The organism is Pseudomonas sp. PME37.24/025, assembly GCF_055556615.1.
Map to the genome: position 1 here is coordinate 223,814 of NZ_JBVHNK010000002.1, position 57,671 is coordinate 281,484.

49 protein-coding genes and 2 pseudogenes (1 of these 51 cut by a window edge) are annotated in these 57,671 nt (G+C 59.8%); 29 read left to right on the top strand and 22 right to left on the bottom strand.

Annotated elements, in window-relative coordinates; all coding sequences use genetic code 11:
• Positions 1 to 23: the 3' portion of a tRNA uracil 4-sulfurtransferase ThiI gene (thiI, locus tag ACZ3HH_RS04265; protein ID WP_465802930.1), read on the top strand. Its footprint begins 1,432 nt before the window's first position; the window shows 23 of its 1,455 coding nt (coding positions 1,433-1,455); its start codon lies beyond the left edge, outside the window; it ends in the stop codon at positions 21 to 23.
• 139 nt (positions 24 to 162) lie between these two features.
• Positions 163 to 1,983, top strand: a complete 1,821-nt coding sequence (gene typA, locus ACZ3HH_RS04270; protein WP_007907857.1) for a translational GTPase TypA — start codon at positions 163 to 165, stop codon at positions 1,981 to 1,983.
• 216 nt (positions 1,984 to 2,199) lie between these two features.
• Here typA and ACZ3HH_RS04275 read toward each other — a convergent pair whose 3' ends face one another.
• A complete protein-coding gene (locus tag ACZ3HH_RS04275; protein ID WP_008005123.1) occupies positions 2,200 to 2,637 on the bottom strand; it encodes a YkgJ family cysteine cluster protein in 438 nt (145 codons plus the stop codon).
• Between the two features lie 268 nt (positions 2,638 to 2,905).
• Here ACZ3HH_RS04275 and ACZ3HH_RS04280 point away from each other — a divergent pair, with 268 nt between their 5' ends.
• From ACZ3HH_RS04280 to ACZ3HH_RS04300, 5 genes are all read left to right on the top strand, one after another.
• On the top strand, positions 2,906 to 5,356 hold the full coding sequence (locus tag ACZ3HH_RS04280; protein ID WP_465802933.1) for a glycogen/starch/alpha-glucan phosphorylase: 2,451 nt from the start codon (positions 2,906 to 2,908) through the stop codon (positions 5,354 to 5,356).
• 235 nt (positions 5,357 to 5,591) lie between these two features.
• The gene (locus ACZ3HH_RS04285) at positions 5,592 to 9,179 is read left to right on the top strand and encodes a DUF2339 domain-containing protein (protein ID WP_465802934.1); all 3,588 of its coding nucleotides are present in this window, start codon (positions 5,592 to 5,594) and stop codon (positions 9,177 to 9,179) included.
• Positions 9,176 to 10,543: a DUF3999 domain-containing protein gene (locus tag ACZ3HH_RS04290; protein ID WP_465802936.1), complete on the top strand. Its 1,368-nt coding sequence runs from the start codon at positions 9,176 to 9,178 to the stop codon at positions 10,541 to 10,543. Before ACZ3HH_RS04285 ends, ACZ3HH_RS04290 begins: the two co-directional genes overlap by 4 nt.
• Positions 10,544 to 10,789: 246 nt before the next feature.
• The gene (locus ACZ3HH_RS04295; protein WP_038978569.1) at positions 10,790 to 11,800 is read left to right on the top strand and encodes a class 1 fructose-bisphosphatase; all 1,011 of its coding nucleotides are present in this window, start codon (positions 10,790 to 10,792) and stop codon (positions 11,798 to 11,800) included.
• Positions 11,801 to 11,803: 3 nt separating this feature from the next.
• Entirely contained in the window at positions 11,804 to 12,406 is a 603-nt protein-coding gene (locus tag ACZ3HH_RS04300) for a DUF924 family protein (RefSeq protein ID WP_465802938.1), read from the top strand.
• Between the two features lie 133 nt (positions 12,407 to 12,539).
• Here ACZ3HH_RS04300 and ACZ3HH_RS04305 read toward each other — a convergent pair whose 3' ends face one another.
• Both ACZ3HH_RS04305 and ACZ3HH_RS04310 read right to left on the bottom strand, forming a co-directional pair.
• Positions 12,540 to 13,304 (bottom strand): methyl-accepting chemotaxis protein, encoded by a 765-nt coding sequence (locus ACZ3HH_RS04305; RefSeq protein ID WP_437128280.1) that lies wholly within the window; start codon positions 13,302 to 13,304, stop codon positions 12,540 to 12,542.
• A gap of 93 nt (positions 13,305 to 13,397) precedes the next feature.
• Positions 13,398 to 14,432 (bottom strand): annotated as a pseudogene (locus tag ACZ3HH_RS04310) (HAMP domain-containing protein); the annotation flags it as partial.
• A gap of 280 nt (positions 14,433 to 14,712) precedes the next feature.
• On the opposite strand from ACZ3HH_RS04310, the gene ACZ3HH_RS04315 reads away from it, so the two are divergent.
• Both ACZ3HH_RS04315 and ACZ3HH_RS04320 read left to right on the top strand, forming a co-directional pair.
• Entirely contained in the window at positions 14,713 to 14,967 is a 255-nt protein-coding gene (locus ACZ3HH_RS04315; RefSeq protein WP_007933963.1) for a hypothetical protein, read from the top strand.
• Positions 14,968 to 15,000: 33 nt separating this feature from the next.
• Positions 15,001 to 15,570, top strand: coding sequence for a lipocalin family protein (locus ACZ3HH_RS04320; RefSeq protein WP_367373825.1), 570 nt, complete (start codon positions 15,001 to 15,003; stop codon positions 15,568 to 15,570).
• A gap of 112 nt (positions 15,571 to 15,682) precedes the next feature.
• On the opposite strand, the gene ACZ3HH_RS04325 is transcribed toward ACZ3HH_RS04320, so the two are convergent.
• Positions 15,683 to 17,047 (bottom strand): formimidoylglutamate deiminase, encoded by a 1,365-nt coding sequence (locus ACZ3HH_RS04325; protein ID WP_465802940.1) that lies wholly within the window; start codon positions 17,045 to 17,047, stop codon positions 15,683 to 15,685.
• A gap of 188 nt (positions 17,048 to 17,235) precedes the next feature.
• On the opposite strand from ACZ3HH_RS04325, the gene hutC reads away from it, so the two are divergent.
• The 17 genes from hutC (at position 17,236) to mdoH (ending at position 39,197) form a co-directional block, all read left to right on the top strand.
• Positions 17,236 to 17,904 (top strand): histidine utilization repressor, encoded by a 669-nt coding sequence (gene hutC / locus ACZ3HH_RS04330; protein ID WP_238542634.1) that lies wholly within the window; start codon positions 17,236 to 17,238, stop codon positions 17,902 to 17,904.
• Between the two features lie 23 nt (positions 17,905 to 17,927).
• A complete protein-coding gene (locus ACZ3HH_RS04335) occupies positions 17,928 to 18,497 on the top strand; it encodes a HutD/Ves family protein (RefSeq protein WP_465802942.1) in 570 nt (189 codons plus the stop codon).
• Between the two features lie 479 nt (positions 18,498 to 18,976).
• On the top strand, positions 18,977 to 20,680 hold the full coding sequence (gene hutU, locus ACZ3HH_RS04340; RefSeq protein ID WP_465802944.1) for a urocanate hydratase: 1,704 nt from the start codon (positions 18,977 to 18,979) through the stop codon (positions 20,678 to 20,680).
• 232 nt (positions 20,681 to 20,912) lie between these two features.
• Entirely contained in the window at positions 20,913 to 21,881 is a 969-nt protein-coding gene (locus ACZ3HH_RS04345; protein ID WP_465802945.1) for an ABC transporter substrate-binding protein, read from the top strand.
• A 70-nt stretch (positions 21,882 to 21,951) separates the two neighbouring features.
• Positions 21,952 to 22,803, top strand: a complete 852-nt coding sequence (locus ACZ3HH_RS04350) for an ABC transporter permease (RefSeq protein WP_465802946.1) — start codon at positions 21,952 to 21,954, stop codon at positions 22,801 to 22,803.
• The gene (locus tag ACZ3HH_RS04355) at positions 22,800 to 23,651 is read left to right on the top strand and encodes a quaternary amine ABC transporter ATP-binding protein (RefSeq protein WP_465802948.1); all 852 of its coding nucleotides are present in this window, start codon (positions 22,800 to 22,802) and stop codon (positions 23,649 to 23,651) included. Before ACZ3HH_RS04350 ends, ACZ3HH_RS04355 begins: the two co-directional genes overlap by 4 nt.
• Before the next feature lie 169 nt (positions 23,652 to 23,820).
• Positions 23,821 to 25,344, top strand: coding sequence for a histidine ammonia-lyase (hutH, locus tag ACZ3HH_RS04360; RefSeq protein WP_465802950.1), 1,524 nt, complete (start codon positions 23,821 to 23,823; stop codon positions 25,342 to 25,344).
• A 113-nt stretch (positions 25,345 to 25,457) separates the two neighbouring features.
• Complete coding sequence (gene hutH, locus ACZ3HH_RS04365; RefSeq protein ID WP_367373832.1) at positions 25,458 to 26,990, top strand: histidine ammonia-lyase; 1,533 nt, start codon at positions 25,458 to 25,460, stop codon at positions 26,988 to 26,990.
• Positions 26,991 to 27,099: 109 nt separating this feature from the next.
• On the top strand, positions 27,100 to 28,509 hold the full coding sequence (locus ACZ3HH_RS04370; protein WP_465802952.1) for an amino acid permease: 1,410 nt from the start codon (positions 27,100 to 27,102) through the stop codon (positions 28,507 to 28,509).
• A 17-nt stretch (positions 28,510 to 28,526) separates the two neighbouring features.
• On the top strand, positions 28,527 to 29,732 hold the full coding sequence (gene hutI, locus ACZ3HH_RS04375) for an imidazolonepropionase (RefSeq protein WP_465802954.1): 1,206 nt from the start codon (positions 28,527 to 28,529) through the stop codon (positions 29,730 to 29,732).
• 10 nt (positions 29,733 to 29,742) lie between these two features.
• Positions 29,743 to 30,546, top strand: a complete 804-nt coding sequence (gene hutG / locus ACZ3HH_RS04380; RefSeq protein ID WP_223569505.1) for an N-formylglutamate deformylase — start codon at positions 29,743 to 29,745, stop codon at positions 30,544 to 30,546.
• A gap of 310 nt (positions 30,547 to 30,856) precedes the next feature.
• Entirely contained in the window at positions 30,857 to 31,804 is a 948-nt protein-coding gene (locus ACZ3HH_RS04385) for a choline ABC transporter substrate-binding protein (protein WP_465802956.1), read from the top strand.
• A 244-nt stretch (positions 31,805 to 32,048) separates the two neighbouring features.
• Complete coding sequence (locus tag ACZ3HH_RS04390; RefSeq protein WP_465802958.1) at positions 32,049 to 32,987, top strand: alpha/beta hydrolase; 939 nt, start codon at positions 32,049 to 32,051, stop codon at positions 32,985 to 32,987.
• 114 nt (positions 32,988 to 33,101) lie between these two features.
• The gene (gene pip / locus ACZ3HH_RS04395) at positions 33,102 to 34,073 is read left to right on the top strand and encodes a prolyl aminopeptidase (protein WP_448091649.1); all 972 of its coding nucleotides are present in this window, start codon (positions 33,102 to 33,104) and stop codon (positions 34,071 to 34,073) included.
• Complete coding sequence (gene dtd / locus ACZ3HH_RS04400) at positions 34,070 to 34,507, top strand: D-aminoacyl-tRNA deacylase (RefSeq protein ID WP_123361149.1); 438 nt, start codon at positions 34,070 to 34,072, stop codon at positions 34,505 to 34,507. The genes pip and dtd overlap by 4 nt, the downstream gene beginning before the upstream one ends.
• A 321-nt stretch (positions 34,508 to 34,828) precedes the next feature.
• Positions 34,829 to 36,634, top strand: coding sequence for a glucan biosynthesis protein G (locus ACZ3HH_RS04405; RefSeq protein ID WP_465802961.1), 1,806 nt, complete (start codon positions 34,829 to 34,831; stop codon positions 36,632 to 36,634).
• Positions 36,627 to 39,197, top strand: coding sequence for a glucans biosynthesis glucosyltransferase MdoH (gene mdoH, locus ACZ3HH_RS04410; RefSeq protein ID WP_465802963.1), 2,571 nt, complete (start codon positions 36,627 to 36,629; stop codon positions 39,195 to 39,197). Before ACZ3HH_RS04405 ends, mdoH begins: the two co-directional genes overlap by 8 nt.
• Positions 39,198 to 39,380: 183 nt before the next feature.
• Here the strand turns inward: mdoH and ACZ3HH_RS04415 are convergent, their stop codons facing one another.
• The 11 genes and pseudogenes from ACZ3HH_RS04415 to ubiE form a co-directional block, all read right to left on the bottom strand.
• Positions 39,381 to 40,253, bottom strand: a complete 873-nt coding sequence (locus ACZ3HH_RS04415) for a methyl-accepting chemotaxis protein (RefSeq protein ID WP_465803392.1) — start codon at positions 40,251 to 40,253, stop codon at positions 39,381 to 39,383.
• Positions 40,239 to 41,318 (bottom strand): annotated as a pseudogene (locus ACZ3HH_RS04420) (methyl-accepting chemotaxis protein); the annotation flags it as partial. The gene ACZ3HH_RS04415 and the pseudogene ACZ3HH_RS04420, both read right to left, overlap by 15 nt.
• Positions 41,319 to 41,516: 198 nt before the next feature.
• Positions 41,517 to 42,224 (bottom strand): 16S rRNA (uracil(1498)-N(3))-methyltransferase, encoded by a 708-nt coding sequence (locus ACZ3HH_RS04425; RefSeq protein ID WP_465802965.1) that lies wholly within the window; start codon positions 42,222 to 42,224, stop codon positions 41,517 to 41,519.
• On the bottom strand, positions 42,221 to 43,015 hold the full coding sequence (gene tatC / locus ACZ3HH_RS04430) for a twin-arginine translocase subunit TatC (protein WP_460143711.1): 795 nt from the start codon (positions 43,013 to 43,015) through the stop codon (positions 42,221 to 42,223). Before tatC ends, ACZ3HH_RS04425 begins: the two co-directional genes overlap by 4 nt.
• Positions 43,012 to 43,449, bottom strand: a complete 438-nt coding sequence (tatB, locus tag ACZ3HH_RS04435; RefSeq protein ID WP_465802967.1) for a Sec-independent protein translocase protein TatB — start codon at positions 43,447 to 43,449, stop codon at positions 43,012 to 43,014. Before tatB ends, tatC begins: the two co-directional genes overlap by 4 nt.
• A gap of 10 nt (positions 43,450 to 43,459) precedes the next feature.
• Positions 43,460 to 43,732 (bottom strand): twin-arginine translocase TatA/TatE family subunit, encoded by a 273-nt coding sequence (locus ACZ3HH_RS04440; protein ID WP_008005062.1) that lies wholly within the window; start codon positions 43,730 to 43,732, stop codon positions 43,460 to 43,462.
• Between the two features lie 24 nt (positions 43,733 to 43,756).
• A complete protein-coding gene (locus tag ACZ3HH_RS04445; protein ID WP_258619206.1) occupies positions 43,757 to 44,089 on the bottom strand; it encodes a phosphoribosyl-ATP diphosphatase in 333 nt (110 codons plus the stop codon).
• Positions 44,082 to 44,483: a phosphoribosyl-AMP cyclohydrolase gene (gene hisI, locus ACZ3HH_RS04450; protein ID WP_007899278.1), complete on the bottom strand. Its 402-nt coding sequence runs from the start codon at positions 44,481 to 44,483 to the stop codon at positions 44,082 to 44,084. The genes ACZ3HH_RS04445 and hisI overlap by 8 nt, the downstream gene beginning before the upstream one ends.
• A 90-nt stretch (positions 44,484 to 44,573) precedes the next feature.
• Positions 44,574 to 46,178 carry a ubiquinone biosynthesis regulatory protein kinase UbiB gene (gene ubiB / locus ACZ3HH_RS04455; RefSeq protein ID WP_465802971.1) on the bottom strand — a complete coding sequence of 535 codons (1,605 nt, stop codon included), beginning with the start codon at positions 46,176 to 46,178 and terminating at the stop codon, positions 44,574 to 44,576.
• Positions 46,175 to 46,798 (bottom strand): ubiquinone biosynthesis accessory factor UbiJ, encoded by a 624-nt coding sequence (locus ACZ3HH_RS04460; protein WP_465802973.1) that lies wholly within the window; start codon positions 46,796 to 46,798, stop codon positions 46,175 to 46,177. The genes ubiB and ACZ3HH_RS04460 overlap by 4 nt, the downstream gene beginning before the upstream one ends.
• Positions 46,798 to 47,568: a bifunctional demethylmenaquinone methyltransferase/2-methoxy-6-polyprenyl-1,4-benzoquinol methylase UbiE gene (gene ubiE / locus ACZ3HH_RS04465; protein WP_008005057.1), complete on the bottom strand. Its 771-nt coding sequence runs from the start codon at positions 47,566 to 47,568 to the stop codon at positions 46,798 to 46,800. The genes ACZ3HH_RS04460 and ubiE overlap by 1 nt, the downstream gene beginning before the upstream one ends.
• Positions 47,569 to 47,721: 153 nt before the next feature.
• Between ubiE and ACZ3HH_RS04470 the strand changes: the two genes are divergently transcribed.
• From ACZ3HH_RS04470 to ACZ3HH_RS04480, 3 genes are all read left to right on the top strand, one after another.
• Positions 47,722 to 47,997 carry a polyhydroxyalkanoic acid system family protein gene (locus ACZ3HH_RS04470; protein WP_465802975.1) on the top strand — a complete coding sequence of 92 codons (276 nt, stop codon included), beginning with the start codon at positions 47,722 to 47,724 and terminating at the stop codon, positions 47,995 to 47,997.
• Between the two features lie 249 nt (positions 47,998 to 48,246).
• Complete coding sequence (locus ACZ3HH_RS04475; RefSeq protein ID WP_465802977.1) at positions 48,247 to 48,669, top strand: phasin family protein; 423 nt, start codon at positions 48,247 to 48,249, stop codon at positions 48,667 to 48,669.
• A gap of 10 nt (positions 48,670 to 48,679) precedes the next feature.
• Positions 48,680 to 49,489: a phasin family protein gene (locus tag ACZ3HH_RS04480; RefSeq protein WP_465802978.1), complete on the top strand. Its 810-nt coding sequence runs from the start codon at positions 48,680 to 48,682 to the stop codon at positions 49,487 to 49,489.
• A gap of 87 nt (positions 49,490 to 49,576) precedes the next feature.
• Here the strand turns inward: ACZ3HH_RS04480 and ACZ3HH_RS04485 are convergent, their stop codons facing one another.
• The 7 genes from ACZ3HH_RS04485 to hslV all read right to left on the bottom strand — a co-directional run bounded on the left by ACZ3HH_RS04485 (position 49,577) and on the right by hslV (position 57,462).
• Entirely contained in the window at positions 49,577 to 50,197 is a 621-nt protein-coding gene (locus tag ACZ3HH_RS04485) for a TetR/AcrR family transcriptional regulator (RefSeq protein ID WP_367373850.1), read from the bottom strand.
• A gap of 59 nt (positions 50,198 to 50,256) precedes the next feature.
• Complete coding sequence (phaC, locus tag ACZ3HH_RS04490; protein ID WP_465802980.1) at positions 50,257 to 51,939, bottom strand: class II poly(R)-hydroxyalkanoic acid synthase; 1,683 nt, start codon at positions 51,937 to 51,939, stop codon at positions 50,257 to 50,259.
• Between the two features lie 129 nt (positions 51,940 to 52,068).
• Positions 52,069 to 52,923: a poly(3-hydroxyalkanoate) depolymerase gene (gene phaZ, locus ACZ3HH_RS04495; protein WP_030129227.1), complete on the bottom strand. Its 855-nt coding sequence runs from the start codon at positions 52,921 to 52,923 to the stop codon at positions 52,069 to 52,071.
• Positions 52,924 to 53,057: 134 nt separating this feature from the next.
• The gene (gene phaC, locus ACZ3HH_RS04500; protein ID WP_465802982.1) at positions 53,058 to 54,737 is read right to left on the bottom strand and encodes a class II poly(R)-hydroxyalkanoic acid synthase; all 1,680 of its coding nucleotides are present in this window, start codon (positions 54,735 to 54,737) and stop codon (positions 53,058 to 53,060) included.
• A 257-nt stretch (positions 54,738 to 54,994) separates the two neighbouring features.
• Positions 54,995 to 55,372: a gamma-butyrobetaine hydroxylase family protein gene (locus ACZ3HH_RS04505; protein WP_123721589.1), complete on the bottom strand. Its 378-nt coding sequence runs from the start codon at positions 55,370 to 55,372 to the stop codon at positions 54,995 to 54,997.
• A 164-nt stretch (positions 55,373 to 55,536) separates the two neighbouring features.
• Positions 55,537 to 56,877, bottom strand: a complete 1,341-nt coding sequence (gene hslU, locus ACZ3HH_RS04510) for an ATP-dependent protease ATPase subunit HslU (protein WP_367373853.1) — start codon at positions 56,875 to 56,877, stop codon at positions 55,537 to 55,539.
• Between the two features lie 54 nt (positions 56,878 to 56,931).
• Positions 56,932 to 57,462, bottom strand: a complete 531-nt coding sequence (hslV, locus tag ACZ3HH_RS04515; protein WP_007899242.1) for an ATP-dependent protease subunit HslV — start codon at positions 57,460 to 57,462, stop codon at positions 56,932 to 56,934.
• Between the last annotated feature and the right edge of the window lie 209 nt (positions 57,463 to 57,671).

Below are 57,671 nucleotides of genomic sequence, written 5' to 3' on the forward strand. Positions count from 1 at the left end.
TGCGCGTTTATCGACCGAGCTAAGTGCCCGGGGCTGTTTGCCTGTGGCCTGCGTCACCGGCCCCCCGACGCCGCCGTCAAGCTGTAACGGCTTTGCCGGACTCTACTGTAAATCGCTGCCAAGACTTGTCAGCACACCGAATCCTCTGATCGAGATACACAAGTGATCGAAAATCTACGCAACATCGCCATCATTGCTCACGTTGACCATGGTAAAACCACCCTGGTAGACAAACTCTTGCGTCAATCCGGCACCCTGGAGCGCAACGAGCTCAACGACGAGCGCGTGATGGACTCCAACGACCAGGAGAAAGAACGCGGTATTACCATTCTGGCGAAAAACACCGCCATCAACTGGAACGGCTACCACATCAACATCGTGGACACCCCGGGCCACGCCGACTTCGGCGGCGAAGTTGAACGCGTAATGTCGATGGTTGACTCCGTTCTGCTGCTGGTTGACGCTCAAGACGGCCCTATGCCGCAAACCCGTTTCGTGACCAAGAAGGCTTTCGAAGCCGGCCTGCGTCCAATCGTGGTCATCAACAAGGTTGACCGTCCAGGCGCGCGTCCGGACTGGGTTCTGGACCAGATCTTCGACCTGTTCGACAACCTCGGTGCTACCGAAGAACAGCTGGACTTCAAAGTCGTCTACGCCTCGGCCCTGAACGGCATTGCCGGTCTGGAACACACCGACATGGCTGAAGACATGACCCCGCTGTACCAGTCGATCGTCGACAACGTACCTGCGCCGAAAGTCGACCGTGACGGTCCGTTCCAGATGCAAATCTCCGCTCTGGACTACAACAGCTTCCTGGGTGTCATCGGCGTTGGCCGTATCGCTCGTGGTCGCATCAAGCCGAACACTCCGGTTGTGGCTATCGATGCTGACGGCAAGAAGCGTAACGGTCGTATCCTGAAGCTGATGGGTCACCACGGCCTGCACCGCATCGACGTTGAAGAAGCAGCTGCCGGCGACATCGTCTGCATCAGCGGCTTCGACCAGCTGTTCATCTCCGACACTCTGTGCGACCCACTGAACGTCGAAGCGATGAAGCCGCTGACCGTTGACGAGCCAACCGTTTCCATGACCTTCCAGGTAAACGACTCGCCTTTCTGCGGTAAAGAAGGCAAGTTCGTCACCAGCCGTAACATCAAGGAACGTCTGGACAAAGAACTGCTCTACAACGTTGCTCTGCGCGTTGAAGAAGGCGACACCGCCGACAAGTTCAAAGTCTCCGGCCGTGGTGAGCTGCACCTCTCGGTACTGATCGAAACCATGCGTCGCGAAGGCTTCGAAATGGGTGTTGGTCGTCCGGAAGTGATCATCCGCATGGTTGACGGCGTCAAGCACGAACCGTACGAAAACGTGACCATCGACCTGCCGGAAGAATCGCAAGGTTCGATCATGGAACAGATCGGTATCCGTAAAGGCGACCTGACCAACATGGTTCCGGATGGCAAGGGCCGTGTGCGCCTTGAGTACAACATCCCGGCTCGTGGCTTGATCGGTTTCCGTAACGAGTTCCTGACCCTGACCTCCGGTGCAGGCATCCTGACCTCGATCTTCGACCGTTACGACGTGATGAAGTCCGGCGACATGTCCGGCCGTCAGAACGGCGTGCTGGTTTCGGTTGCTACCGGTAAGGCTCTGACTTACTCGCTGGAAACCCTGCAAGCTCGCGGCAAACTGTTCCTGGGTCACGGTGAAGACGTGTACGAAGGTCAAATCGTCGGCATCAACAGCCGCGACAACGACCTGGGCGTCAACCCAACCAAAGGCAAGAAGCTCGACAACATGCGTGCTTCGGGTAAAGACGAAACCATCGCTCTGGTTCCGCCTATCCGCTTCACCCTGGAGCAGGCTCTGGAATTCGTTCAAGAAGACGAATTGTGCGAAGTCACTCCTAAGTCCATCCGTCTTCGTAAGAAGATCCTGGGCGAAAGCGAGCGTACCCGCGCTGCCAAGAAAGCCGGTAACTGAGTTTCGACTTAGTTAACGCTTAAAAAAACGCCCCCGACCGCAAGGTCGGGGGCGTTTTTGTTTGTCTGGGGTTTTTGCGGTGTCAGTTCGGGCCCCATCGCGGGCAAGCCCGCTCCCACAGTGATGTGTGGTGTTTACATCATCTGTGTTCGGCGCCGAACCCTGTGGGAGCGGGCTTGCCCGCGATGAGGCCCGGTCAGACAGCGGGATTCTGGATCAGAACTTGTCCAGCGTCCGCGGATTGTTCTCGCGCACCACTTCTTTGGGCTTGTACGCGCAATACCCCGGTCGCGGTCCGATCTTCGGGTGGTTGCGGCAGGTGTCCGGGCGCTTATCATAAATAGTGCACAGACGGCTCTTACGATCCAGGTACAGGCAATCGTTGTTGCTCATGCGCTGAAGGGTGAAGATCTCGGACTTCTGGTTATAGCGCTCGACGATCCCTTCCTTCTGCAAACGCTTGGCGATGTTCTTCGGCGGATCGCCACGCTCGAACTCATCGACGATGCCGATACGGATCAGATCCTTGATCTTGACCTCGACCGGCAAGGTGCAGCAGCTGGACACGCAGGAACCGCACATCGGGGCAGAGTACTTGGCCCAGGTATCGAGGCGATCGATCTCGGCGGCGGCAATCAGGTTGGGCTTCATCATCGGTTGTTACCAGCGTGTGCATCAGGGCGCGCGATCATACCGGGACTGGTGGATTTTTGAACAACCTTTCGCCAGATTTTTTCGCTTGGCGCAAAATATCCCCTGTGTCCGGCACGGCCCCTGCATTGTTTCGGGGCGCGATAACCTAATGCCGATCTCTCTCACACGAATAGCTCGCACAAACAGGAAAAACTGCCGAACCAGAGTCTCAATGGTCTGTCAGACCGACTAGGCTCAGACAACTTCACGCTCGCTCGAGGTCCTATCGATGACTCAAGAACCACTTGTTCGCGAAGCAGAGGTGGCCGCATTCCGCGACGCCGTCTTGACCAAGCTTACCTACGCGGTGGGCAAAGACCCTGATCACGCCTTCGACCACGACTGGTTCGAAGCCATCGCCCTGGCGGCGCGTGATCACATGGTCGAGCACTGGATGGACCATACTCGGCAGATCTACCGCAAAGGCCAGAAACGGGTCTATTACCTCTCCCTTGAATTCCTGATCGGCCGCTTGCTCTACGACAGCCTGAGCAACCTCGGCCTGCTCGATGTGGCCCGCGAGGCCATGACCGAACTTGGCGTCGATATCGAACGCATCCGTCTGCTGGAGCCCGATGCTGCACTGGGCAACGGAGGCCTCGGGCGTCTGGCGGCGTGCTTCATGGAAAGCATGTCGACCCTGGGCATCGCCGGCCATGGTTACGGCATTCGTTACGAACACGGTTTGTTCCGTCAGGCCATCGTCGACGGTTGGCAGCAGGAGCAGACCGAACACTGGCTGGATTTCGGTAACCCGTGGGAGTTTGAGCGGCCGGAGGTCGCCTATCCGATCGGCTTCGGCGGCAGTGTCGAAACCGTGACCGATGAGAACGGCAAATCCAGGCAAGTCTGGTCCCCGGCGGAAACCGTTCGGGCCATTGCCTATGACACCCCGGTGGTCGGTTGGCGCGGCGCGAGTGTCAACACGCTGCGACTGTGGCGTGCCCGGGCCATGGAAGAGTTGCACCTGGAACGCTTCAACGCTGGCGACCACTTGGGCGCGGTCGCCGAAGTGGCCCGGGCCGAAAGTATCTCCCGCGTGCTCTACCCGGCGGACAGCACCGAGGCCGGCCAGGAACTGCGCCTGCGTCAGGAATACTTCTTCGTCGCCGCGTCCCTGCAGGATTTGTTGCGCCGCCATCGCAACATGCACACCTCGGTGCTGACCCTGGGCGATCACGCGGCCATTCAACTCAACGACACTCACCCCTCGATTGCCGTGGCCGAGTTGATGCGTCAGTTGGTCGACGTTTATGACGTGGCGTGGGATGCGGCGTGGCAAGTTACGGTCGACACGCTGTCGTACACCAACCACACGCTGTTGCCGGAAGCGCTGGAAACCTGGCCGGTCGGTTTGATGGAGCGGATGCTGCCACGGCACATGCAGATCATTTATTTGATCAATGCCCAGCACATCGACTCCTTGCGGGCCAAGGGCGTTCACGATTTCGACGTGTTGCGTGCGGTGTCGCTGATCGAGGAAGACAACGGTCGTCGCGTGCGCATGGGCAACCTGGCGTTCCTTGGTTCTCACAGCGTTAACGGCGTGTCCGGCCTGCACACGCAGCTGATGCGCAGCACGGTGTTTTCCGAGTTGCATAAACTCTATCCGGAGCGGATCAACAACAAGACCAACGGCATTACCTTCCGCCGCTGGCTCTATCAGGCCAACCCTGAGCTGACCTCGATGATGGTCGACGCCCTCGGCCCGGATCTGCTGGATAACCCCGAAGAGCGCCTGATCGGGCTGGAACCGTTTGCCGAGAAGACTGCATTCCGCAAACAGTTCGCCGAACAGCGGCTGCACAGCAAAAAAGCCCTGGCGTACTTGATTCATGAACGGTTGGGGATCGCGATCAATCCGGCGGCGATGTTTGATGTGCAGGTCAAGCGGATCCACGAATACAAACGTCAGTTGCTTAACCTGCTGCACACCGTTGCGCTGTATCAGGCGATTCGTGCCGAGCCGGAAATCGACTGGGTGCCGCGGGTGAAAATCTTCGCCGGCAAAGCGGCGGCCAGTTATCACCAGGCCAAGTTGATCATCAAACTGACCAACGACATCGCCCGGGTGGTCAACAATGACCCGACCGTGCGCGGTCTGCTCAAAGTGGTGTTCTTGCCCAACTACAACGTCAGCCTGGCTGAAAGCATCATTCCGGCGGCGGACTTGTCGGAACAGATCTCCACCGCAGGCTTCGAAGCCTCAGGCACCAGCAACATGAAGTTCGGACTCAACGGCGCGCTGACCATCGGCACCCTGGACGGGGCCAACGTGGAGATGTGCGAGCGTATCGGTGCCGAGCACATGTTCATCTTCGGCCTGAGCGCCGAGCAAGTGGAAGCGCGCAAGCTCAACCATGAATTCAGCGCGGCGCCGGACATTGCCGCCTCCCATCGACTCAACGATGTGCTGCAAGCGATTCGCGGCGGGGTGTTCTCACCGGACGATCCGTCCCGGTACACAACGCTGATCGATTCGCTGGTGGACTATGACCGCTTCCTGGTCTGCGCCGATTTCGACTCTTACTGGAACGCTCAGATGCGGGTCGAGGCTCACTGGCACGACTCGAAAGAATGGTGGCGCTCGGCGGTATTGAGCAGCGCGCGGATGGGCTGGTTCTCGTCCGACCGGACCATTCGCGAGTACGCCACGGATATTTGGAAGGCGTTGGAGTAACTTTTAGCAATAATTGCGAGTCAGGCCCGACGGTTGTTGGCCCGGACCGATATACTAAGTGCCAGTTTTGCCGGATGTTTCTGTGACCGCTGCGCGGTCAATCGCGGGCAAGCCACGCTCCCACAGGTCATATGTCGTACTTGCGGCCTGTGAAAATCCTGTGGGCGCGTGGCTTCCCCGCGATGCACGTCCGTGCAGGCGCCACAAGGCAATGGGCCGCTTAGGGATATCGACCATGCAATGGATGTTCATGCTGATTGGGCTGGTGCTGGGCTGGATACTCGACGAGTCGTTCAGCGATGCGCTGTTGGGCGCTTTGCTCGGGTTGGGTATTGGCCAAGCCATTCGCATCGGCCGCTTGACTACTCAAACGGCCGAACAGCGACGCTTGCTCGATCAGGCGCAGGTTGCGCTGAATGCGGTCGAGCAGCGACTGGCGTTGCTGGAAGTGTCGGGCGTCAAAACACCTGAAGCCAGTGAGCCTGCGGCCAGCGAGCCCGTTCCATCCCCTGAAATTATTCTTGAGCAAGCCCCTGCCGCATCTCCGGAGCTGATCTGGGAGCTGCCGCCCGAACTCGAACCCATCACGGCGGCCGCGACCGAAGCCAGTCGTCCGCTACCCGTTGATGCCTGGAAACCCGAACCAGTCGCCCGCGAACCACTGCAACCGGCAGAGCCGCGCGGCCCGAACTTCATCGAACGCGCCATTAGCGGCGCGCGCAACTGGTTGTTCGGTGGCAATACCGTTCTACGGGTCGGCGTGGTGCTGTTGTTCCTCGGTCTGGCCTTCCTGTTGCGCTACGCCACCGAAGGCATGGTGGTGCCGGTCGAGTTGCGTTACGCCGGTGTCGCGGCGGCGGCCTTGGGCTTGCTCGCGCTGGGCTGGTTACTGCGTCTGCGCAACAGCAATTACGCGCTGATGCTGCAAGGCACCGGGATTGCGGTGTTGTACCTGACGGTATTTGCCGCGATGCGCCTGCATCCATTGCTCGACCCCACGGCTGCACTGGGACTGCTGGTGGTGGTAACAGTGTTCTCGGCGATTCTCGCCATTACCCAGAACGCATTAGGCTTGGCCGCCGCTGCCGCGCTAGGCGGTTTCGCCGCGCCGATCCTGACCTCCACCGGCGCTGGCAACCATGTCGCGTTGTTCAGCTACTTTGCCTTGCTCAACGCCGGCATCCTCGCCATCGCGTGGTTCAAGGCCTGGCGGTTGCTCAACCTGATCGGTTTTGTCGGCACCTTCGGCATCGGATTGGCCTGGGGTCTGCGTTCCTATACGCCAGAACTGCTGTGGAGTACCGAGCCGTTCCTGATTCTGTTTTTCCTGATGTACCTGGCCATCGGCCTGTTGTTTGCCCGGCGCAAGTTGCTGGAAATGAGCGATGCGCCCGAGGACGACAGCCGCGAAGCGCTGTTGCACTGGTCAGCGCGCAAGGGCGATTACGTTGACGGCACGATGCTGTTCGCGCCACCGCTGGTGGGTTTCGGTTTGCAGTTCGCGCTGGTGGAGCATCTGGAATTTGCCGCGGCTTTCAGCGCCTTGGCACTGGGCATGATTTACATGGGGCTGGCCCGGTTGCTGATGGGGGGGCGAGCATTGTTGTTGGCGGAAACCTGTTTGGCGCTCGGGGTGATCTTCGCCAGCCTGGCGATTCCCTTGGGGCTCGACGCGCGTTGGACTGCAGCCGCCTGGGCGGTAGAAGGCGCGGGGATTTTCTGGCTCGGCCTGCGCCAACAACGACCGCTGGCGCGAGCCTTTGCCTTGTTGCTGCAACTGGGCTCGGCACTGGCCTTCCTCAGCGAGCTGCGGATCGGCGAGAACAGCCTGCTCGATGGCGCACCGCTGGGGGCGTTGATGCTCGGCGTGGCGCTGCTGTTCAGCTTCTACCAATTACGCAAAGCGTTGCCCGAACAGGCGTCGCAGTGGGAGCGCCAAGCACTGCCGGTGTTGGCCTGCCTGGGGCTGACGTTCCTTTATCTGCTGGCGCCGCTGTTTTTCTTTACTCATGGCACGGCAATCAGTTGGGCGCTGGCCGGGTTGGCGACGCTGTTCGTTGGCCTGCGCCTGCAATCGCGAACCTTCCTGTTCACCGCGTTTGCCGTGCAACTGCTTGGCGGTGCGTTGTTCCTGCTGCGGCTGCAAGGGGCGGGCGGCGAGTCTGCTGCGGTGTTCAGCGCCGGCTGGGGCGGTTTGCTCAGCGCGTCCCTGATCGGGCTGGCGTTGATCGGCGGGATGTTACTCGCGGCCCGCGACGAAATGGTGCGCAGTGACGTGCGTCTGCTGCGCGGCTTGTCAGTGGTGTTGCTGGCCGGTCTGGTGCTGATCAACCTCGCCGTGCTGTTCGTGTTGCCATGGCAAACCGCGAGTGCGGTGTGGGCCGCCAGTGGTTTGTTCATCATCTGGCTGAGCCTGTACCTGAAACAGCGCGTGAGTTTTGTCTTTGGTCTGTTGTTGCAGGTGATCGGCGGTGCTGCGTTCCTGTTCGCCGGGCCGGACCTGCTCGGCCCGCTGCTCAGCGAAGGGTTGCGGCCGCTGGCCCATAGCGGTTTCTGGACGCCGCTGGTGCTGGGGCTGGCCGCATTCGTCGGGGCCTGGCGTTTGCAGCTCGGCAACCATGCTTCGGCCTTCGATGGGTTGAGCCTGCAGCGCTTGTCCGAAGTATTGCTGGTGTGGGGCGCGGGGTGGTGGGCGCTGGCATGGGTCAGCGAAGTGCTGCGCTTTGCGCCGTTGAATCTGCAAGCCACTTTGTTGCTGGCCGTTGCCGCCGTGAGTGTCGCGCTGTGGACGGTATTGGCGCTGCGCCTGAAGTGGTCGTCGCTGGGCTTGCTCTGCACCTTGCTGATTCCCGCAGCGGGTCTGGTGCTGCTCGCGGCCTGGCATTCGCGTTATCACCCGGCCGCCAACGTCGGCTGGCTGGTTTGGACTGCGGTGTTCGTCGTGCATTTCATCTCGCTGCGGCGTTTGGCGCCGACGCTGCCCACAACAGCCCTGAGCACCGCCCATGTGTTCGGCTGCTGGCTGTTGATCGGTGTGCTGGCCCTGGAGCTGCGTTACGGTCTGCTGCTGTTGTCGGAGCAGTACAACGCCTGGCGCTGGCTGGGCTGGGCGATTCTGCCGAGCCTTTATCTGGTGCTGATGGCCGCGCCACGTGCGTGGCCGTGGCCGGTATCGGAGTATCCCCGCGAGTACCGGGTCTATGCCGCTGCGCCGTTGGCGTTGTTGATGCTCGGCTGGTTCTGGCTGGCGAACATCGCCAGTGACGGCACCGCCGAGCCACTGCCGTATGTGCCGCTGATCAACCCGCTGGAGCTGGGCCTGTTGTTTGCTTTGTTCGGCGTTTACGTCTGGTCTCGCAGCGCCGTGACGCAACTGGCGATTCGCAAGGATTACGCCGATAACGCCACGCAAGTGATTGCCGGGGTTTCGCTGTTCGTCTTCTTCACCGCGCTGGTGATGCGCACGGCTCACCATTGGGGTGGAGTGCCGTTCGCGCTGGATCTGCTGCTGGGGTCGATGTTGGTGCAGGCCGGCTTGTCCATCGTCTGGACCCTGATGGCCCTGAGTCTGATGATCGGTGGGCATCTGCGTCATCGCCGCGAAGTCTGGCTGATCGGTGCGGCGCTGATCGCGCTGGTGGTCGCCAAGCTGTTCTTCGTTGAATTGAGTAACCGCGGCGGACTGGCGCGGATCGTGTCGTTTATCGGCGTTGGCGTGTTGCTGTTGGTGGTGGGCTATTTTGCCCCGTTGCCACCCAAGCGCGCCGAAGCTGTGCCGGATGTTGAAAAACCGGCCCCTGAAACCGAAGGAGTGTCGTCTTGAGTCAGAAGCTAAACTTGGGCTTGTGGGGGGCTGTGGTGCTGGGTGTGACGCTGTCGGCCGGCGCGCAGGAAAAACCGGCGGACTTCGCTGCGCAGGTGCCGTTGTCGGTGAGTGGCGAGGGCCCGTGGTATCGCCTGGAATTGCCCTTGGGCGTGCAACTGAAGGCGCGGCAAACCGATCTCAGCGATCTACGCGTGTTCAACGCTGCCGGTGAGCCTCAGGCTTATGCTCTGGCCCGAGAACCCGCGCAGACCCGCGAAAACCGCACGCTGAACGACGTAAAGTGGTTCCCGCTGTACAACTCGGCGGATGCCACTGAACGCGCGCCGAGTGTGCGCGTGCAATCGAACACCAACGGCACGTTGATCGAAGTGCAGCCATCCAGCCAGTTGGAGGCGGGTGAAGAAGAGCTGCGCGGTTGGTTACTCGACGCCAGCCGCATCAAGGCGCCGTTGCAGCAACTGATCCTCGACTGGACCAGCGATCGCGACGGTTTCCAGCGTTTCAGCATCGAAGCCAGCGACGATTTGCAGCATTGGCAGTCGTGGGGCGAAGGGCAGGTGGCGCGTCTGACGTTTGCCGACGAACGGGTCGAGCAACATGAAGTCGGCCTGCCGGGGCAATCGGCGCGCTACCTGCGCTTGCTCTGGAGTTCACCGCAGTCGGCGCCAGTGCTGACGTCGGCGCAACTGGAAAGCACCAACCCTCGCACCTTGCCGCTGCCGTTGGTCTGGTCGCAGCCGTTGGCTGGCACCAGCGTGAAGGCCGGTGAGTACATCTGGCAATTGCCGATGGGATTGAACGTCCAGCGCTTGCAGATCGAGCTGAATCAGCCCAACAGCCTGGCACCGGTGACGTTGTCGGGTCGCCGGGAAACCAGCCTGCCGTGGCAAACACTGACCAGCGGTTTGCTCTACCGCTTGACCCAGAATGGCCAGGACGTGGTGCAGAACGAATTGCAGCTGCCGGGCCAGACCGTGCAGCAATTGAAGCTGACGGTGGATGAGCGCGGCGGTGGCCTGGGCGCGGAAGCACCGACCGTCCGGTTTGCCGTGCGCTCCACGCAACTGGTGTTTCTGGCGCGCGGGGCCGGGCCTTATACGCTGGCGCTGGGAAGTGCGACGGTGAAGGCGGCGAGCTTGCCATTGTCGACGCTGATACCGGATTACAGCGCTGCGAAGCTGGCGGCGTTGGGCAAGGCGACGGTGGAGGGTGGGGTCGTGGTCACGACGGCGGCGACCGTGCCAACGGTCGCGGACACAAACTGGAAGAAAATCGGATTGTGGGCGGTGCTGTTGCTCAGCGTGCTGGTTTTGGGGGCCATGGCGTTCAGCTTGCTGCGCAAGCCACCCGTCAAATCCTGAAGGTGGTGCTTTGCACCCCAATCGCGAGCAGGCTCGCTCCCACACTGATCGCCTGAACACTGGAGATCCATTGTGGGAGCGAACCTGCTCGCGATAGCGGTTTATCGGTCGGTAAAAATGCCCATTTCGAACTACGCTCAACCCCGCGCATGAACTCTATTGGGCGTATCACGTCTGATAGGAGGAAATGCGCCCCGACTCGCGTTAAACTGCGCGGGTTTTTAGCCCCCCATTCCGGAGTCTTCCATGTCCCGCGTTACCTTGAGTCGCTATTTGATTGAGCAGACCCGCAGCAACAACACTCCTGCCGATCTGCGCTTCCTGATCGAAGTGGTGGCGCGTGCCTGCAAGGAGATCAACCACGCCGTGTCCAAAGGCGCCCTGGGTGGCGTTCTGGGCAGCATGGGCACTGAAAACGTCCAGGGCGAAGTGCAGAAGAAGCTCGATGTGATCTCCAACGAGATCCTGCTCGAAGCCAACGAATGGGGCGGTCACCTGGCCGGCATGGCCTCCGAGGAAATGGACAATGCCTACCAGATCCCGGGCAAATACCCGAAAGGCGCGTACCTGCTGGTATTCGACCCGCTGGACGGTTCGTCGAACATCGACATCAACGCGCCGGTCGGCACGATCTTCTCGGTACTGCGTTGCCCGAACGAATACCTGACCCAGAACGAGCCCTTGAATGAAAAGGCCTTCCTGCAGCCAGGTACCCAGCAAGTGGCCGCCGGCTACGCGATCTACGGTCCGCAGACCATGCTGATCCTGACCCTGGGCGATGGCGTGAAAGGCTTCACCCTGGACCGTGAAATGGGCAGTTTCGTACTGACCCACGAAAACATCACCATTCCTGAAACCACCCAGGAATTTGCCATCAACGCGTCCAACCAGCGTCACTGGGAAGCACCGGTACAGCGCTACGTCGGCGAATTGCTGGCAGGTGATGAAGGCCCGCTGAAAAAGAACTACAACATGCGTTGGGTTGCCGCAATGGTCGCCGACGTGCACCGCATCCTGAACCGCGGCGGTCTGTTCATGTATCCACGCGACAGCCGCGAGCCGTCGAAGCCGGGCAAACTGCGCCTGATGTACGAAGCCAACCCGATGTCGTTCCTGGTGGAACAAGCGGGCGGCGCGTCTACCGACGGCCACCAGCGCATCCTCGACATCCAGCCGGAAGGCCTGCACCAGCGTGTTGCGGTGTTCCTCGGTTCGAAAGAAGAAGTTGCCCGCGTCACGGCTTACCACAAGGAATAAACCATGACCGCGCCTTGGCAGCCGTTACTCGAATGGTGGTTCGGATCTTTCGAATCACCCAACGAAATATCGGCTGACAAGGGCAAGTTATGGTTCGGCAAGCGTGACAGCCAGGACCTCGAAGCGCGGATGCGTTTCGCGGATCTGGTCGAACAGGCACTGGCCGGCGGATTGACCGAATGGGTGCAATGCCCTGAAGGTTGGCTGGCCCTGGTGCTACTGCTCGATCAACTGCCACGAATGATCTTTCGCGACACCCCCAAATCCTTTTCAGGCGACCTCAGGGCTCAGGCACTGGTAGCGCAAGGCATTGCTGCGGATTTCGATCGGCAACTGCGACCGATCCAGCGGGTGTTTATCTATCTGGTGTTCGAGCACTGCGAAAATCTGGCGGTGCAGAACGAAGCGGTTTCGCGGTTTCTCGATCTGGTTGAACAGCAACCTGAGACGGATCGTGCGGTGTTTGCCGACAACCTGGATTATGCCGAGCGCCATCAGAAGATCATTGCGCGGTTTGGACGGTTTCCCCATCGCAATGCGGTGTTGGGGCGCGAATCTACGGCTGAGGAAATTGAGTTTCTTTCGAAGCCTGGGTCTCGGTTTTAGATTTTCGTTGTTGCTGATGTCGCCATCGCGGGCAAGCCCGCTCCCACAGTGATCTCTGTCGTACACATAATTTGTGTCCACCAAAGATTATTGTGGGAGCGGGCTTGCCCGCGATGAGGCCGGTGAAAGCGCCTTAGATCCTGAAACTTCCAACCAACTGCTTCAACCGCGCCGCCTGCTGCTCAAGGTCAGCACACGCACGCAAGGTCGACTGTAAGTTCTCGACGCCTTCCTGATTCAGCGTGTTGATTTCGGTGATGTCGACGTTGATCGACTCGACCACCGCCGTCTGCTCTTCGGTCGCGGCGGCCACCGACTGGTTCATCCCGTCGATCTCGCCGATGCGCTGCGTCACGCTGCCCAGACGTTCGCCGGCCTGGTTGGCGATGCCGACGCTGCTTTCGCTCTGGCGCTGGCTGTCGGTCATGGTGCTCACCGCTTCCCGGGCGCCGACTTGCAATTCTTCGATCATCTTCTGCACTTGCTGCGCCGAATCCTGAGTGCGGTGGGCGAGGTTGCGCACCTCATCCGCGACCACGGCAAAACCACGGCCGGCTTCACCGGCACGGGCTGCTTCGATGGCAGCGTTGAGCGCCAGCAGGTTGGTTTGCTGCGAGATGCTGGTGATCACTTCCAGAATCTGGCCGATGTTTACCGTGTTGCTGTTCAGGGTTTCAATGTTGCCGCAGGAGTCGCTGATTTTTGCCGACAACTGCTGCATGGCTGCGATGGTTTTATCCACCACTTGCTGACCGTCTTCGGCCAAGGCACGGGCGTCGCTCGAATGTTGCGAGGCGAGGGCGGCGTTCTGGGCGATTTCCTGGGCGGCGGCACCCAGTTCGTTGATTGCTGCAGCTACGCTGCTGGTGCGCGAGGCTTGCTGGTCGGAGTTGAACATCGATGAGTTCGATGCCGCTACTACGCGCAAGGCGACTTCGTTGACCTGGCCGGTGGCCGAGGACACTTCGCGGATCGACGTATGAACCCGTTCCACGAAACGGTTGAACGAGGTGCCCAACGCACCGAATTCGTCCTGGCCGTGAATGGTCAGGCGCTTGGTCAGGTCACCTTCGCCCTCGGCGATGTCATGCATGGCGCGGCCCATGGTCAGCAGCGGTTGCATCAGCACGCGAATCAACATGCTCAGCAGCGCGATGATAATCACCACGGCGATGACCATGGCAATGATCGCCGAGGTGCGGAATTCGCTGAGCATCGAGAACGCGGTGTCTTTATCCAGCACCAGTGCCACGTACCAGTCGGCCGATGGCACACCGTTGACGTGAGTGAAGGAGATGAACTGGGTTTTGCCGTCCAGTTCGACTTCTTTCAGGCCCGGGCTGATTTTCGGCGCGCCGTTGGGGTAGGCATCAGCCAGGTTCTTGAGCACCAGTTTGCTGTCCGGGTGGATCAGGATCTTGCCGTCGGCGCTGACGATAAAGGCATGGCCATGACCGCCGAAATTCAGCAAGTTGATGATCGCGCTGACGCTGGACAGGTCGATATCCGCGCCGGCGACGCCAATCATTTGATTCTGGTACTTCACTGGCGTGGCAACGGTGATCACCAGTTTGCCCGACGAAGCCGCAATGTAGGGTTCGGTGACAATGGTCTGTTGCGCATTGTTGGCCGCCTTGTACCAGCCACGAACGCGGGGGTCGTAGTCTGCGGTGCGGTTGCCGGCCGGGACCGAGAACATCACGCCATCGGTGCCGCCGAAGTAGCTCAGCTGGAAGTTGCTGGTGTAGGCCGGCAGGTCGATGGCGCGCTTGAGGTTGGCCTGGGCGCTGCCGTCCACGGCGATCTGCTGGGACAGCGATTGCAGCAACTGGATGCGGCTTTCCAGCCAGGTCTGGATGTTGCTGGTAGTCAGGCTGCCAAGTTCCTGCATCGAAGACTCGGTACTGCTGTGCAGGGTCTGCCGTTGGCGGTAATCGTTGAACAGAATGAAACAGGCGAATGCAACGGCCACCACAAGAGCGGCTGCCAACAGGATTTTGTGGCTGAACTTCATGTTTCTGGTCATTAAATGAGCTACCGCGAAGGGCTGGTCAACAAGAGGTGTCAATTTGCCACAGTGGAAGGCTTTGCACTGCTTCTATGTCGACTGGCCAGCGCCAAAGATTAGGCGGCTTCTGCGAAAACCGACGAAATACTCAGCGGCGTGAAAAAGTGGCTGATTTATCGACAAAAGGCTGACGGGTGGCCAAACAAATAGCCGGATGCTCAGGGAACCAGAGAGAGGTTTTCTCTTCTAAGCTTCAGCTTGGCAGCCATGCCATTCCCTTCGCCCCAGGAGTTACACCATGTCGCTGCGATCTATCGCCTTGCTCTCGTTCTGCGTGTTGTTGGCAGCGTGCAGCAAAATCAATCAGGAAAATTACTCGAAGCTGTCGACCGGCATGCCCAAGGCCGAGGTTGAAACCTTGCTGGGCAAACCTGCCGATTGCTCGGGCGCACTCGGTATGTCCAGTTGCACCTGGGGCGACAAAAACAGCTTTATCAGCGTGCAGTACGCCGGTGACAAAGTGCTGATGTTTTCTGGCCAAGGCCTGAAGTAAACCGGGGCTATGCGCCCACGGGAGAAAAAAATAATGAAGCGGTTACTGATCGTTCTTTTTGCCGGCCTGGTATTGGCCGGCTGCGCCACTTCTGGCGTAGATCCGTTGGCACCCAAGACCGTCAACACGGTCAACCTCAAGCGCTACCAGGGAACCTGGTACGAACTGGCGCGTCTGCCGGTGTATTTTCAGCGCAACTGCGCGCAATCCGAAGCCCATTACAGCCTCAAGCCTGAAGGTGACATGGCGGTGCTGAACCGCTGTCTGACGTCGGACTGGCAATGGGAAGAGGCCAAAGGCACGGCTTATCCACAGGTGCCCGGCAAGGCCGACAAGCTGTGGGTCGAGTTCGATACCTGGTTCTCGCGACTGATACCCGGTGTGGCGAAGGGAGAGTACTGGGTGTTGTACGTCAGCGATGATTACAAGACCGCGATTGTCGGCGACCCGAGCCGCCGTCACCTCTGGCTGCTGTCACGCACCCCGACGGTCAATGGTGTAGTGCGCGAAGAACTGCTGAGCAAGGCGCGTCAACAGGGTTATGACACGACGCGGCTGATCTGGCGCACGTCGGACACCAAAATGGCGAAGACCTCGAACTGATTGCACATATCCCTGTGGGAGCGAGCTTGCTCGCGATGACGGGTTATCAGTCAACATCATTGTTGAATCTGATGGCCTCATCGCGAGCAAGCTCGCTCCCACAGGTTTTTTATCAGCCCAAGAGATCGCGCAGAACCTGGGTAAACGCCCGGCTGCTTTCTTCTTCCCCGGCATGGCGCCCGTCACGCACGACCCACTGGCCGTTGACCAGCACATCCCGCACCTGGCGATCACCACCGGCAAACAACCAACGATTGAGAATCCCGTCGCCACTGGCCGTCGCCAGATACGGATCGTTGCCATCGAGCACCAACCAATCCGCACGCTTGCCGACTTCCAGGGCGCCAATCGGCTGCCCCAGCGCCTGGGCGCCGCCATTTAGGGCCGCGTCGTACAGTGTGCGGCCGACCATCGGCTGATCCGCGCCATACAAACGATTACGCCGCTGATCGCGCAGACGCTGGCCGTATTCCAGCCAGCGCAATTCTTCCACCACGCTCAACGACACATGGCTGTCGGAACCGATGCCCATGCGCCCACCCTGCGCCAGGAAGTCTACCGCTGGAAAAATCCCATCGCCGAGGTTGGCTTCGGTGGTCAGGCACAGGCCGGCGATGGCGCGGCTCTTGGCCATGAGCGTGACTTCTTCCGGATTGGCGTGGGTCGCATGGACCAGGCACCAGCGCTGATCGACTTCGGTGTTTTCGTACAGCCATTGCAGCGGACGGCGGCCGCTCCAGCTCAGGCAGTCATCGACTTCCTTCTGCTGTTCGGCGATGTGAATGTGTACCGGGCACTGCTTGTCGCTGGCCGCCAGCACTTCACTGATCTGCTGCGGGGTGACCGCGCGCAACGAATGGAAACACAACCCCAGGGCTTGGGCCGGTTGCTGCGCCAGGATAGGCTGCAAGCGCGACTGAAGTTTCAGGTAGTTTTCGGTGCTATTGATAAAGCGGCGCTGACCTTCGTTCGGGGTCTGGCCACCGAAACCGGAATGGCTATATAGCACTGGCAGCAGGGTCAAACCGATACCGGCGGAGCTGGCGGCCTGGCTGATGCGCAGTGCCAGTTCGGCCGGGTCTGCGTACGGTTGGCCGCTCGTATCATGGTGTACATAATGAAATTCCGCGACCGAGGTGTAACCGGCCTTGAGCATTTCGATGTACAGCTGACGGGCGATGACGCCGAGTTGATCCGGGCTGATTTTTCCGACGAGCCGGTACATCAGATCGCGCCAGGTCCAGAAACTGTCGTTCGGATTACCCGCCACTTCCGCCAAACCGGCCATGGCCCGCTGGAAGGCGTGGGAGTGCAAATTCGGCATTCCCGGAAGTAGCGGGCCGCTCAGCCGTTCGGCGTCATCTGCGTGAGAATCGGCCTGGATATGGGTCAGTACGCCATCGGCGCTGACCTCAAGACGTACATTGTTGGCCCATCCACTAGGCAGCAGCGCGCGTTCGGCAAAGAAGGCGGACATGGTTCAGCACCCCATCGTGTGTTATTTGTATATACATATACAGACGTTTGCCTGCTCGGTAAACTCCGGCAAGCTAGCAACTTCTACCTGATCAACAAGGATTAACCGTGCCGACTCCGCCTGCAGTCTCCCCGTTGGCCGCACACTTGGGCGACAGTCCGGCGCCCTTGTACGCCCGCGTGAAACAGATGATCACCCAGCAAATCGACAGTGGAAACTGGCCGCCACACTACCGCGTTCCGTCGGAAAGCGAGTTGGTCAGCCAACTGGGTTTCAGCCGCATGACCATCAACCGCGCGCTGCGCGAGATGACCGCCGACGGCTTGCTGGTGCGCATGCAGGGTGTCGGTACGTTCGTCGCCGAGCCGAAAAGTCAGTCTGCCTTGTTTGAAGTGCACAACATCGCCGACGAGATCGCCTCCCGTGGCCATCGCCACACTTGCAAGGTGATCACCCTTGAAGAAGAGGCCGCCGGTTCCGAGCGGGCCGTGGCCCTGGACATGCGCGAAGGTCAGAAAGTTTTCCACTCGCTGATCGTGCATTTCGAAAATGATATTCCGGTGCAAATCGAAGACCGTTTCGTCAACGCGCTGGTGGCACCGGACTACCTCAAGCAAGACTTCACCCTGCAAACGCCTTACGCCTATCTGAATCAGGTCGCGCCGTTGACCGAAGGCGAGCACGTAGTCGAAGCGATTCTCGCCGAGCCGTCCGAATGCAAGTTGCTGCAGATTGAGAAGGGCGAACCCTGCCTGCTGATTCGTCGCCGCACCTGGTCCGGCCGTCAGCCCGTGACCGCCGCCCGTTTGATCCACCCCGGTTCCCGTCATCGTCTGGAAGGACGGTTCCACAAATAAAGAGCCATAAATAAAGAGCCCTAATGAGCCAGTTGAAAGTGTTACGCGCGGCCGATTACCCGCGCATGCCGTGGAAAAACGGCGGTGGCAGTACCGAAGAGATCACCCGCGATACCGGTGTGGGCCTTGATGGTTTTGGTTGGCGCCTGTCGATTGCCGACATCGGCGAGTCGGGCGGGTTTTCCACCTTTGCCGGCTATGAACGGGTGATCACCGTGCTGCAAGGCGAGGGCATGACCTTGCGCGTCGACGGTCAGGACACGCGGCCGTTGTTACCGCTGGACCCGTTTGCTTTCAGTGGCGAGAGTCATGTGTCCTGCACATTGCTCGGAGGCCCGATTCGCGATTTCAACCTGATTTATGCGCCGGACCGTTACCGCGCGCGGTTGCAGTGGCTGGAGGGCGAGCAGAGGTTTTTCAACTCGGCCGGCACCGTGTTGGTGTTCAGCGTCGCTGAACAGCTTGAAGTGACGGTGGGTAACAACGCCTCTCAGCTAGGGCGTCATGATTGTCTGCAGCTGGACGGTAACGCCGGGCTGCTGGATATCTCCATCAAGGGTCAGTGCTGTGTGATCGAGCTGATCGCACGCTGATCCAATACCGAGTCGCCTCTATCGCGGGCAAGCCCGCTCCCACAGGTTTCGGGCTGGATTGTATATTTATGATCCAACCGCGATCACTGTGGGAGCGGACTTGCCCGCGATGCTTTTTGTCACGGCAAATCCGTTCCCGAAAGCGCACCACGTTGTTACCGAACGCCCCAGCATGGCGCAAAACCATGCTTCAGTAACAAAATCCCATCGACCAAAAAATCTCCCTCGAAAAATTTCATCTACGCCAGAACCCTTGATTCAGGCGCTTTCCAGCCCTTTCAAAACTTTTCTTGAACACTCATCCAGCAAGTTGGCCGCTTGATTGCATATGCTTGTATGTACAAGTAAAGACGTATGCGTATGAGTCGATCGAGACTCCTCGCAGCGTCCACTGATTCGCTTGTGGCGCTTTGACGCGCACAGGCTGGCTTGCCCACTGCCAGGGCTGGTTTTGAATTGATCGCTGAGGAGTCTTTTTCGTGACTGACAATACCCAGAAACCTACTACCGCCTCTTTTACAAAGTACCGTGATGTTGAAATACGTGCGCAGCGCGGTAACAAGCTGACCGCCAAAAGCTGGCTGACTGAAGCGCCGCTGCGCATGCTGATGAACAACCTCGACCCGGAAGTCGCCGAGAACCCTAAAGAATTGGTGGTTTACGGTGGTATCGGTCGTGCGGCACGTAACTGGGAATGCTACGACAAGATCGTCGAAAGCCTGACCAACCTGAACGACGACGAGACCCTGCTGGTGCAATCCGGCAAACCGGTCGGCGTGTTCAAGACTCACAGCAATGCCCCGCGCGTGCTGATCGCCAACTCCAACCTGGTGCCACACTGGGCGAGCTGGGAACACTTCAACGAACTCGACGCCAAAGGCCTGGCCATGTACGGCCAGATGACCGCTGGTAGCTGGATCTACATCGGCAGCCAGGGCATCGTCCAGGGCACCTACGAAACCTTCGTCGAAGCCGGTCGCCAACACTATAACGATGACCTGAAAGGTCGTTGGGTCCTGACCGCAGGCCTCGGCGGCATGGGCGGCGCGCAACCATTGGCCGCAACCCTGGCCGGCGCCTGCTCGTTGAACATCGAATGTCAGCAGGTCAGCATCGATTTCCGCCTGAACAGCCGCTATGTCGACGAGCAAGCCACCGACCTCGACGACGCGCTGGCCCGCATCGCCAAATACACCAAAGAAGGCAAAGCGATTTCCATCGCCCTGCTGGGTAACGCGGCTGAAATTCTGCCGGAACTGGTCAAGCGCGGTGTGCGCCCGGACATGGTCACCGACCAGACCAGCGCCCACGACCCGCTCAACGGCTATCTGCCGGCCGGCTGGACCTGGGAAGAGTACCGCGCTCGTGCCAAGACCGAGCCTGCTGCCGTGGTCAAAGCCGCCAAGCAGTCCATGGCCGTGCACGTTAAAGCGATGCTCGACTTCCAGAAAATGGGTATCCCGACCTTCGACTACGGCAACAACATCCGTCAGATGGCTCAGGAAGAAGGCGTCGAGAACGCGTTCGACTTCCCAGGCTTCGTACCGGCTTACATCCGTCCGCTGTTCTGCCGCGGCATCGGCCCATTCCGTTGGGCTGCGCTGTCGGGCGATCCGCAGGACATCTACAAGACTGACGCCAAAGTAAAAGAACTGATTCCGGACGACGCCCACCTGCACAACTGGCTGGACATGGCGCGCGAGCGCATCAGCTTCCAGGGTCTGCCGGCACGTATCTGCTGGGTTGGCCTGGGCCTGCGCGCCAAGCTCGGTCTGGCCTTCAACGAGATGGTCCGCAGCGGTGAGTTGTCGGCGCCAATCGTGATCGGTCGCGATCACCTGGACTCCGGTTCGGTAGCCAGCCCGAACCGCGAAACCGAATCGATGCAAGACGGTTCCGATGCCGTGTCCGACTGGCCACTGCTCAACGCTCTGCTCAACACCGCGAGCGGCGCGACCTGGGTTTCCCTGCACCACGGCGGCGGCGTCGGCATGGGCTTCTCCCAGCACTCGGGCATGGTGATTGTCTGCGACGGTACTGACGAAGCGGCCGAGCGTATCGCTCGCGTCCTGCACAACGACCCGGCGACCGGTGTCATGCGTCACGCCGATGCGGGTTACCAGATCGCCATTGACTGCGCCAAGGAACAAGGGCTGAACCTGCCGATGATTACCGGCAAGTAACACCTGATCTGTGGGAGCTGCTTTTATGTGAGAGCGAGCCCGCTCGCTCTCACTGGCCAGACAGTGGCATAGCGCAACACCAGACCGTTTGATCCTGCCGGTCGAGCAGGACGCGATCACCGAACAAAAGCTGAATGTCGGTCGCGCTGCGGCGCAGGCCTGACTGGACGTGGACAGGGCTGGATGCCTCTTGACTGCCGTAAGCCAACTCATGATTAGGAGCGTCACAACAATGAAATCGAACAAGACCCTGCTGACCACATTGCTTTCCATGGGCCTGCTGGCCAGTGCTGGCGCCACCCAGGCGGCTGGTTGGTGCGAATCGGGCAAACCGGTGAAATTTGCCGGCCTGAACTGGGAAAGCGCCATGCTGCTGACCGACGTGCTGCAAGTCGTGTTGGAGAAAGGCTACGACTGCAAGACCGACAGCCTGCCGGGCAACTCCATCACCATGGAAAACGCCCTGAGCAGCAACGATATTCAGATCTTCGCCGAAGAGTGGGTTGGTCGTAGCGAAGTCTGGAACAAGGCCGAGAAGGCCGGCAAAGTTGTCGGTGTCGGCGCGCCTGTCGTGGGTGCTGTCGAAGGTTGGTACGTGCCGCGTTACGTGATCGAAGGCGACGCCAAGCGCAAGCTGGAGCCTAAAGCTCCGGACCTGAAAGCGATTGCCGATCTGGGTAAATACGCTGCAGTGTTCAAGGATCAGGAAGAGCCATCCAAGGGCCGCTTCTATAACTGCCCGGCCGGCTGGACCTGTGAGCTGGACAACAGCGAAATGCTGAAAAGCTACGGCCTGGAAAGCACCTACACCAACTTCCGTCCGGGCACCGGCCCGGCACTGGATGCCGCGGTGCTGTCGAGCTACAAGCGTGGCGAGCCGATCTTGTTCTACTACTGGTCGCCAACCCCGCTGATGGGCCAGGTTGACCTGGTTAAACTCGATGAGAAACCAGGCGTGAACAAGCAAGTGACCATCAAGGTCGGCCTGTCCAAGACCTTCCATGAGCAAGCCCCGGAACTGGTGGCCGTGCTGGAAAAGGTCAACCTGCCGATCGACCTGCTGAATCAGAACCTCGGACGCATGGCCAAAGAGCGGATCGAATCGCCAAAACTGGCCAAGATCTTCTTGAAGGAACATCCTGAAGTCTGGCACGCATGGGTGAGCGAAGACGCAGCCAAAAAGATCGACGCGGCCTTGTAGGTTGAGCCTCTCCGACTGCCCTGAGCGGCAGTCGGGTGCTTGATCGCAACCCCTTGATTGAGAGTCTCTTATGTTTCCCGAAAGCTTTACCTTTTCCATCGCCGACTGGGTCAACAGTTGGGTCGATACGCTGGTCACCAACTACGGCGACGTGTTCCGGCAGATCTCTGACACGCTGCTGTGGGCCATCGTCAATCTTGAAGGGCTGCTGCGCGCGGCGCCTTGGTGGCTGATGCTGGCCATCGTCGCGGGCGTTGCCTGGCATGCGACCCGCAAAGTCGTGACCACGGCTGTGATCGTCGGCTTGTTGTTCCTGGTGGGTGCGGTCGGCCTCTGGGACAAGCTGATGCAAACCCTGGCGTTGATGATGGTGGCGACGATCATTTCGGTGCTGATCGGCATTCCGTTGGGTATTCTCTCGGCGCGCAGCAATCGCCTGCGTTCGGTGCTGATGCCGTTGCTGGACATCATGCAGACCATGCCGAGTTTCGTGTACCTGATCCCGGTGCTGATGCTGTTCGGCCTGGGCAAGGTTCCGGCGATTTTCGCCACGGTGATCTACGCCGCGCCGCCGCTGATCCGCCTGACCGATCTGGGTATTCGTCAGGTCGACGGTGAAGTGATGGAAGCGATCAACGCCTTCGGCGCCAATCGCTGGCAACAACTGTTTGGCGTGCAACTGCCGCTGGCCCTGCCGAGCATCATGGCCGGGATCAACCAGACCACCATGATGGCCCTGTCGATGGTGGTCATCGCCTCGATGATCGGTGCCCGTGGCTTGGGTGAAGATGTGTTGGTGGGGATTCAGACCCTCAACGTCGGGCGTGGGCTTGAAGCCGGTCTGGCGATCGTGATTCTGGCAGTGGTCATCGACCGCATTACTCAGGCGTATGGTCGGCCACGGCATGAGGTGAGCAAATGAGCAACGAAGCCATTAGCAAAAGCAATGAAGCCATCAGCAAGATCGAAGTCAAAAACGTCTTCAAGATTTTCGGCAGCCGTTCCAAGGATGCGCTGGGCATGATTGGCCAGGGCAAGACCAAAGACCAGGTATTGGCCGAAACCGGCTGCGTGGTCGGCGTGAACGACCTGTCCCTGAGCATCGGCACCGGCGAGATCTTCGTGATCATGGGCCTGTCGGGTTCCGGCAAGTCGACCCTGGTGCGCCACTTCAATCGCCTGATCGACCCCACCAGCGGCGCGATCCTGGTGGACGGCGTGGACATCCTACAATACGACATGGAAGCCCTGCGCGAATTTCGCCGGCACAAGATCAGCATGGTGTTCCAGAGCTTCGGCCTGCTGCCGCACAAGACCGTGCTGGATAACGTCGCCTACGGCCTGAAAGTGCGTGGCGAGAGCAAGCAAGTGTGCGCCGAGCGCGCGCTGCACTGGATCAATACCGTGGGCCTCAAGGGCTACGAAAACAAATACCCGCATCAGCTTTCCGGCGGTATGCGCCAGCGTGTGGGCCTGGCTCGCGCTTTAGCGGCGGACACCGACATCATCCTGATGGACGAAGCTTTCAGTGCCCTCGACCCGCTGATCCGCGCCGAAATGCAGGACCAGTTGCTGGAACTGCAAAAGACCCTGCACAAGACCATCGTCTTCATCACCCACGACCTCGACGAAGCCGTGCGCATCGGCAACCGCATCGCGATCCTCAAGGATGGCCGGCTGATTCAGGTCGGTACGCCACGAGAGATCCTGCATTCGCCGGCGGATGAGTATGTGGATCGGTTCGTACAGCGTCGGGCTGCGGTGGTTTGAGAAATTTGCGGTGATCGGGCGGGCCTCATCGCGGGCAAGCCCACTCCCACAGGGATTGGTTGTGTTGCACAAATTTTCTTCACACAACAGAACACTGTGGGAGCGGGCTTGCCCGCGATGGCGCCGGTGAAGCTGCATCAATATTCAAGTTGTACGCACGAGGTCAAAGATGTCCCAGGCTGAAAAAATCGTTATCGCCGACGCCCCGTTGCGTTGGCAGGATGTGGTTGCCGTAGCCCGTCATGGCGCACAGCTTGAGCTGTCACCGCAGGTCTGGGCGCGGATCGAGAATGCCCAGGCGATCGTCCAGCGCATCGTCGCCAGCGGCGAGCGTGCCTACGGCGTCAACACCGGCCTGGGCGCCTTGTGCAACGTCTCGCTCAAAGGCGAACAACTCAGCCAACTGTCGCGCAACACCTTGCTCAGTCACGCCTGTGGCGTCGGCGCACCATTGGCCGACGAACAAACTCGCGCAATCATCTGCGCCGCTATTCGCAACTACAGCCACGGCAAATCCGGCATTCATCGCCGGGTGGTCGAAGCCCTGTTGGCACTGCTCAATCGCGGCATCACCCCGCAAGTGCCGTCCCAGGGTTCGGTGGGCTACCTGACCCACATGGCCCACATCGGAATCACTCTGCTGGGTGTCGGCAATGTCAGCTATCGCGGGCAGATCGTTTCCGCGCAGCAAGCCCTGGCCGAAGAAGGTCTGCAACCGGTTCAGCTCGGCGCCAAAGATGGCTTGTGCCTGGTCAACGGCACGCCGTGCATGACCGGTCTCAGCTGTCTGGCAATTGCCGATGCGACGCGTCTGGTGCAGTGGGCCGATGTGATCGGTGCCATGAGCTTCGAAGCCCAGCGCGGTCAGATCGCCGCGTTCGACGCCGAGATCATCGCGCTCAAGCCTCACCCGGGCATGCAGCAAGTCGGCATCAATCTGCGGGCGTTGCTCGATGGCAGTGAAGTGATTGCCAGCAGCAAAGGCATTCGCACTCAAGATGCGTTGAGCATCCGTTCGATCCCGCAAGTCCACGGCGCCGCTCGCGATCAACTTGAGCACGCGAAAAAGCAGATCGAAACCGAACTCAACTCTGTCACCGACAACCCGATGCTGCTGGGCACGCCGGACAACTTCCGGGTGGTGTCCCAAGCTAACCCGCACGGTCAGTCAGTGGCATTGGCGGCGGATTTGCTGGCGATTGCCATGGCCGAAATCGGCTCCATCGCCGAGCGTCGCCTGGACCGCTTGATCAACCCGCACGTCAGCGGTCTGCCGGCGTTTCTGGTGGCCAATCCGGGGGTGAACTCCGGGATGATGATCGTCCAGTACGTTGCCGCTTCCCTGTGTGCGGAAAATCGTCAACTGGCGCAACCGGCGGTGCTCGATAACTACGTCACCTCGGGCCTGCAGGAAGATCACCTGAGCCTGGGCACCAATGCGGCGCTGAAGCTGCATCGCGCGTTGGAAAACTGCACGCAGATCCTCGCCATTGAATATTTGCTGGCATCCCAAGCGTTTGAATTCCTCAAAGAGCAACGCTTTGGCGCTGGCACCGATACCGCGTGGCGTCTGCTGCGTGAGCGAGTCCCGGCCTACGACCAGGATCGCTGGCTGGCACCAGACATTGCTGCCGCTGCCAGTGTTTTGAAAGATTCAAATTTGCTGCACAAGGCGTTACCGAACCTCAATTGATTCCACAACACCAGCGTGCCAAGGCGCGGCTCCCTAAAAGGTAGACGCGACGGACAACGGACATCTCCGGAGCGTCTGGTGAGTTAATAACAAACTCTCAAAAGGAGCACAAAATGACTGCGCTTAACCTGATTCCCGGTCAACTGAGCCTTGCCCAACTGCGTGATGTTTATCAGCACCCGGTCAAAATCACCCTCGACAACAGCGCTTCGGCGCAAATCGAAGCCAGCGTTGCCTGCGTGGAACAGATCCTCGCCGAGAACCGCACCGCTTATGGCATCAACACCGGTTTCGGCCTGCTGGCTTCGACCCGTATCGCCAGCGAAGACCTGGAGAACCTGCAGCGTTCGCTCGTTTTGTCCCACGCCGCCGGTGTCGGCGAGCCGATCAGCGACGCGCTGGTGCGACTGGTCATGGTGCTCAAGGTCAACAGCCTGAGCCGTGGTTTCTCCGGCATTCGTCGCGTAGTGATCGACGCACTGATCGCCCTGATCAACGCCGAGGTTTACCCGCACATTCCATTGAAAGGTTCGGTGGGTGCATCCGGTGACTTGGCGCCTTTGGCCCACATGTCGCTGGTGCTGCTGGGCGAAGGTAAGGCGCGCTACAAAGGCGAGTGGATGGAAGCAACCGAAGCGCTGAAAGTCGCCGGTCTGACCCCGTTGACCCTGGCTGCCAAAGAAGGTCTGGCGCTGCTCAACGGTACTCAGGTTTCTACCGCTTATGCATTGCGCGGTTTGTTCGAAGGCGAAGACCTGTTTGCTGGCGCCCTGGCCATTGGTGGTATGACTGTTGAAGCGGTGCTGGGTTCGCGCTCGCCGTTTGATGCACGCATTCACGCCGCTCGTGGCCAGAAAGGCCAGATCGACGCCGCCGCCGCTTACCGCGACCTGCTGGGCGAGCGCAGCGAAGTGTCCGATTCGCACCAGAACTGCGAAAAGGTCCAGGACCCGTACTCCCTGCGCTGCCAGCCGCAAGTCATGGGCGCCTGCCTGACCCAGTTCCGTCAGGCCGCTGAAGTGCTCGCCATCGAAGCCAACGCCGTTTCGGACAACCCGCTGGTATTCGCCGCTGAAGGCGACGTGATCTCCGGCGGTAACTTCCACGCCGAACCGGTGGCCATGGCCGCCGACAACATGGCATTGGCTATCGCTGAAATCGGTTCCTTGAGCGAACGCCGCATCTCGCTGATGATGGATAAACATATGTCGCAGCTGCCGCCGTTCCTGGTGGCCAATGGCGGCGTGAACTCCGGCTTCATGATCGCCCAGGTGACTGCGGCGGCATTGGCCAGCGAGAACAAGGCGCTGTCTCATCCGCACTCGGTGGACAGTCTGCCAACGTCGGCCAACCAGGAAGACCATGTTTCCATGGCTCCGGCGGCGGGCAAGCGTCTGTGGGAAATGGCGGAAAACACACGTGGGGTTCTGGCGGTGGAATGGCTGGCGGCAGCTCAGGGCCTCGATCTGCGTGAAGGTCTTAAAACCTCGGCCAAACTGGAAAAGGTCCGGGCGATTTTGCGGGCTGAAGTGCCGTTTTATGAGAAAGACCGTTTCTTTGCGCCAGACATCAATGCGGCGAGCGAGTTGTTGGCCACGCGTTGCCTGAATGAGCTGGTTACGGCGAAGTTGCTGCCAAGCCTGTAACGGCCTTTTCGCGAGCAGGCTCGCTCCCACATTGGAATGCATACCCCTGTGGGAGCGAGCCTGCTCGCGATTCGATTTTGCGTCGGATAAGAATAATTAAGGACGAGAAATGCAACAGCCAACAAAAGGTTTGAAACGCGGGCTCTCTGCCCGACATATTCGCTTCATGGCGCTGGGGTCGGCTATCGGCACCGGGCTGTTCTACGGTTCTGCCTCGGCCATTCAAATGGCCGGGCCTGCGGTATTGCTCGCTTACCTGATCGGTGGCGCGGCGGTGTTCATGGTCATGCGCGCCCTCGGCGAGATGGCGGTGCACAACCCGGTGGCCGGCTCTTTCGGCCATTACGCCAGCACCTATCTGGGGCCGATGGCAGGCTTCATCCTTGGTTGGACCTATGCGTTCGAAATGGTCATCGTCGGCATGGCCGACGTCACCGCGTTCGGTATTTACATGGGCTTCTGGTTTCCGGAAGTCGCTCGCTGGATTTGGGTACTCGGCATCGTTTCGGTGGTCGGCGGCTTGAACCTGTGCAACGTCAAAGTCTTCGGTGAAATGGAATTCTGGTTGTCGCTGCTCAAGGTCGCGGCCATCGTTGCGATGATCCTGGGTGGCTTCGGCATCATGCTGTTCGGTATCAGCACCGCGCCCGGCGCCCAGGCGACCGACATCAGCAACCTCTGGAGCCATGGCGGCTTCATGCCCAACGGCGTGGGTGGCCTGATCGCTTCGTTTGCCGTGGTGATGTTTGCGTTTGGCGGCATTGAAATCATCGGCGTAACGGCTGGTGAAGCCAAAGACCCGCAGCACGTGCTGCCCCGGGCGATCAATGCCGTACCGTTGCGTATCCTGCTGTTCTACGTGCTGACGATGTTTGTGCTGATGTCGATCTTTCCGTGGCAGCAGATTGGCAGTCAGGGCAGTCCATTCGTGCAGATTTTCGACAACCTCGGGATCAGTTCGGCGGCGACCATTCTCAATATCGTGGTGATCTCGGCGGCGGTGTCGGCGATCAACAGTGACATCTTCGGCGCTGGCCGGATGATGTACGGGTTGGCTCAGCAAGGGCACGCACCCAAAGGCTTCGCCCGCCTGTCGGTCAATGGTGTGCCATGGATGACCGTGGTGGTGATGAGTGTCGCGCTGCTGCTGGGCGTGCTGCTGAACTACCTGATTCCGGAAAACGTGTTTCTGTTGATCGCCTCCATCGCAACCTTCGCCACGGTGTGGGTCTGGCTGATGATTCTGTTCACCCAGGTAGCGATGCGTCGTTCCATGAGCGCCGAGCAGGTCGCCCAACTGAAATTCCCGGTGCCGTTCTGGCCCTATGCGCCGATGGCGGCGATTGCTTTCATGCTGTTCATTTTCGGCGTGCTGGGCTATTTCCCGGATACCCAGGCAGCTCTGATCGTCGGCGTGGTCTGGATTGTATTGCTGGTGCTGGCCTACCTGACGTGGGTGAAGCCGGCGGCAGGGAAGGCAGTGCCGGTGGAGCGGGAACCTTCTTTTTCTCATCGATAACCTAACGGAGGCCACGGATGAAAACTCTCTGGCAACACTGCCACGTCGCAACGATGGCGCAAGGCGTCTACTCGATCATCGAGGATGCGGCCATCGTGACGTCAGGTGCGCACATTGAGTGGATTGGTCCGCGCGGCGAACTGCCGTCAGGCGAGTACCCGGCAGTCAATGATCTTAAAGGGGCCTGGGTGACTCCGGGCCTGATCGACTGCCATACCCACACGGTGTTCGGCGGTAACCGCAGCGGTGAATTCGAGCAACGTCTGCAAGGCGTCAGTTATGCGGAAATTGCCGCGGCCGGCGGTGGCATTGCCAGCACCGTGCGCGCCACTCGCTTAGCCTCCGAAGACGAGCTGTTCGCCAGCGCCGCCAAGCGCCTGAAGAGTCTGATGCGCGACGGCGTGACCACGGTCGAGATGAAGTCCGGCTACGGCCTTGACCTGGCCAGCGAGCGCAAAATCCTGCGGGTGATCCGCCGTCTCGGCGCCGAATTGCCGGTCAGCGTGCGCAGCACCTGCCTGGCCGCCCACGCCTTGCCGCCGGAATACGCGGACCGCGCCGACGACTACATCGACCACATCTGCGCCGAGATGCTCCCGGCCCTGGCCGCCGAAGGGTTGGTGGATGCAGTGGACGCTTTCTGCGAATACCTGGCGTTTTCGCCGGCGCAAGTCGAGCGGGTGTTCATCACCGCGCAAGAACTTGGTTTGCCGGTGAAGCTGCATGCCGAGCAATTGTCGTCGCTGCACGGTTCGAGCCTGGCGGCGCGTTACCACGCGTTATCCGCCGACCATCTGGAATTCATGACCGAAGACGACGCCATCGCCATGGCCCAGTCCGGCACCGTCGCGGTGTTGCTGCCCGGCGCGTTCTACTTCCTGCGGGAAACCCAATTGCCGCCGATGGAAGCCCTGCGCAAACACGGCGTAAAAATCGCCATCGCCAGCGATCTCAACCCGGGCACTTCGCCGGCGCTGTCGTTGCGCTTGATGCTGAACATGGCCTGCACTTGTTTGCGCATGACCCCGGAAGAGGCGCTGGCTGGCGCAACGATTCATGCCGCCACCGCGCTGGGCATGGCCGAGACTCACGGTTCGCTGGAAGCCGGCAAAGTCGCAGACTTCGTCGCCTGGCAGATTGATCGGCCTGCTGACCTGTCGTACTGGCTGGGCGGCGACCTGGAAAAACGCGTCGTGCGTCACGGCGTCGAAACAAGCGTTTAGGAGAGCAGTTGTGGATAAGGTTCTGAACTTCAAACAAGGCCGCGTGCCGCTGCTGATCAGCATGCCCCACGCTGGCCTGCGCCTGACCCCAGTGGTCGAAGCGGGATTGATTCCCGACGCGAAAAGCCTGCCGGACACCGACTGGCACATCCCAAGGCTTTACGAGTTCGCCGCCGAGCTGGGCGCCAGCACCCTGGCGGCCGAGTACTCGCGGTTTGTCATCGACCTGAACCGACCGTCCGACGACAAGCCTTTGTATGTCGGCGCCACGACCGGTCTGTACCCGGCGACGTTGTTCGACGGTATTCCGTTGTTCCGCGAAGGGCTGGAACCATCGGCTGCAGAGCGGGCGACTTATCTGGAGCAGATCTGGACGCCATACCACCGCACCTTGCAGGAGGAGCTGGCACGACTGAAGGCTGAGTTCGGCTACGCGCTGCTATTCGATGCGCACTCGATCCGCTCGATCATCCCGCACCTGTTCGACGGCAAGCTGCCGGACTTCAACCTCGGCACCTTCAACGGCGCCAGTTGCGATCCACAATTGGCCAGCCAACTGGAAGCCATCTGCGCACGGCATGGCGATTACAGCCATGTGCTGAACGGTCGCTTCAAGGGCGGGCACATCACCCGGCATTACGGCAACCCGGCCGAGAACATCCATGCCGTGCAACTGGAGTTGGGGCAGTGCACGTATATGGAAGAGTTTGAGCCGTTCCGCTATCGCCCGGACTTGGCGGCACCGACGCAAGTGGTGCTCAGGGAGTTGCTGCAAGGGTTACTGGCGTGGGGCGCAAAGCACTACAGCGCATAACTTTGTGGGAGCGAGCCTTTGTGGCGAGGGAGCTTGCTCCCGCTCGGCGGCGAAGCCGTCGTAAACCCGGCTGGTCGGGCGTATCTGATAAAACTCGGTTGAATGGTTTGGGGGCTGCTTCGCAACCCAGCGGGAGCAAGCTCCCTCGCCACAGATTGGTGTTCTCCTTGATAACGCATCAGGGCAGTCGCCACCGTGCAAAACACGGTCGCCACAGTTCGCTTTTACCCTCTCGACGCTGCGTAATGTTCTGGGCACGGTGCACGAAGACACCGGCCCTCACAATAATCTGCCGCACGAGACTCTCCCGATGAAAAGACTGTTCTCCCGCTGTCTCTCAATCCTCTGCGGCACTGCTCTTCTGAGCACCAGCGTTTTCGCCAACGACCCCGCTTCCTGCAAGACCGTACGCATGGGCGTGGTCAACTGGACCGACGTGATCGCCACCAGTGGCATGGCTGACGTATTGCTCAATGGCCTCGGCTACGAAAGCAAACAAACCAGCGCCGTGCAGCAAATCATCTTCGCCGGCATCCGCGACAAACGCCTCGACATCTTCCTTGGTTACTGGAAGCCGGCGATGGACAAAAACATCGCGCCGTTCGTGGCAGCCAATCAGGTGAAAGTTATGGACAAACCGAGCCTGGCCGACGCCCAGGCGACGCTCGCCGTGCCTGACTACGTCGCTGCCGCCGGCCTGAAAACCTTCGCCGACATTGCCAGATTCAAGGATCAGCTCGGCGGCAAGATCTACGGTATTGAGCCGGGTAGCGGGGCCAACACCACGATCAAAACCATGATCGAGGCCAATCACTTTGGCTTGAAGGATTTCAAGCTGATCGAGTCCGGTGAGGCCGGGATGCTCGCCGCCGTGCAGCGGGCGGTCAATCGCAAGGAGTTCGTGGTGTTCGTCGGCTGGACCCCGCATCCGATGAACATCAACATGAACATCACTTACTTGACCGGCAGCGAAGACGTCTACGGGCCGAACGAAGGCGCGGCGACCGTTTCTACCGTGACCGTGCCGGACTATGCCGAGCGCTGCCCGAACGTGAACCGGCTGCTTGAAAACCTGACCTTTACCGCGGCCCAGGAAAGCCAATTAATGGTGCCAATCATGGAGCGCAAGACGCCACAGGAAGTCGCCAGGCAATGGCTGCGTGATCATCCCGAAGATCTTCAACGCTGGCTGGCAGGTGTCAGCAGTTTTGATGGGAAGGAGGGTGTGGCAACCGTTCAGGCCAGTTTGAAAAACTGACTGGTCGAGCGGGATCACTGTGGCGAGGGGGGCCTAATGCCGGTAGTTAGAAATTTGAGCGACGAAGATCCTGTGGGAGCGTGGCTTGCCCGCGAAGAATGCGCTGCGGTTTTTCAGGTCTTACGCGTCATCGTTCTTCGCGGGCAAGCCACGCTCCCACAGGTTCTGCGTCTTAACTTACCGGCATTAGAGCAAGCCCCCTCGCCACAGACCCCTATTCCTCTATTTGACTGGCTGCAGGCTCATGGCTCCTTATCCACTCTCTGAACACATGGCGGCTTTCGTCGAGAAAACCCTCAGCTTCAACAGCACCGACAGCACCGACAGCACCGACAGCAGCTTCACCGGTTTGCGTCAGGCCTACAGCGAAATGTGCCGGGCGTTTACTCCGCCATGTCCTGCGGAGCTTGAGGTGGTCGATTTCGAATTGGCAGGCGTGGCCGTGCGTTCCTGGCAACCCCCGGTCACGCCGCCGACCAACGGTTGGCCGTGCATTGTGTACCTGCACGGCGGCGGTTGGGTGGTGGGGGATCTGGATTCCCACGCCTTCATCTGCGCCGAACTGGCGTCGGTGCTCGGGGTGATGGTGATCGCCGTCGATTATCGGTTGGCGCCGGAGCATCCGTTCCCGGCGGCGTTCGATGACTGCCTGAATGTATGGCGCGCGCTGCGCACAGGACCGTTTCAACTCGACCCTGCGCGGACCCTGGTGGCGGGCGACAGCGCTGGCGGCAACCTCGCCGCCGCGTTGTGCCTCGCGTTACGCGTTGCCAGCGAGCCAATGCCATGTGCGCAAGTTCTGATCTATCCGGGACTGGGTGGCGACCACCGATTGCCGTCGCGCCGCGAATGCGCCGATGCGCCATTACTCAGCAGCAGCGATCTGGATTGTTATCACGCGTTGTATTTAGGCGGTACCCGACAACCGGGTATCTATGCGACGCCCTTGCTCGCCGACGATCTCAGCGGTCTGCCACCGGCGTTGATCGCCGTGGCGCAGTTCGATCCGTTGCGCGATGACGGCGTGCTTTACGCCGAGCGACTCAACGCCGCAGGCGTGAGCGCAACGCTGTATTACGGGGAGGGGCTGGTTCACGGTTGTTTGCGGGCACGGAAGCAGGTCGCCGAGGTCGACCGACTCTATGAAACCCTGCTCGGCTATTTGGCTGAGAAGACGGGCTGACAAACGCTGACGCTGCAAGGGCATGCTCATTGAAGTAATTCGGGTTTATGATGCCGGACGGCAGAATAATAGAAGTCCCCCCAGGGATGACCTCGACCCCTTACGGAGCGCGCAATGCAGACTTTGTACCCGCAGATCAAACCCCACGCCCGGCACGATCTGGCTGTCGATAAAACCCACACGCTGTATGTCGACGAAAGCGGTTCGCCGGAAGGTTTGCCGGTGGTGTTCATCCACGGCGGCCCCGGCGCCGGGTGTGATGCCCAGAGTCGCCGGTATTTTGATCCGAACCTGTATCGCATTGTCACCTTCGACCAGCGTGGTTGCGGTCGCTCCACGCCCCACGCCAGCCTGGAAAACAACACCACCTGGGATCTGGTCGCCGACCTCGAGCGGATTCGCAAGCACCTGGGCATCGACAAATGGGTGCTGTTCGGCGGCTCCTGGGGTTCGACCCTGGCCCTGGCCTACGCGCAAACCCACCCGGAGCGCGTGCATGGCTTGATTCTGCGCGGGATTTTTCTCTGCCGTCCCCAGGAAATCGAGTGGTTCTACCAGTGTGGCGCCAGTCGCCTGTTTCCCGATTACTGGCAGGACTACATCGCGCCGATCCCGCAGGACGAACGCCACGACTTGCTCTCGGCGTTCCACAAACGCCTGGTCGGCAACGATCAGATCGCCCAGATGCACGCGGCCAAGGCCTGGTCCATGTGGGAAGGCCGCACCGCCACCCTGCGGCCGAATCCGCTGGTGGTCGACCGTTTCTCCGAGCCTCAGCGTGCGTTGTCCATCGCCCGTATCGAGTGCCACTACTTCACCAACAATGCTTTCCTCGAGCCGAATCAGTTGATCCGCGACATGGGTAAGATTGCCCATTTGCCTGGCGTGATCGTCCATGGTCGCTATGACGTGATTTGCCCGCTGGACAATGCCTGGGAACTGCATCAAGCCTGGCCGAACAGCGAATTGCAGGTGATTCGCGACGCCGGCCATGCGGCGTCCGAATCGGGTATCACTGATGCCTTGGTACGCGCCGCTGATCTGATGGCCCGCCGTATGCTCAACCTGTCGCCTGACGAAGCATGAAGGGCCTGCTGCAACGCGTGCGTGGCGCGCGAGTCGAGGTTGCGGGGGAAGTGGTTGGGGCGATAGATCAGGGGTTGCTGGTGCTGGTGGCGGTCGAGCCCGACGATACTCCGGCCAGTGCCGACAAACTTCTGCATAAACTGCTTAACTATCGAGTATTCAGTGACGCCGAGGGCAAGATGAATCTGTCCTTGGCGGACGTAGGCGGTGGGTTGCTGTTGGTCTCGCAGTTCACCCTGGCCGCCGACACCAAAAACGGGTTGCGCCCCAGTTTTTCGACGGCGGCTCCTCCTGCTTTGGGCGAGGAGCTGTTCGACTATCTATTGGGTAAAGCGAAACAGGTGCATGGCACTGTGGCATCAGGTAGATTCGGCGCGGATATGCAGGTGCATCTGGTCAATGATGGCCCGGTAACCTTCCTGTTACAGACGTGAAAGCGCTTGAAACATCTTTTTAAGTGCATTTCGACTGAAAACAGAGGCTTTTCCCGATAAATACTTGGTTCCCCCTGATGCGTTGTAACGCGGCCTACTAGATAATCGCGCGCTACGGGGATCGGCGTTCGTTGGTCCGTTTTGACTTAGGTAGAGACTTGTCCGAGGCCTGTTGGGGAATCATTTTGCCCCATAGGAGTCGGAACAATGCTCGCCAACTTGGCAAGAGTCGTTCGCAGGGTCGGTTTTTTTTCACCGCACACCGTGCTGGCACTTTAACTGGCCGTTGGTTTTTTGATCTGTTTTCGGCGAGGGTTGCTCGTGATTGTTAGTCCCTGTAATGCACCAAAATTGTCTGCCAAACGGTTTCGAAGCGCTCTGGTAGCAGGCTCTGCACTGCTCTGCCTGTTCAGCGCCGGCCAACTTTGGGCATTCAATCTGGATGACGTATCGGTCAAGGCAAAAGAGCTGGCCGGGCAAAAATACGAAGCCCCGCGCAGTAACCTGCCGAATGAATTTCGCGAGATGAAATTCGCTGATTATCAAAAAATTCGGTTCCTGACTGAAAAGGCCGAATGGGCGAACCAGAAAACCCCATTCAAGCTGTCGTTCTATCACCAGGGTATGCACTTCGATACGCCGGTGAAAATCAACGAAATCACGGCCAACACCGTCGCCGAGATCAAATACGACCCAAGTCGTTTCGATTTCGGCGACGTGAAGTTCGATCCTAAAGCCACCGAACAGCTGGGTTATGCCGGTTTCCGTGTGCTGTACCCGATCAACAAGGCCGACAAGCAAGACGAAATCATGACCATGCTCGGCGCGAGTTATTTCCGCGTCATCGGCAAGGGGCAGACCTACGGGCTCTCCGCTCGCGGCATGGCTATTGATACCGCGTTGCCGTCCGGCGAAGAGTTCCCGCGCTTCACCGAGTTCTGGATTCAACAGCCCCAGCCGGGCGACAAGCATCTGGTGATCTTTGCCCTGCTGGATTCGCCGCGTGCCACCGGTGCCTATCGCCTGACCCTGCGTCCGGGCAGCGACACGGTTGTCGACGTCAAGGCCAAGATGTTCCTGCGTGACAAGGTCACCAAGCTTGGCGTTGCGCCGCTGACCAGCATGTACTTGTTCGGCGCCAACCAACCGTCGAAAGTGCTGAACTACCGTCGCGAACTGCACGATTCCAGCGGCCTGTCGATCCATGCCGGCAACGGTGAATGGATCTGGCGCCCACTGAACAATCCGAAACACCTGGCCGTGAGCAACTTCTCGATCGAGAACCCGCGCGGTTTCGGTTTGCTGCAACGTGGCCGTGACTTCAGTCACTACGAAGACCTCGATGACCGCTACGACAAGCGCCCAAGTGCCTGGATCGAACCGAAAGGCGATTGGGGCAAGGGCTCCGTCGATCTGGTGGAGATTCCTACTGCTGACGAAACCAACGACAATATCGTTGCCTTCTGGAGCCCGGACAAACTGCCTGAGCCTGGCCAGTCGCTGGACGTTGCCTACCGCTTGCACTGGACCCTCGATGAAGCCTCCCTGCATTCGCCGGACAGCGCCTGGGTTCAACAGACCCTGCGTTCCACGGGTGATGTGAAGCAGTCGAACCTGATTCGTCAGCCGGACGGCAGCGTGGCCTATCTGGTGGATTTCGAAGGCCCATCCCTGCAGGTCCTGCCGGAAGATACTGAAGTGCGCAGCCAGGTGAGCGTTGGCGACAACGCCGAACTGGTCGAGAACAGCGTCCGTTACAACCCTGAAACCAAGGGCTGGCGCCTGACTTTGCGGATGAAGATCAAGGATCCGGGCAAGGCCACCGAAATGCGGGCTGCACTGGTGAAGAACATCACGCCTGCCGACGCGATCAAGACCGCGGCGCCAGCGTCCAGTTCTTCCGTTGCCAAGGCCGACAAGATCGCCGCCCGGCAGCAAGAGAAGAAGGACAAGGAAGCCAAGCAGGCTGAAGCACAAGCCCAGCAAGCCAAGGACACCAAGGACAAGGACAACAAAGACGCCAAGCAGCCTGTTGCTGCCGAAGCGGCCCCAGCCACAACGGAATCGGCACCGACTGAACAAGTCCTGACCGAGACCTGGAGCTATCAGTTGCCCGCCGATGAGTAATTCACAAGTACAGCCACAAACGCTTGCCGAATATCTGGCGCATTTGCCGATGAGCGACGAGCAGCGCGCGGAACTCGCGGGCTGCAAGTCGTTCAGTGAACTGCACGAACGTCTGTCGTCCTCGACGTTCGACGCGCCGACCGAGGCTGCTCAAGCCTCGGTCGGTCGGCGCCTGACACTGAACACCGCCGAAGAGCTGGCGGATGCGGAAATGCTGGTGCTCGACGCCAGTGGTCGGGTTTGCCTGAAGGCAACCCCGCCGATCCGTCGGACCAAAGTCGTGCCCGAGCCGTGGCGCACCAACATTCTGGTGCGTGGCTGGCGTCGGCTGACCGGTCGCACCAACCCGCCAGCACCGCCGAAAGACGAGAACGTGCTGCCAGCGGCTCGCTGGCGCACCGTCGGTTCGATCCGCCGCTACATTCTTCTGGTGCTGATGCTCGGTCAGACGATCGTCGCCGGCTGGTACATGAAAGGCATCATGCCGTACCAGGGCTGGTCGTTCGTCGATCTTGAAGAAGTTCTGCATCAACCTCTGACCCAGACCGCCACGCAAGTGCTGCCATATGCCTTGCAAACCAGCATTCTGATTATGTTCGGGATTCTGTTTTGCTGGGTCTCGGCGGGGTTCTGGACCGCGCTGATGGGCTTCCTCGAGTTGATCACCGGCCGTGACAAGTACCGCATTTCCGGCGCCAGCGCCGGCAACGAGCCGATCGCCAAGGACGCACGCACCGCACTGGTGATGCCGATCTGCAACGAAGACGTGCCGCGGGTGTTCGCCGGTTTGCGGGCTACCTTCGAATCGGTTGCGGCCTCGGGTAACCTGGATCGCTTCGACTTTTTCGTGCTCAGCGACAGTAACGACGCCGACATTTGCGTTGCCGAGCAGCAGGCCTGGCTGGACGTCTGCCGTGAAGGCAAAGGCTTCGGCAAGATCTTCTATCGTCGTCGCCGCCGCCGCGTAAAACGTAAAAGCGGCAACCTCGACGACTTCTGCCGTCGTTGGGGCGGTGACTACAAGTACATGGTCGTGCTCGACGCCGACAGCGTGATGAGCGGCGAATGCCTGAGCAGTCTGGTGCGCCTGATGGAAGCCACGCCGGATGCCGGGATCATCCAGACCGCGCCGCGTGCGTCGGGCATGGACACCCTTTATGCGCGTATGCAGCAGTTCGCCACGCGTGTGTACGGTCCGCTGTTCACTGCCGGTCTGCACTTCTGGCAGTTGGGCGAATCCCACTACTGGGGTCACAACGCGATTATCCGCATGAAGCCGTTCATCGAGCACTGCGCCCTGGCGCCGTTGCCCGGTAAAGGCGCGTTTGCCGGTGCGATTCTGTCCCACGACTTCGTCGAAGCTGCGCTGATGCGCCGTGCCGGCTGGGGCGTATGGATTGCCTACGACTTGCCGGGCAGCTACGAAGAACTGCCACCGAACCTGCTGGACGAACTCAAGCGTGATCGTCGCTGGTGCCACGGCAACCTGATGAACTTCCGGCTGTTCCTGGTCAAGGGCATGCACCCGGTGCACCGTGCGGTGTTCCTGACCGGCGTGATGTCGTACCTGTCGGCGCCGTTGTGGTTCTTGTTCCTGGTGTTGTCGACGGCCTTGCTGGCGGTCAACACGTTGATGGAGCCGCAATACTTCCTGGAACCGCGTCAGCTCTATCCACTGTGGCCACAATGGCAGCCGGACAAGGCGATTGCGCTGTTCTCGACGACCATCGTGCTGCTGTTCCTGCCGAAGTTGCTGAGCATCATCCTGATCTGGGCCAAGGGCGCGAAAGAGTTCGGTGGCAAGTTCAAGGTGACGCTGTCGATGCTGCTGGAGATGTTGTTCTCCATGCTGCTGGCGCCGGTGCGGATGATCTTCCACACCCGCTTCGTACTCGCCGCGTTCCTCGGCTGGGCCGCGACCTGGAACTCGCCGCAACGTGACGACGACTCCACGCCATGGAGCGAAGCGGTCAAACGGCACGGTCCGCAAACCTTGCTGGGCTTCTTCTGGGCGCTGTTGGTGATCTGGCTGAACCCGAGCTTCCTCTGGTGGCTGGTGCCGATTGTCGGTTCGCTGATGCTGTCGATCCCGGTATCGGTGATCTCCAGCCGTGTCGGCCTGGGCCTCAAGTCCCGTGACGAAAGCCTGTTCCTGATCCCTGAGGAATACAATCCGCCACAGGCGTTGCTGGCAACCGACCAGTACACCCACGAAAACCGTTGGCATGCGCTGAATGACGGCTTCGTCCGGGCAGTGGTCGATCCACAGCAGAACGCCTTGGCGTGTGCGCTGGCGACATCCCGTCACCGTCAGGCCGAGCCAATCGAATGGCTGCGCATCGAGCGGGTTCGCCATGCGATGAAGGTCGGGCCTGCCGGGCTGACGAACAACGAGCGTGTGGCCCTGCTGAGTGATCCGGTGGCACTGGGTCGCTTGCATGAGCAGGTCTGGAACGAAGGCCACGCCGAGTGGCTGCAAGCCTGGCGCACATCGGTGGATGCCGATCCCCATGCGCCACTGTTGCCGCTCAAGCCTGTGAGCGTGCAGCCTCAGTTGGCCTAATGAAAAACCCCGCGAAAGCGGGGTTTTTTTTGCGCTGCTGATCATTCCCACGCGCTGCCGGGAACGCCTCATGCAGTTGATCTGACTGAACCCAACTTTGTGTTCGGCGCAGATCCTGTGGGAGCGGGCTTGCTCGCGATTGCATCACCCCGGTTTCAAGCGAACCGGGATGCCCGCATCACCTCAAACCTTGAAGCGCCCCACCAACATTTGCAGGTGATTGCCCAACCGCGCCAGCTCGACGCTGGAGGCCGCGGTCTCTTCACTGGCGGCCGAGGTCTGCTCGGACACATCACGCACGTTCAGCACGCTGCGGTTGATCTCTTCAGCCACCGCGCTCTGTTGCTCGGCAGCGGCGGCAATCTGCTGGTTCATCGACTGGATTGCCGACACGGTGCGGGTGATGCTTTCCAGCGAGCTACCGGCGCGGCGGGTCAGTTCGACGCTGCTGTCTGTCAGGCTGCGGCTGTTGTCCATGATGGTCGCGACTTGCTGAGTGCCGGTTTGCAGGCCGAGGATCAACTCTTCGATTTCTTCGGTGGACTTCTGGGTGCGTTGAGCCAGGCTGCGGACTTCGTCGGCGACTACCGCAAAACCGCGCCCGGCTTCACCGGCGCGAGCGGCTTCGATGGCGGCGTTGAGCGCCAGCAGGTTGGTTTGCTGGGCCACGGACTTGATCACGTCGAGCACGCTGCCGATCTTGTCGCTTTCGCGCTTCAGATCGCCCATGGCGGCAGTGGAGTTACCGACTTCGGTAGCCAGGCGCTCGATCTGGGCGATGGCTTCGCCGACCACTCTGTCACCCTCGCGCGCCTGCTGGTCGGCGGCGACGGCGGCTTCGGACGCCTCCTCGGCGTTGCGCGCGACTTCCTGCACAGTGGCGGTCATTTCGTGCATGGCGGTGGCCACCTGATCGGTCTCGACCTTCTGGCTGTTGACCCCGGCGCTGGTCTGTTCGGTGACGGCGGACAGCTCTTCAGCGGCGCTGGCGATTTGGGTCACGCCATCGCTGATGCCACCGATCAGTTCCCGCAGGCCCAGGGTCATGCTCTGCATGGCGCGCTGTAGCTGGCCCAGTTCGTCTTGGCGTTCGGAAATGAGATTGTGGGTCAGGTCGCCCGCGGCGACACGCTCGGCCACTTTGAGGGTCTGGCTCAGAGGAATGACGATCTGGCGAGTGATGGCCCAGGCCGCGAACAAGCCAAAAGCCGAGGCCAGGATGGTCGCCATCAGCAGCAGGTTCTTGGCGTGTGCCGCATCGGTGTCACGCACGATGGTTTGCGAGGCAGTGAGCTTTTTACTGGTGTCGAGCAGAATGTCGCCTTGTGCGATCATGCGTTTAATAGCAGCACCGCTGGCGACCTGAGCGTCGCGGAACTGGCTGACGGCCGCGCGATAAGCTTTGAGCGAGTCGGTCGCCTGTTGCAGGTTGGCAATGTGTTGTTCCGGCAATTTAGACGGCAGGCTCTCGAGGTTTTTCAGGGAGTTGTCGATGGCGTCCAGCGCCGGCTGCTCGGCTTCGGGTTTACCGCTGTAGGTGTAACCACGCACCTGGAAGCGCGCTTGCTGAATCAGTTTGCTGAGGTCGATCACACTGTTGAACTGAGCGACGCTGTCGCCTTGCAAAAGAGATTTTTCGACTTCAGCGACCCGGGCCACGGCGTTATCGGCGGTGGCGCCCAGTTTGCTGCGGGCGTCTTCGCGGGTAGCGGTGGCTTGAGTCAGGTCGGCGACGGTGCGTTTGTACTCGCTGACGGCGGCCAGTTGCTGGTCGATCATTGCTACATCGCCAGCCTGTTCGATCAGTGTGCGTGCGGTTTTAAGGCCGCTATCGAGTTGGCCGAGCAGATCATTGATGGCGCCCGGGCCTTGTTCGCCACGGCGCATTTCGTAATCCAGACGGGCCAGGCGCAGGTCTTTGGTCAGCTCCTTGAGGCTGGAAATAAACCCAAGCGTATCGCCACGGCTGATCACACCGCTCAGACCGGTCCAGCCGGTGAAGGTGATCAACAAGGTCAGAAGCAGCACCAGACCGAAGCCGATACCCAGTTTGCGATTGACGCTTACGTTTCCCAGTTTCTCGGCTAGCCAACGGTACATGCTGCTACTCCCTCGGACCATTAATCGGTTTTATGGGAACTGTATCGGCCGGCTGGCAGGGATCTGTAGGGGAGTAAACACTTGTGGTGAGGGAGCTTGCTCCCGTTTGGGCGCGAAGCGGCCACCGCTTTTTTCCAGCAAGACCGCTTTCACTGGTTTACGACTGCTTCGCAGCCGAGCGGGAGCAAGCTCCCTCGCCACAGGGTTAAGTGTCTGGGGTTAGAAGAGGCGTGCCAGCAGCGCAGTGACGGCGGTTTCAACCCGCAGGATGCGCTCGCCGAGTTGCACCGGTTGCAAGCCGGCCTTGGCCAGCAAGTCAATTTCGTAGGGAATCCAGCCACCTTCGGGGCCGATGGCCAGGGTCACGGGTTCGTTCAGGCCACGAGGGCAGGGCGGGTAGTTACCGGGATGGCCGACCAAGCCGAGGGTGCCTTCGGTAATGGCCGGCAGACGGTCTTCGACAAAGGGCTTGAAGCGCTTCTCGATGACAACCTCCGGCAGCACGCTGTCCCGGGCCTGTTCAAGCCCCAGGATCAATTGCTCGCGAATTGCCTCGGGTTCCAGGAACGGGGTTTGCCAGAAGCTCTTCTCGACGCGATAGCTGTTCACCAGCACGATTCGCGGCACACCCATGGCGGCCACGGTCTGAAACACCCGACGGAGCATTTTCGGTCGCGGCAGCGCCAGCACCAAAGTCAGTGGCAGCTTGGCCGGTGGCGGCTGATCGAGGGTGACACGCAACTCGGCTTCATCGGCGTCCAGGCGCAGCAATTCGGCTGAACCCATCAACCCATCGATACGCCCGACCCGCAGGCTGTCGCCAACCACCGAGCGGTGGACTTCCTGCATGTGAGTCAACCGGCGATCGCGCAGGATCGCCCGGTCGGCCGCAATAAAGTCGGCCTCTTCGAGGAGCAGCAGGTTCACGCTTGAGTCGCTGGCGGCTGGTCGTTGTGATCGTCAGCCGGCTGATCGTCCGGGTGCTCGCCGCGCTTGCTGATCAGGCTGCCGAACAGGATGCCAATCTCGAACAGCAACCACATCGGAACGGCCAGCAGCGTCTGCGAGAAGATGTCCGGCGGCGTCAGGATCATGCCGACCACGAAGCAGCCGATGACTACATACGGGCGGATCTTCTTCAGGTAGGCGACATTGACCACGCCGATCCACACCAGCAGCACCACCGCCACCGGGATCTCGAACGCCACGCCGAAGGCAAAGAACAGCGTCATGACGAAATCGAGGTAGCTGGTGATGTCGGTCATCATTTCCACGCCGGCCGGGGTGGCGGCGGCGAAGAACTTGAAGATCAGCGGGAACACCAGGAAATAGGCGAAGGCCATGCCGGTGTAGAACAACAGAATGCTGGAGACCAGCAAGGGCACCGCGATGCGCTTCTCATGCTTGTACAGGCCTGGCGCGATAAAGCCCCAGATCTGATGCAGGATCACCGGGATCGACAGGAACAGCGAGACCATCATGGTCAGCTTCAGCGGCGTCAGGAACGGCGACGACACGTCGGTGGCGATCATCGTCGCGCCGGCCGGCAGGTACTGGCGCAGCGGCGTGGAGACGAAGGTGTAGATCTGCTGAGTGAAGGCGAACAGCCCGGCAAAAATGATGAACACCGCCGCTACGCAACGTAGCAGGCGCGTGCGCAACTCGGTGAGGTGCGAAACCAGCGGCATGTGCTGGTCGTTTTCGGGGAGATCGCTCATGGGGCTCGCGGCGGCAATGTTGGTTCATGAGGGGCTGGCGCAACAGGCGTAGCCGCAGGAGGAACAGGTTCTACTGGAGTTTCAGGTGCAGGTGCAGGTTCAACGGCTGCAACCATCGGCATAACCTCAGCCGCCGGCGCATGAATCGTCTGCGTCGCTACAGGTTCCACCGGCGTCGGCTCTTGCTGAGTCGGCGTGAAGATCTTCCGCGCCTCCTGCTCCAGCGACAGAATGTGCTCGTTGTGCAGTTGCCGGCGAATCTCGTCGGCACCGATTTCACGTTCAACTTCCTGTTTGATCGCGTTGAAGCTGCGCTTCAGCCGCCCGACCCACAGGCCGGCGGTGCGCGCAGCACCCGGCAAACGCTCGGGACCCAGCACCAGCAGGGCCACGAGGCCGACGAGCAGCAGTTCAGAGAAGCTGATACCAAACATTAGTCAGTGCTCACACGTCTTTGCGGATCGGCTCTTCGACTTTTTGCGCCTGCACGTCGATGGTGTGCGGCTGGTTCACAGAGGCCTGCGGCTGAACCGGCGGTACCGGTTGGGACGGCGTCGCGGTCGGATCGGCCGGTTTTTCGTCGTCGTTCATGGCTTTTTTGAAGCCCTTGATCGACTCGCCCACGTCAGTGCCGAGGTTTTTCAGTTTCTTGGTGCCGAACACCAGCACCACGACAACCAGGATGACGATCCAGTGTTTCCAGTCAAAAATGCCCATGTTACGTTCCTCTGTAATAGATGTTCAGGCGGACGGGCGAGAGGCTTTCTCGGTATGTCCAGACAGACCGAAGCGGCGGTCCAGTTCATCGAGCACAGCCTGTGGATGCTGCCCCAGTTGGGCGAGCATGACCATGCTGTGGAACCACAAATCGGCGGTCTCGTAGATCACATCGCTGCAGTCACCGCTGATGGCGGCATCCTTGGCGGCAATGATGGTTTCGACCGACTCTTCGCCGACTTTTTCCAGAATCTTGTTCAAGCCCTTGTGGTACAGGCTGGCGACATACGAGCTGTCGGCGGCGGCGCCTTTGCGCTCTTCCAGTACTTGAGCCAGACGGGTCAAAGTGTCACTCATGTGTGTGTCCTGCGGAATAGATAGCGTGCGGGTCTTTCAGCACCGGGTCGACGGTTTTCCAGTCGCCGTTCTCGAAGACGCGGTAGAAGCAGCTCTGACGGCCGGTATGGCAGGCGATGTCGCCGATTTGCTCAACCATCAGGATGATCACGTCAGCGTCACAGTCCAGGCGCATCTCATGCAGGGTTTGCACGTGGCCGGACTCTTCGCCTTTGCGCCACAGCTTGCCACGGGAACGTGACCAGTAAATGGCACGGTTCTCGGCAGCGGTCAGTTCCAGTGCTTCGCGGTTCATCCAGGCCATCATCAGGACGCGTCCGGTCTTGTGATCCTGGGCAATCGCCGGCACGAGGCCATCGGCGTCCCACTTGATCTCGTCCAGCCAGTTTTTCATCTTCGACTCCGACAGCGGGCTCTACTTCAATAGCTGAGGCCAATGTTCAATTCAGCGTTCAAACAGTGTGCCAGTCGATCACCCAACTGGCTATCGGCGAACGACCAGATACAAACCGACCGCCACCATGATTCCGGCGGGCCAATGCCCCAGTTCGTTCAGCGGGCCACCAGCGGCGAGTATCGTGCCACCCGCCAGGTGAGCGGTGCCGAGCAACCGCAGGAACCAGTCGTCCTTGCGCTTGTGCCAAGGGCGCGGCGGGTCGTTGGCGTGGGGCTGGGACATACGCTCAAGCAGGTCGCGGGCCATGTTGGCTAAATGCGGGATCTGTTCGAACTGGCTCTGCACGTTGCCTAATAAGGCTTTGGGGCTGACGCGCTCGCGCATCCAGCGTTCGAGGAACGGCTGGGCGGTGTTCCACAGGTCAAGGTCCGGGTACAGCTGACGGCCCAGGCCTTCGATGTTCAACAGGGTTTTTTGCAGCAAGACCAACTGCGGCTGCACTTCCATGTTGAAGCGGCGAGCGGTCTGGAACAGGCGCATCAGCACCTGGCCGAAGGAGATATCTTTTAACGGTTTTTCGAAGATCGGCTCGCACACGGTACGGATCGCTGCTTCGAACTCATTGAGTTTGGTTTCCGCCGGCACCCAGCCCGAATCGATGTGCAACTGCGCGACACGCCGGTAATCACGCTTGAAGAACGCGAACAGGTTGCGCGCCAGGTAGTCCTGGTCTTCCGGGGTCAGGCTGCCGACGATGCCGCAGTCGATCGCGATGTACTGCGGGCTCCACGGTTGCACGGTGCTGACGAAGATGTTGCCGGGGTGCATGTCGGCGTGGAAGAAGCTGTCGCGGAACACCTGGGTGAAGAAAATCTCCACACCCCGTTCTGCGAGCATTTTCATATCGGTGCGCTGGTCGGCCAGGGTTGCGAGGTCGGTGACCTGAATCCCGTAGATGCGCTCCATCACCAGCACTTTCGGCCGGCACCAGTCCCAATAAACTTGGGGTACATAGAGCAAAGGCGAACCTTCGAAATTGCGCTTCAACTGGCTGGCGTTAGCCGCCTCGCGCAGCAGGTCGAGTTCGTCGTAGATGGTTTTTTCGTAGTCGCTGACCACGTCCACCGGGTGCAGCAAGCGAGCGTCGGCCGAGAGTTTTTCCGCCGCGCGGGCGAGGATGAACAGCCATGCCAGGTCCTGGGCAATGATCGGTTTGAGGCCCGGGCGGATCACCTTGACCACCACTTCTTCACCGGTTTTCAGCTGCGCGGCATGCACTTGCGCCACCGAAGCCGAGGCCAGCGGTTCGACGTCGAAACGGCTGAAGACTTCACTGATTTTTTTGCCGAGCTGCTCTTCGATCAGCCGGATCGACACTTGCGAGTCGAACGGAGGCACGCGGTCCTGCAGCTTCATCAGTTCATCGGCGATGTCTTCTGGCAGCAGGTCGCGGCGTGTCGAAAGGATCTGGCCAAACTTGATGAAAATTGGCCCCAGGTCCTGCAATGCCAGGCGCAGTCGCGCGCCACGGCTCAGGTCCAGCGTCTTGCGCGGGAACCAGCGCCACGGCAGGGCGTAGCGCAGCGCCAGCAGAAACCAGGGCAGTGGCAGGGCGAACAGCAAGTCATCGAGGCGGTAGCGAATCACAACGCGCTGGATGCGCAACAAACGGCGGACGGCAAGCAGCTTCATGCGTTATCGCTTGGGTCGAGGGATCGGGAAAGGCGCTCAAAACGCGCCTCGAGACGTTCCAGATCGAGCTTGATCTGGTCCAGTTCGTTAAAACGGGCTTCGGCTTCGCGCTGACCAACGAGGGCGCGCGATTCTTCGGCCAGGTACTCGCCCAGGTTCTGGTTCAGGCTGGTGAACCCTTGCTGATACCAGCGTGCGCGACTGCGCAGATGACCGCCGACCAGTTGCGTAGCGACAGGTCCCAGCCAGCGTGAGAGTTCGTACTCCCAGTCCAGTTCGAGGTCCTGAAGGATTGCCGCCAGTTCCAGCAGCACGCCACTGTCGCCGTCGAGTTCGACTTCAGGGCTATGCAGGACCGAAGTCTTATCCTTGCTCGTCGCCAGTTTCAGCAGGCTTGAGGCCGGTGCGCGCAAGGTGCAGTCGGCACCGGTTTCCCACTGGGAGGCGAGCATCAGGCCTTCATCGCTGGGCAGGATGAACAGTTGCAGCGCCGGGCTGCGGCAGTCGACGGCAATCACCTTGCCACTCATATGCGCCAGCCGCGGCAGCGCCGTGCTGTCGAGACGCAGCACCCGGTTCAGGCCAAGCTCAACGCTGGCGAGCAGGCCGGCCAGCAACATCAGGGCTTGATGCCGCGGTGCAGGGCGACGATGCCTGCGGTCATGTTGTGATAGGTCACGCGGTCGAAACCGGCCTCGACCATCATCGACTTCAGGGTTTCCTGATTCGGGTGCATGCGGATCGATTCGGCCAGGTAGCGATAGCTTTCCGAATCGTTGGTGATCAGCTTGCCCATCAACGGCATGAAGGCGAACGAGTAGGCGTCGTAGGCTTTGGACATCAGCGCGTTGGTTGGCTTGGAGAACTCCAGCACCAGCAAACGGCCGCCCGGTTTCAATACGCGCAGCATCGAGCGCAGGGCGTCTTCTTTATGCGTCACGTTGCGCAGGCCGAAGGCGATGGTCACGCAATCGAAATGGTTGTCCGGGAACGGCAGCTTTTCAGCATCGGCCTGGACGAATTCGACGTTGCCGGACACACCCAGATCCAGCAGACGGTCACGACCGACCTTGAGCATGGACTCGTTGATGTCGGCCAGAACGACCTGACCGGTAGGGCCAACCAAGTGCGAGAATTTTCGGGTCAGATCGCCAGTGCCGCCGGCGATGTCCAGCACGCGGTTACCGGTACGCACGCCCGACAGCTCGATCGCGAAACGCTTCCACAGACGGTGCATGCCGCCCGACAGAAGGTCGTTCATCAGGTCGTACTTGGCGGCTACCGAGTGGAAAACCTCAGCGACTTTTTCCGCTTTCTGGCTTTCCGGTACGTTTTTGAAGCCGAAGTGAGTGGTGGGTTCGGCATCGCTGCCTTTGCGCTGATCAGTCATATCGCTGTCACCAAAAGAGAATGCGCGACATTCTAATCCCGGTGGCCTGCTTTGTCTTGGCAAGGCTGAAGGTAAGATAGGCAATCACCGGGACGTTTTGACGCAGCAACGGTCAAGATTTTCAGGAAGTATCCATAAAGCAGGAGTCATTCGATGGCCCATATTAGTGTTGAACGTGCCCACGGCCTGGGTAAGGAAGCGGCCCGCGAGAAGGCCGACAAGTTGGCGCAGAAACTGTCCGAACAATATGGCCTGGAACCGCAATGGTCTGGCGATACCCTGAATCTCAGACGCTCGGGCGTAAAAGGGGCGGTATATGTGGGCGAGGACTCGATCAAGGTCGATGTCGAACTGGGCCTGTTGATGTCCGCCATGAGCGGCACCATCAAATCGGAAATCGAAAGGGCGCTCGATAAAGCGTTGGTCTGATCCCATTCCTTCTGTGAATTGAGATCCCTGTGGGAGCGAGCCTGCTCGCGATGACGGAATGCCAGTCGACATCTATGTCGGATGATGGACCGCAATCGCGAGCAGGCTCGCTCCCACAGTTTATGTTGTGGTGTGCCCAAAGGTTTATGTCACTTGTTAGGGTGCCGTTTCTAATTATTCTCACTACTTTGTGCCTGAGCCCGACTCTTTGCGGGCAGTTCCTCGACCCTTCTGCGCGTGAGGTGCACCATGGCCAAAGTTATTTTGAAGAAAAAAGTCGACGTTGAGACTAACGCCCTGGGCGACGTCAAATCGTATGCCCGCAAGATCTGGCTCGCTGGTCTGGGTGCTTACACCAAGGTCGGCCAAGAGGGCAGCGAGTACGTTCAAGAGTTGATCAAGGCTGGTCAAGCTGTTGAAAAGAAAGGCAAAAAAGTAGTCACTGAAAAACTTGAAGCGGCCAATGCCGAGATCGATGAAGCCAAGAGTGAAGTAAGCACTTTCAAAGGCAAAGTCGAACTTCAACTCGACAAAGTCGAAAAGGCTTTCGATACACGTATCGCAAGTGCCTTGAATCGTATCGGCATTCCGTCTAAACATGACGTTGAGACACTCTCTGCTAAGCTCGATGAGCTGACGGCATTGCTCGAACGTGTCGCGCGTAAATCTTAAGGAGAACGGGATGGCTGGTAAAAAGAATACTGAAAAAGAAGGCAGCTCGTGGATCGGGAAGGTCGAAGACTACTCCCGCAAGATCTGGCTGGCTGGTTTAGGCGTGTACTCGAAGATTGACACTGACGGCAGCAAGCTCTTCGATACATTGGTTAAGGACGGCGAGAAAGCCGAGAAGCTCACCAAGAGCGCTGTCGGCAAGAAAGTCGATGCCGCCAAGGACTCCGCTTCGTCGGCCAAGTCGCGCATCAGCGGCGTGAAAGATCGCGCACTGGGCAAATGGGATGAGCTGGAAGGGGCTTTCGACAAGCGTCTGAACAGCGCCATTTCGCGCCTCGGTGTACCGAGCCGCAATGAGGTCAAGGCACTGCACAGCAAGGTCGATACCCTGACCAAGCAAATCGAAAAACTCACCGGTGCCAAGGTTGCGCCTGTTGCGGCGAAAACCGCGGCAGCCAAACCAGCGGCCAAAAGCGTAGCCAAACCATTGGCCAAGGCTGCCGCTAAACCGGCAACCAAAACTGCCGCGGCGAAACCTGCAGCCAAAGCGGCCGCAAAACCTGCCGCCAAACCAGCTGCTAAACCGGCGGCCAAACCTGCAGCTAAAACCGCAGCAGCCAAACCTGCCGCAGCGAAGAAGCCAGCAGTGAAAAAACCAGCGGCTAAACCGGCAGCTCCGAAAGCGGCCGCACCGAAACCAGCAGTTGCTGCCGCCAAACCGGCAACCCCGGTAAGCACGGCGAACTCCGTCACTGCGCCGACCCCTGCTGTACCCCAGACTGCCGCGCCGGCTCCGTCGACGCCAACCAGTCAGTCCTGAGTTCAGGACTAGAAAACGCCCGGCCTGCAAAGGTCGGGCGTTTTTGTTTGTGCATGCATTCTAAAGAGCAAACCCGCTCCCACAGGGTTAGTCGTGCTCTTCAAGGTACTGCAACGCCAGCCGCTCGGTCGCAATCTTGATCGGCGGCAGCAAATGCGGCGCCACCAGCATCATGATCTGATACACCACCAGTCTCACTTCACCTTCACGGTCGAGAATCCGCTGATAGTCCAGCGAGAACAGCAACGTCATGGTGATTTGTTCCACCAACTGCCCCAGCGCCTGGGTGTCACTGACCAACTGACCTTGAGCTTTCAACTGTGCCAGCAATGACGCCAGTGTTCGCTTCAACGCATTGAGCAGGTTGCGTATCCCCTTGGCCAGTTTCGGCAGCCGGCCGGCGAGGTTCGACAGGTCCTGGAACAGAAACCGGTAATGGGACAGGCGTTCGATGATCAGGTGCAGGAACAGCCAATAGTCTTCGGGCGCCAATTCCACATCGGACGGTGGATCGAGCAAGGGCGTCAATTCGGCCTGGAAGCGCTCGAACAGCCCGAGGATCAGCGGTTCCTTGCCGTGGAAGTGGTAGTAAAGGTTGCCCGGGCTGATGCCCATTTCGTTGGCCACTTCCATGGTCGACACATTCGGTTCGCCCTTCTGATTGAACAACTGCAGGGCACATTCGAGAATCCGGTCGCGGGTTTTCATCCAGTCTTCTTAATGGTCGAGTCATGCCACGGCCATTGGCGGCCGTGGTTCGTTGAACGTTAGCGCACGCGCACGTAAGTACCGGGTGCCGCCTCCATCGGTGGATAGTTCTGGTTGCCGAGGGCCATCTGGGTTTCGCGTTGTGCGCCGGAGCGTTCCTGAATCCAGCTCAGCCATTGCGTCCACCAACTACCGTCGACGCGCTTGGCGTCGTAATACCAGGCCCGCGGGTCGGTGCTCAGTTTCGGATTCTCGACGTAGTTGGCTTTCGGATTGTTCGGCGGGTTGAGAATGCTCTGCACATGACCGCTATTGGACAGCACGAAGCGCCGCTCGCCACCCAGCAGCAATGTCGAGCGATACACTGCATCCCACGGGGTGATGTGATCATTCATGCCCGCCACGCTGAAACTGTCGACGGTGACTTTCTGCAGGTCGATCGGCGTGCCGCACACTTCCAGCCCACCCGGATGACTCAGCGGGTTGTGCTTGAAGAAATCCAGCAGGTCGCCATGAAATGCCGCCGGCAGGCGCGTGTTGTCATTGTTCCAGTAGAGGATGTCGAACGCCGGCGGCTCCTTGCCCAGCAAGTAGTTATTGACGAAGTAATTCCAGATCAAATCGTTGGGCCGCATCCAGGCAAACACCCTGGCCATGTCACTACCTTCCAGAACGCCCTTCTGATACGAGCGGCGCTTGGCCGCTTCCAGCGTTTGTTCGTCGGCGAAGAGGGTGGCCGGGCTGTCTATCTGACTGTCGAGCATGCTGACCAGGTAGGTCGCGCTGGACACCCGTCGTAGCTGCCGCTTGGCCTGCAAATGCCCTTGTAGCGCAGCGATGGTCAGCCCGCCGGCACAGGCCCCCATCAGGTTGACCTCGCGAGCGCCGGTGATTGCCCGGCACACATTCATCGCTTCTTCGACGGCTTCTACGTAAGACGACAACCCCCATTCGCGATGACGCACATCGGGATTGCGCCAGCTGATAATGAAGGTCTGCAAACCGTTTTTAAGGGCGTACTGGACGAAGCTGTTGCCGGGGCTCAAGTCGAAAATGTAGTACTTGTTGATCTGTGGCGGCACGATCAACAACGGCTTTGAATACTGTTTTTCGCTCATCGGCTTGTACTGGATCAGCTCCAGAAGCTCATTGCGAAACACCACAGAGCCGGTAGTGGTGGCAACCGTTTTGCCCACCTCGAACGATTGCTTGGTGACCTGCCTGGGCAGGCCGTCGTTGTGCAGGAGGTCGTCGAGCAGATGGCCGATACCCCGCACCAGACTGTTGCCGCCGGAGTTGAAAAATTCCTTGATCGCCAGCGGATTGAGCAAGGTGTTGGACGGCGCCACGGCGTCGTTGATCAAGGCAAAGGCGAAGTGGGCGCGGGCACGATCGTCCGGGCTCATGTTGCTCTCGTCGATCCAGCTTTTGACTTCTTTCTGCCAGCTCAGATAAGCCTGCAGACTGCGGCGATAAAAAGGATTGAGGCTCCACGTCGGGTCGGCAAAGCGACTGTCCTGCGGGTTGGTCGGGTGCAGCGTTTCACCCAACAGTACGCGGCCCAACTGACCGCCCAGCTTCAAGGCGTGCCGGGCCGTATACACCGGATTGCGCAGGCCGTGGGTGGCCAGGCTGCGCAAGGTCGAAAGCAGGTCCCGGCCGCGCAGACCGGTAACCGCACTCTGTGCATTGATGAATGCAGCGGGAGTGGGCAAAGAGCCCTTCGCTGGTTTGTCGCGCATGAGTTAACACTCCTTCGTCGTCAGGCCAAAAACAAACACACCCGAACAAAACACCATAGACGTTGTTGCGGGTTGTTGCGCGGCACGGCGTCCTGCCAACTCCTTTTCATAAACAAAAGCCTGGGTCGGTTAACCGCCCGATGGCGCCGGGTGTGGATGCATTACTGCGCGCTGACGTTCCTCCTCAAGAAACTTCATGATGATCGGTGCCACCGCTTCGGCCCGGGTAATCAAAAACAGATGACCGTCGTCGATGATGTGCAGTTGGGCGTTGGGAATTCGCCAGGCCAGCATGCGCATGTTGATCAGCGGGATCAGTGGGTCATCGTCGCCGGCCAGCACCAGGGTCGGCTGGTTGATCTTGTGCAGCCAGTGAATGCTGGTCCAGCCGAGGCCGGCGAACAGCTGCCAGTAATAACCGAGTTTGCCTGCCGAGCGGACTCTGGCAGCGTGACTGGCAGCCAGGGTCGGATCGCGACGGAACGAGCCGCCATAGATCATCGGTGCGATGCGGATCACATGGGATGGCTGGATGTAGCGCCGTGGGCTGGCCATCATCCACAGCACTTTCGGCTTGCCCGGCACCATCACGGCGCCGGCCGCCGTGGCTGCCAGCACCAGTTTCTTGCAGCGCTCGGGATAGTCATGGGCGAACTGCTGCGCCAAGGCGCCACCCCACGAAACGCCAATCACGTTGACTTGCCCGTAATCGAGATAGTCGAGCATTCGTGCAGTGAGTTTCGCCAGGCCCGAAAAGCGATACGGGCGGTTGGGAGTCGATGAGCCGCCGACGCCGGGTACGTCGAAGGCGATGACTTCCAGGTCCGGATCCAGAGCCTGGACGAACGGGAATATCAGCTCCAGGTTGGCGCCAATGCCGTTGAAAATCAGCAAGGGCGTCAAGTGAGGCTTGCCGGGGCGTACCGCAGTGCGGAGGGTCTGGCCATCCAGGTTGACGGTACGAAAGACGAACGGTTGCGGCATGCACAGAGCCCTGTAGGTTTTAAACGCTGACCGAGCCGTCCCGGGCCGTCGCAGAATGTTCGAGGCTGGCCTCGAGAGTAATGGGTAGAAATCGCGGCACCTCCCAGTGCCGCGGACTACGAGTTATTTGAAGCTCAACGTTCATGCACGTAAGTACCCGGCGAAGCTTCACCCGCTGGGTAGGCCTTGTTGCCAAGGTTGGCGGGGGATTTCTTCAGTTTGCCCGAACGCTCGGCCTGCCACGCCTGCCAATGCAACCACCAGGAATCGGTGTGCTTGGTGGAGTTTTCCATCCATTCTTCGGCTTTGACCGGCATGTCGGTGCTGGTCATGTAGCGTGCTTTCGGATTGCCCGGAGGGTTCAGAATGCTCTGGATATGCCCGCTGCTGGACAGCACGAACTCGACCTTGCCACCGAACAGCTGCGCGGATTTGTAGCAGGACTTCCACGGAGTGATGTGATCGTTGGTACCGGCCAGGGAAAAGATGTCGGCGGTCACCTGCTTGAGGTCGATCGGCGTGCCGCACACTTCCAGGGCATCGGAGCGGATCAATGGGTTGTTTTTGAACATCTCGATCAGGTCGCCGTGGAACGCCGCCGGCAACCGGGTGGTGTCATTGTTCCAGAACAGAATGTCGAAAACCGGCGGCTCATTACCCAGCAAGTAGTTGTTGACCCAGTAGTTCCAGATCAGGTCGTTGGGGCGCATCCAGGCGAAGACTTTCGCCATGTCGCGACCTTCCAGCACACCGGCCTGGTAGGAATGGCGCTTGGCGGCTTCGAGGGTCTGCTCGTCGACGAACAGGGCCACATCGCTGTCCAGGGTGGTGTCCAGCACGCTGACCAGGAGCGTGAGGGCGTTGACCTTCTTCTCGCCGATCGCTGCGTAGTGACCCAGCAGGGCGGTGCAGGTGATGCCGCCGGAGCAGGCACCGAGCATGTTCACGTCTTTGCTGCCGGTGATCGCGGTGACGACATCGACCGCTTCCTTGAGCGCTTCGATGTAGGTCGACAGACCCCACTCGCGCTGCTCCTTGGTCGGGTTGCGCCAGCTGACGATGAAGGTCTGCACATTGTTGCGCAGGCAGAAGCGCGCCAGGCTTTTGTCCGGGCTCAGGTCGAATACGTAGAACTTGTTGATCTGTGGCGGCACCACCAGCAGTGGGCGTTCATGCACCTGCTCGGTGATCGGTCGATACTGGATCAGCTCCAGCACGTCGTTGCGAAACACCACTGCGCCTTCGGTCACGCCCAGGCTCTTGCCGACTTCGAATGCACCCATGTTGACCTGGCTCGGCATGCCGCCGTTATGCACCAGATCCTTGGCCAGATGGGAGAGGCCGTCGAGCAGGCTCTTTCCACCGGTTTCGAAGAAGCGTTTGACCGCCGCCGGGTTGGCCGCCGTGTTGGTCGGGGCCATGGCTTCGGTCATGAGGTTAATCACGAAATGCCCGCGAGCGACGTCCTTGGGCGAGAGGTTGCTGTCATCGATCCACGCGTGAAGCTCTTTGCGCCACGCCAGGTAAGTTTGCAAATAACGTTTGTAGAGCGGGTTCTGGCTCCAGGCCGGATCAAGGAAGCGACGGTCATCACTTTGCGGTTGAAGCTCGGATTTCCCCAGCAGCACGTTCTTGAGTTCGATGCCGAAATGGGCGACATGCCTGGCACTGTGGATGGGTTGTCTGATGGCCTGGCTCAGCACCATGCGGGCAGAGCCCAAGAGATCCTTTCTACGTAGTCCAACAACAGGATTCAGCCCCAAGGTATTTTCCGAAGCCTGAAATTTCAAGTCATCGTTAAGCTTGTTACTCATCTACGACGCTCCATTGTCCTGAGACGAGTACCTGAGTCCAGCTGTGTAATCACACAGCACGCCAGGTACTACTGCTCGGGTGACTGTAAATTGCGCATCGCTGCTTTTTTAGTTCAGAGAGCACTGCACGGAACTTGCCAGCTCCATTGGTTACCCGAGTTTAATTTTTTTCGCAAGCGGGCCAATCGTTGCCACCGCAGCGAAGCATTCAAACAGATGGAATTAGAAAATGCCCTCTAAATAGCCAGAGGCCTGACCTAGAGCATCAGCTTGACGACGGATTCATTCGGATCACGGGTCTTTCCAGCCGCTTTGAGTTCCGCAAGATAATCGTTCCAGAGATCTTCTTGGCGCACTGCCAGTTGGTACAGATATTCCCAAGTGAACAGGCCGCTGTCGTGGCCGTCGTCGAAGGTCAATTTCAGTGCGTACTGACCGGCCGGTTCGACCTTGCTCAGGCCTACGGCGATCTTGCCAAATTGCAGGATAGGTTTGCCGTGGCCCTGGACCTCGGCGGAAGGAGAGTGCACGCGGAGAAACTCGGCGGGCAGGTGATATTCCTCGCCGGACGCGTACTTGAGCGTCAGGGTTTTTGAGGCTTTGTGGAGTTTGATGTCGGTGGGGAGTTGGGTCATGGCCTGGCGTCCGTTCTGAGTGGGTCGACAGGGATTGCGGGTCGACGCTGAACCCTGTGGGAGCGGGCTTGCCCGCGAAGCTTTTATCGCCCTTGAGGACGCCTTCGCGGGCAAGCCCGCTCCCACATTTATTCCTGCAGATCCGCTACCGCTGTAAGTATGGCTTACAGGATATAACGGGACAGGTCTTCGTTCTGCGCCAATTCGCCCAAGTGGCTGTTGACGTAATCGGCATCGATCAGGATCGGCTTGTCCTCGTGGGTGCTGGCCAGATCACCGGCGCTGAACGACACCTCTTCGAGCAGGCGTTCGAGCAGGGTGTGCAGGCGACGGGCGCCGATGTTCTCGGTCTTCTCGTTGACCTGCCAGGCGATCTCGGCCAGGCGCTTGATGCCGTCCGGTTGAAACTCGATGTTCAGCCCTTCGGTTTTCAGCAATGCACAATATTGCTCGGTGAGCGATGCATGCGGCTCGCTGAGGATGCGCTCGAAATCTTCCGGGCTCAGGGCCTTGAGCTCGACACGAATCGGCAGGCGACCTTGCAGCTCCGGCACCAGATCGCTCGGCTTGCTCAGGTGGAACGCACCGGAGGCGATGAACAGGATGTGGTCGGTCTTGACCATGCCCAGTTTGGTGTTGACGGTGCAGCCTTCGATCAGCGGCAGCAAGTCGCGCTGTACGCCTTCACGGGACACGTCGATGCCACCGGAATTGCCGCGCTTGGCGACTTTGTCGATTTCGTCGATGAACACGATGCCGTGCTGCTCAACGGCTTCCAGGGCCTTGGCCTTCAGTTCTTCTTCGTTGACCAGGCGACCGGCTTCTTCGTCGCGAACCAGTTTCAGCGCTTCCTTGACCTTGAGCTTGCGGTTTTTGCGCTTGCCCTTGCCCATGTTGGCGAACAGGCTCTGCAGCTGGTTGGTCATTTCTTCCATGCCCGGTGGCGCGGAGATATCGACGCCGGACACTTCGGCCACTTCGATTTCGATCTCCTTGTCATCCAGCTGACCTTCACGCAGGCGTTTGCGGAACAGCTGACGGGTGTTGGAGTCCTGGGACGGTGCGGAGTCCTCGTTGCTGAAGCCCATGCGTGCCGGTGGCAGCAAAGCGTCGAGAATGCGCTCTTCGGCGGCGTCTTCGGCGCGGTGGCGAACCTTGGTCATTTCCTGTTCGCGCAGCAGCTTGATCGCGGCGTCGGCCAGATCACGAATGATCGATTCGACGTCGCGGCCGACGTAGCCCACTTCGGTGAACTTGGTCGCTTCGACTTTGATGAACGGCGCGTTGGCGAGCTTGGCCAGGCGACGGGCAATCTCGGTTTTACCGACACCGGTCGGGCCGATCATCAGGATGTTCTTGGGGGTGACTTCGACGCGCAGCTCTTCGGGCAGCTGCATCCGGCGCCAGCGGTTGCGCAAGGCGATGGCGACGGCGCGTTTGGCATCGTCCTGGCCGATGATATGGCGATTGAGTTCGTGGACGATTTCACGGGGGGTCATGGGCATAATAATTGGCGGTCCTCAAGCAAAAGTGAGCCGTGGCGCTAGGCCGAAACAGGCTTACTCAGCGAGGTCCTGCTCCTCAATGGTGAAGGTGTGGTTGGTGAATACGCAGATGTCGCCAGCGATGCCCAAAGCGGTTTCGACGATTTCCCGGGCTGACAGATCGGTTTTTTTCAGCAGCGCGCTGGCCGCAGCCTGGGCGTAGCCGCCGCCGGAACCCATGGCGATCAGGCCTTCTTCGGGTTCAACCACGTCACCGTTGCCGGTGATGATCAGGGAGGCATCTTTATTGGCGACCGCGAGCATCGCTTCGAGGCGGCTCAGGGAGCGGTCGGTGCGCCATTCTTTGGCGAGTTCGACGGCGGCGCGAACCAGGTGGCCCTGATGTTTCTCAAGCTGGCCTTCGAAACGCTCGAAGAGGGTGAAGGCGTCAGCGGTGGCCCCGGCAAAACCGGCGATAACCTGGCCGTGGTAGAGGCGGCGAACTTTCTTCGCGTTGCCTTTCATCACGGTATTACCGAGCGAAACCTGGCCGTCGCCGCCCATGACGACTTTGCCGTGGCGGCGAACTGAAACGATGGTGGTCAAGGGAGAGTCTCCACGCAGCGGGGCGAAAATGCCTTATGCCAACTCATATGGGGGTGGTGGATCGTTTTTCAACTGTAGGACGCGGCGGGGGACGAGCGGTGTAGGGCAGGTGGAGGAGCGGTGTCGCTGATGACGCCATCGCGGGCAAGCCCGCTCCCACAGGATATGCGCCAATCCTGTGGGAGCGGGCTTGCCCGCGATGAACGATG

Coding starts and splice junctions, on each gene's coding strand:
- ACZ3HH_RS04275 (WP_008005123.1), bottom strand. CDS start 2,637: ATGATGAAGCCCAACCTGATTGCCGCCGCCGAGATCGATCGCCTCGAT.
- ACZ3HH_RS04280 (WP_465802933.1), top strand. CDS start 2,906: ATGACTCAAGAACCACTTGTTCGCGAAGCAGAGGTGGCCGCATTCCGC.
- ACZ3HH_RS04285 (WP_465802934.1), top strand. CDS start 5,592: ATGCAATGGATGTTCATGCTGATTGGGCTGGTGCTGGGCTGGATACTC.
- ACZ3HH_RS04295 (WP_038978569.1), top strand. CDS start 10,790: ATGTCCCGCGTTACCTTGAGTCGCTATTTGATTGAGCAGACCCGCAGC.
- ACZ3HH_RS04300 (WP_465802938.1), top strand. CDS start 11,804: ATGACCGCGCCTTGGCAGCCGTTACTCGAATGGTGGTTCGGATCTTTC.
- ACZ3HH_RS04305 (WP_437128280.1), bottom strand. CDS start 13,304: ATGTTCAACTCCGACCAGCAAGCCTCGCGCACCAGCAGCGTAGCTGCA.
- ACZ3HH_RS04315 (WP_007933963.1), top strand. CDS start 14,713: ATGTCGCTGCGATCTATCGCCTTGCTCTCGTTCTGCGTGTTGTTGGCA.
- ACZ3HH_RS04320 (WP_367373825.1), top strand. CDS start 15,001: ATGAAGCGGTTACTGATCGTTCTTTTTGCCGGCCTGGTATTGGCCGGC.
- ACZ3HH_RS04325 (WP_465802940.1), bottom strand. CDS start 17,047: ATGTCCGCCTTCTTTGCCGAACGCGCGCTGCTGCCTAGTGGATGGGCC.
- hutC (WP_238542634.1), top strand. CDS start 17,236: ATGATCACCCAGCAAATCGACAGTGGAAACTGGCCGCCACACTACCGC.
- ACZ3HH_RS04335 (WP_465802942.1), top strand. CDS start 17,928: ATGAGCCAGTTGAAAGTGTTACGCGCGGCCGATTACCCGCGCATGCCG.
- ACZ3HH_RS04345 (WP_465802945.1), top strand. CDS start 20,913: ATGAAATCGAACAAGACCCTGCTGACCACATTGCTTTCCATGGGCCTG.
- ACZ3HH_RS04350 (WP_465802946.1), top strand. CDS start 21,952: ATGTTTCCCGAAAGCTTTACCTTTTCCATCGCCGACTGGGTCAACAGT.
- ACZ3HH_RS04355 (WP_465802948.1), top strand. CDS start 22,800: ATGAGCAACGAAGCCATTAGCAAAAGCAATGAAGCCATCAGCAAGATC.
- hutH (WP_465802950.1), top strand. CDS start 23,821: ATGTCCCAGGCTGAAAAAATCGTTATCGCCGACGCCCCGTTGCGTTGG.
- hutH (WP_367373832.1), top strand. CDS start 25,458: ATGACTGCGCTTAACCTGATTCCCGGTCAACTGAGCCTTGCCCAACTG.
- ACZ3HH_RS04370 (WP_465802952.1), top strand. CDS start 27,100: ATGCAACAGCCAACAAAAGGTTTGAAACGCGGGCTCTCTGCCCGACAT.
- hutI (WP_465802954.1), top strand. CDS start 28,527: ATGAAAACTCTCTGGCAACACTGCCACGTCGCAACGATGGCGCAAGGC.
- ACZ3HH_RS04385 (WP_465802956.1), top strand. CDS start 30,857: ATGAAAAGACTGTTCTCCCGCTGTCTCTCAATCCTCTGCGGCACTGCT.
- ACZ3HH_RS04390 (WP_465802958.1), top strand. CDS start 32,049: ATGGCTCCTTATCCACTCTCTGAACACATGGCGGCTTTCGTCGAGAAA.
- pip (WP_448091649.1), top strand. CDS start 33,102: ATGCAGACTTTGTACCCGCAGATCAAACCCCACGCCCGGCACGATCTG.
- dtd (WP_123361149.1), top strand. CDS start 34,070: ATGAAGGGCCTGCTGCAACGCGTGCGTGGCGCGCGAGTCGAGGTTGCG.
- mdoH (WP_465802963.1), top strand. CDS start 36,627: ATGAGTAATTCACAAGTACAGCCACAAACGCTTGCCGAATATCTGGCG.
- ACZ3HH_RS04415 (WP_465803392.1), bottom strand. CDS start 40,253: ATGCAGAGCATGACCCTGGGCCTGCGGGAACTGATCGGTGGCATCAGC.
- tatC (WP_460143711.1), bottom strand. CDS start 43,015: ATGAGCGATCTCCCCGAAAACGACCAGCACATGCCGCTGGTTTCGCAC.
- tatB (WP_465802967.1), bottom strand. CDS start 43,449: ATGTTTGGTATCAGCTTCTCTGAACTGCTGCTCGTCGGCCTCGTGGCC.
- ACZ3HH_RS04440 (WP_008005062.1), bottom strand. CDS start 43,732: ATGGGCATTTTTGACTGGAAACACTGGATCGTCATCCTGGTTGTCGTG.
- ACZ3HH_RS04445 (WP_258619206.1), bottom strand. CDS start 44,089: ATGAGTGACACTTTGACCCGTCTGGCTCAAGTACTGGAAGAGCGCAAA.
- hisI (WP_007899278.1), bottom strand. CDS start 44,483: ATGAAAAACTGGCTGGACGAGATCAAGTGGGACGCCGATGGCCTCGTG.
- ubiB (WP_465802971.1), bottom strand. CDS start 46,178: ATGAAGCTGCTTGCCGTCCGCCGTTTGTTGCGCATCCAGCGCGTTGTG.
- ACZ3HH_RS04460 (WP_465802973.1), bottom strand. CDS start 46,798: ATGTTGCTGGCCGGCCTGCTCGCCAGCGTTGAGCTTGGCCTGAACCGG.
- ubiE (WP_008005057.1), bottom strand. CDS start 47,568: ATGACTGATCAGCGCAAAGGCAGCGATGCCGAACCCACCACTCACTTC.
- ACZ3HH_RS04470 (WP_465802975.1), top strand. CDS start 47,722: ATGGCCCATATTAGTGTTGAACGTGCCCACGGCCTGGGTAAGGAAGCG.
- ACZ3HH_RS04475 (WP_465802977.1), top strand. CDS start 48,247: ATGGCCAAAGTTATTTTGAAGAAAAAAGTCGACGTTGAGACTAACGCC.
- ACZ3HH_RS04480 (WP_465802978.1), top strand. CDS start 48,680: ATGGCTGGTAAAAAGAATACTGAAAAAGAAGGCAGCTCGTGGATCGGG.
- ACZ3HH_RS04485 (WP_367373850.1), bottom strand. CDS start 50,197: ATGAAAACCCGCGACCGGATTCTCGAATGTGCCCTGCAGTTGTTCAAT.
- phaC (WP_465802980.1), bottom strand. CDS start 51,939: ATGCGCGACAAACCAGCGAAGGGCTCTTTGCCCACTCCCGCTGCATTC.
- phaZ (WP_030129227.1), bottom strand. CDS start 52,923: ATGCCGCAACCGTTCGTCTTTCGTACCGTCAACCTGGATGGCCAGACC.
- phaC (WP_465802982.1), bottom strand. CDS start 54,737: ATGAGTAACAAGCTTAACGATGACTTGAAATTTCAGGCTTCGGAAAAT.
- ACZ3HH_RS04505 (WP_123721589.1), bottom strand. CDS start 55,372: ATGACCCAACTCCCCACCGACATCAAACTCCACAAAGCCTCAAAAACC.
- hslU (WP_367373853.1), bottom strand. CDS start 56,877: ATGCCCATGACCCCCCGTGAAATCGTCCACGAACTCAATCGCCATATC.